This window comes from Marinobacter sp., assembly GCF_041690615.1.
Classification (GTDB): domain Bacteria; phylum Pseudomonadota; class Gammaproteobacteria; order Pseudomonadales; family Oleiphilaceae; genus Marinobacter.
In genome coordinates this window covers 1-56193 of the sequence record NZ_JAWLGY010000006.1, presented here as the reverse complement: position 1 = coordinate 56193, position 56193 = coordinate 1, and the positions used below count along the sequence as shown (strand labels likewise).

Annotated in this window: 54 protein-coding genes and 1 tRNA gene (1 of these 55 only partly in view); 32 read left to right on the top strand and 23 right to left on the bottom strand. The window is 61.2% G+C overall.

The window, feature by feature from the left end:
* The 3 genes from coxB to ACESMZ_RS06330 all read left to right on the top strand — a co-directional run.
* A protein-coding gene (gene coxB, locus ACESMZ_RS06340) for a cytochrome c oxidase subunit II (RefSeq protein WP_372957917.1) crosses the window boundary here: on the top strand, positions 1-436 show its 3' portion. The gene continues 704 nt to the left of window position 1, outside the view; 436 of the gene's 1140 nt are visible here — the last part of the coding sequence; its start codon lies beyond the left edge, outside the window; it ends in the stop codon at positions 434-436.
* 92 nt (positions 437-528) lie between these two features.
* Positions 529-2115, top strand: coding sequence for a cytochrome c oxidase subunit I (gene ctaD, locus ACESMZ_RS06335; RefSeq protein WP_372957918.1), 1587 nt, complete (start codon positions 529-531; stop codon positions 2113-2115).
* 113 nt (positions 2116-2228) lie between these two features.
* Entirely contained in the window at positions 2229-3116 is an 888-nt protein-coding gene (locus ACESMZ_RS06330; RefSeq protein ID WP_372957919.1) for a cytochrome c oxidase subunit 3, read from the top strand.
* 64 nt (positions 3117-3180) lie between these two features.
* Here the strand turns inward: ACESMZ_RS06330 and ACESMZ_RS06325 are convergent, their stop codons facing one another.
* Positions 3181-3393: a twin transmembrane helix small protein gene (locus tag ACESMZ_RS06325; RefSeq protein WP_372957920.1), complete on the bottom strand. Its 213-nt coding sequence runs from the start codon at positions 3391-3393 to the stop codon at positions 3181-3183.
* Positions 3394-3467: 74 nt separating this feature from the next.
* Between ACESMZ_RS06325 and ACESMZ_RS06320 the strand changes: the two genes are divergently transcribed.
* From ACESMZ_RS06320 to ACESMZ_RS06280, 9 genes are all read left to right on the top strand, one after another.
* A complete protein-coding gene (locus ACESMZ_RS06320) occupies positions 3468-4193 on the top strand; it encodes an SURF1 family protein (protein ID WP_372957921.1) in 726 nt (241 codons plus the stop codon).
* Positions 4194-4829: a hypothetical protein gene (locus ACESMZ_RS06315; RefSeq protein WP_372957922.1), complete on the top strand. Its 636-nt coding sequence runs from the start codon at positions 4194-4196 to the stop codon at positions 4827-4829.
* Between the two features lie 103 nt (positions 4830-4932).
* The gene (locus ACESMZ_RS06310) at positions 4933-5982 is read left to right on the top strand and encodes a COX15/CtaA family protein (RefSeq protein ID WP_372957952.1); all 1050 of its coding nucleotides are present in this window, start codon (positions 4933-4935) and stop codon (positions 5980-5982) included.
* Positions 5979-6890 (top strand): heme o synthase, encoded by a 912-nt coding sequence (gene cyoE / locus ACESMZ_RS06305; protein ID WP_372957923.1) that lies wholly within the window; start codon positions 5979-5981, stop codon positions 6888-6890. Before ACESMZ_RS06310 ends, cyoE begins: the two co-directional genes overlap by 4 nt.
* A 51-nt stretch (positions 6891-6941) precedes the next feature.
* Entirely contained in the window at positions 6942-7604 is a 663-nt protein-coding gene (locus tag ACESMZ_RS06300; RefSeq protein ID WP_372957924.1) for an SCO family protein, read from the top strand.
* Positions 7605-7654: 50 nt separating this feature from the next.
* On the top strand, positions 7655-7954 hold the full coding sequence (locus tag ACESMZ_RS06295; RefSeq protein WP_372957925.1) for a putative quinol monooxygenase: 300 nt from the start codon (positions 7655-7657) through the stop codon (positions 7952-7954).
* A 35-nt stretch (positions 7955-7989) separates the two neighbouring features.
* Entirely contained in the window at positions 7990-9192 is a 1203-nt protein-coding gene (locus ACESMZ_RS06290; protein WP_372957926.1) for a YbfB/YjiJ family MFS transporter, read from the top strand.
* Between the two features lie 38 nt (positions 9193-9230).
* Positions 9231-11714 (top strand): ATP-dependent helicase HrpB, encoded by a 2484-nt coding sequence (gene hrpB, locus ACESMZ_RS06285; protein WP_372957927.1) that lies wholly within the window; start codon positions 9231-9233, stop codon positions 11712-11714.
* A gap of 74 nt (positions 11715-11788) precedes the next feature.
* Positions 11789-12511: an aspartate/glutamate racemase family protein gene (locus tag ACESMZ_RS06280; protein ID WP_372957928.1), complete on the top strand. Its 723-nt coding sequence runs from the start codon at positions 11789-11791 to the stop codon at positions 12509-12511.
* A 38-nt stretch (positions 12512-12549) separates the two neighbouring features.
* Here ACESMZ_RS06280 and ACESMZ_RS06275 read toward each other — a convergent pair whose 3' ends face one another.
* From ACESMZ_RS06275 to ACESMZ_RS06255, 5 genes are read right to left on the bottom strand one after another with little or no spacing between them, the layout of a single operon-like run.
* Positions 12550-13281, bottom strand: coding sequence for a sulfite exporter TauE/SafE family protein (locus ACESMZ_RS06275; protein ID WP_372972370.1), 732 nt, complete (start codon positions 13279-13281; stop codon positions 12550-12552).
* A complete protein-coding gene (locus ACESMZ_RS06270; protein ID WP_372972369.1) occupies positions 13278-14111 on the bottom strand; it encodes an SDR family oxidoreductase in 834 nt (277 codons plus the stop codon). The genes ACESMZ_RS06275 and ACESMZ_RS06270 overlap by 4 nt, the downstream gene beginning before the upstream one ends.
* Positions 14108-15049 carry an SDR family oxidoreductase gene (locus ACESMZ_RS06265; RefSeq protein ID WP_372972368.1) on the bottom strand — a complete coding sequence of 314 codons (942 nt, stop codon included), beginning with the start codon at positions 15047-15049 and terminating at the stop codon, positions 14108-14110. Before ACESMZ_RS06265 ends, ACESMZ_RS06270 begins: the two co-directional genes overlap by 4 nt.
* Before the next feature lie 4 nt (positions 15050-15053).
* Positions 15054-15956 (bottom strand): bile acid:sodium symporter family protein, encoded by a 903-nt coding sequence (locus ACESMZ_RS06260; RefSeq protein WP_372972367.1) that lies wholly within the window; start codon positions 15954-15956, stop codon positions 15054-15056.
* Between the two features lie 6 nt (positions 15957-15962).
* Entirely contained in the window at positions 15963-17264 is a 1302-nt protein-coding gene (locus ACESMZ_RS06255) for a flavin-containing monooxygenase (RefSeq protein WP_372972366.1), read from the bottom strand.
* A gap of 98 nt (positions 17265-17362) precedes the next feature.
* Here ACESMZ_RS06255 and ACESMZ_RS06250 point away from each other — a divergent pair, with 98 nt between their 5' ends.
* Positions 17363-18337, top strand: a complete 975-nt coding sequence (locus tag ACESMZ_RS06250; RefSeq protein ID WP_372972365.1) for an AraC family transcriptional regulator — start codon at positions 17363-17365, stop codon at positions 18335-18337.
* Positions 18338-18478: 141 nt separating this feature from the next.
* On the opposite strand, the gene ACESMZ_RS06245 is transcribed toward ACESMZ_RS06250, so the two are convergent.
* Positions 18479-18847 (bottom strand): DUF6746 family protein, encoded by a 369-nt coding sequence (locus tag ACESMZ_RS06245; protein WP_372972364.1) that lies wholly within the window; start codon positions 18845-18847, stop codon positions 18479-18481.
* 148 nt (positions 18848-18995) lie between these two features.
* Between ACESMZ_RS06245 and ACESMZ_RS06240 the strand changes: the two genes are divergently transcribed.
* Complete coding sequence (locus ACESMZ_RS06240) at positions 18996-19805, top strand: RimK family alpha-L-glutamate ligase (RefSeq protein WP_372972363.1); 810 nt, start codon at positions 18996-18998, stop codon at positions 19803-19805.
* Positions 19806-19900: 95 nt separating this feature from the next.
* Positions 19901-20104: a DUF3185 family protein gene (locus ACESMZ_RS06235; RefSeq protein WP_372972362.1), complete on the top strand. Its 204-nt coding sequence runs from the start codon at positions 19901-19903 to the stop codon at positions 20102-20104.
* A 22-nt stretch (positions 20105-20126) separates the two neighbouring features.
* On the opposite strand, the gene ACESMZ_RS06230 is transcribed toward ACESMZ_RS06235, so the two are convergent.
* Positions 20127-20339, bottom strand: a complete 213-nt coding sequence (locus tag ACESMZ_RS06230; protein WP_372957938.1) for a YjfB family protein — start codon at positions 20337-20339, stop codon at positions 20127-20129.
* Positions 20340-20596: 257 nt separating this feature from the next.
* Between ACESMZ_RS06230 and ACESMZ_RS06225 the strand changes: the two genes are divergently transcribed.
* Both ACESMZ_RS06225 and ACESMZ_RS06220 read left to right on the top strand, forming a co-directional pair.
* Positions 20597-21772: a type III PLP-dependent enzyme gene (locus tag ACESMZ_RS06225; RefSeq protein ID WP_372972361.1), complete on the top strand. Its 1176-nt coding sequence runs from the start codon at positions 20597-20599 to the stop codon at positions 21770-21772.
* A 187-nt stretch (positions 21773-21959) separates the two neighbouring features.
* Positions 21960-23564 (top strand): Na/Pi cotransporter family protein, encoded by a 1605-nt coding sequence (locus tag ACESMZ_RS06220; protein WP_372972360.1) that lies wholly within the window; start codon positions 21960-21962, stop codon positions 23562-23564.
* A 9-nt stretch (positions 23565-23573) separates the two neighbouring features.
* Here ACESMZ_RS06220 and ACESMZ_RS06215 read toward each other — a convergent pair whose 3' ends face one another.
* The 4 genes from ACESMZ_RS06215 to ACESMZ_RS06200 form a co-directional block, all read right to left on the bottom strand.
* Complete coding sequence (locus ACESMZ_RS06215; protein ID WP_372957941.1) at positions 23574-24776, bottom strand: CynX/NimT family MFS transporter; 1203 nt, start codon at positions 24774-24776, stop codon at positions 23574-23576.
* 11 nt (positions 24777-24787) lie between these two features.
* Positions 24788-25183, bottom strand: coding sequence for an ectoine synthase (locus tag ACESMZ_RS06210; RefSeq protein ID WP_091850611.1), 396 nt, complete (start codon positions 25181-25183; stop codon positions 24788-24790).
* A 75-nt stretch (positions 25184-25258) separates the two neighbouring features.
* Positions 25259-26713, bottom strand: coding sequence for a GTPase/DUF3482 domain-containing protein (locus ACESMZ_RS06205; protein ID WP_372957942.1), 1455 nt, complete (start codon positions 26711-26713; stop codon positions 25259-25261).
* Positions 26700-28079 carry a DUF2868 domain-containing protein gene (locus ACESMZ_RS06200; RefSeq protein ID WP_372972359.1) on the bottom strand — a complete coding sequence of 460 codons (1380 nt, stop codon included), beginning with the start codon at positions 28077-28079 and terminating at the stop codon, positions 26700-26702. The genes ACESMZ_RS06205 and ACESMZ_RS06200 overlap by 14 nt, the downstream gene beginning before the upstream one ends.
* Positions 28080-28162: 83 nt before the next feature.
* Here ACESMZ_RS06200 and ACESMZ_RS06195 point away from each other — a divergent pair, with 83 nt between their 5' ends.
* Positions 28163-28525, top strand: a complete 363-nt coding sequence (locus ACESMZ_RS06195; protein WP_372972358.1) for a DUF6164 family protein — start codon at positions 28163-28165, stop codon at positions 28523-28525.
* On the opposite strand, the gene ACESMZ_RS06190 is transcribed toward ACESMZ_RS06195, so the two are convergent.
* Entirely contained in the window at positions 28482-29396 is a 915-nt protein-coding gene (locus tag ACESMZ_RS06190; protein ID WP_372957945.1) for an alpha/beta hydrolase fold domain-containing protein, read from the bottom strand. The two genes, ACESMZ_RS06195 and ACESMZ_RS06190, sit on opposite strands and share 44 nt — an antisense overlap.
* Positions 29397-29508: 112 nt before the next feature.
* Between ACESMZ_RS06190 and ACESMZ_RS06185 the strand changes: the two genes are divergently transcribed.
* From ACESMZ_RS06185 to ACESMZ_RS06170, 4 genes are all read left to right on the top strand, one after another.
* Complete coding sequence (locus tag ACESMZ_RS06185; RefSeq protein WP_372957946.1) at positions 29509-30939, top strand: sigma-54 interaction domain-containing protein; 1431 nt, start codon at positions 29509-29511, stop codon at positions 30937-30939.
* Between the two features lie 189 nt (positions 30940-31128).
* Positions 31129-31908, top strand: a complete 780-nt coding sequence (locus ACESMZ_RS06180; RefSeq protein WP_372957947.1) for a 3-hydroxybutyrate dehydrogenase — start codon at positions 31129-31131, stop codon at positions 31906-31908.
* 13 nt (positions 31909-31921) lie between these two features.
* On the top strand, positions 31922-33916 hold the full coding sequence (locus ACESMZ_RS06175) for an acetoacetate--CoA ligase (RefSeq protein ID WP_372957948.1): 1995 nt from the start codon (positions 31922-31924) through the stop codon (positions 33914-33916).
* A gap of 303 nt (positions 33917-34219) precedes the next feature.
* Positions 34220-36469 (top strand): NADP-dependent isocitrate dehydrogenase, encoded by a 2250-nt coding sequence (locus ACESMZ_RS06170; RefSeq protein ID WP_372972357.1) that lies wholly within the window; start codon positions 34220-34222, stop codon positions 36467-36469.
* A 302-nt stretch (positions 36470-36771) separates the two neighbouring features.
* Here ACESMZ_RS06170 and ybaK read toward each other — a convergent pair whose 3' ends face one another.
* Both ybaK and ACESMZ_RS06160 read right to left on the bottom strand, forming a co-directional pair.
* The gene (gene ybaK / locus ACESMZ_RS06165) at positions 36772-37239 is read right to left on the bottom strand and encodes a Cys-tRNA(Pro) deacylase (RefSeq protein ID WP_372972356.1); all 468 of its coding nucleotides are present in this window, start codon (positions 37237-37239) and stop codon (positions 36772-36774) included.
* A 57-nt stretch (positions 37240-37296) separates the two neighbouring features.
* Positions 37297-38598, bottom strand: coding sequence for an MFS transporter (locus ACESMZ_RS06160; RefSeq protein WP_372972355.1), 1302 nt, complete (start codon positions 38596-38598; stop codon positions 37297-37299).
* A gap of 226 nt (positions 38599-38824) precedes the next feature.
* Between ACESMZ_RS06160 and ACESMZ_RS06155 the strand changes: the two genes are divergently transcribed.
* Positions 38825-40411, top strand: coding sequence for a diguanylate cyclase (locus ACESMZ_RS06155; RefSeq protein ID WP_372972354.1), 1587 nt, complete (start codon positions 38825-38827; stop codon positions 40409-40411).
* On the opposite strand, the gene ACESMZ_RS06150 is transcribed toward ACESMZ_RS06155, so the two are convergent.
* The 3 genes from ACESMZ_RS06150 to ACESMZ_RS06140 form a co-directional block, all read right to left on the bottom strand.
* Positions 40397-40741: a hypothetical protein gene (locus ACESMZ_RS06150; RefSeq protein ID WP_372972353.1), complete on the bottom strand. Its 345-nt coding sequence runs from the start codon at positions 40739-40741 to the stop codon at positions 40397-40399. The genes ACESMZ_RS06155 and ACESMZ_RS06150 overlap by 15 nt on opposite strands.
* 55 nt (positions 40742-40796) lie before the next feature.
* Positions 40797-41069, bottom strand: a complete 273-nt coding sequence (locus ACESMZ_RS06145; protein ID WP_372972352.1) for a hypothetical protein — start codon at positions 41067-41069, stop codon at positions 40797-40799.
* Positions 41070-41617: 548 nt separating this feature from the next.
* A complete protein-coding gene (locus ACESMZ_RS06140; RefSeq protein WP_372972395.1) occupies positions 41618-42145 on the bottom strand; it encodes a hypothetical protein in 528 nt (175 codons plus the stop codon).
* Positions 42146-42347: 202 nt separating this feature from the next.
* Here ACESMZ_RS06140 and queC point away from each other — a divergent pair, with 202 nt between their 5' ends.
* Together queC and queE are read left to right on the top strand one after the other, a co-directional pair.
* Positions 42348-43013, top strand: a complete 666-nt coding sequence (queC, locus tag ACESMZ_RS06135; RefSeq protein WP_372972351.1) for a 7-cyano-7-deazaguanine synthase QueC — start codon at positions 42348-42350, stop codon at positions 43011-43013.
* Positions 43013-43690 carry a 7-carboxy-7-deazaguanine synthase gene (queE, locus tag ACESMZ_RS06130; protein ID WP_372972350.1) on the top strand — a complete coding sequence of 226 codons (678 nt, stop codon included), beginning with the start codon at positions 43013-43015 and terminating at the stop codon, positions 43688-43690. The genes queC and queE overlap by 1 nt, the downstream gene beginning before the upstream one ends.
* 17 nt (positions 43691-43707) lie before the next feature.
* Here queE and ACESMZ_RS06125 read toward each other — a convergent pair whose 3' ends face one another.
* Both ACESMZ_RS06125 and ACESMZ_RS06120 read right to left on the bottom strand, forming a co-directional pair.
* Positions 43708-45450: an ExeM/NucH family extracellular endonuclease gene (locus ACESMZ_RS06125; RefSeq protein WP_372972349.1), complete on the bottom strand. Its 1743-nt coding sequence runs from the start codon at positions 45448-45450 to the stop codon at positions 43708-43710.
* A 44-nt stretch (positions 45451-45494) separates the two neighbouring features.
* On the bottom strand, positions 45495-46406 hold the full coding sequence (locus ACESMZ_RS06120) for a WYL domain-containing protein (RefSeq protein WP_372972348.1): 912 nt from the start codon (positions 46404-46406) through the stop codon (positions 45495-45497).
* Between the two features lie 311 nt (positions 46407-46717).
* Here ACESMZ_RS06120 and ACESMZ_RS06115 point away from each other — a divergent pair, with 311 nt between their 5' ends.
* The 6 genes from ACESMZ_RS06115 (at position 46718) to ACESMZ_RS06090 (ending at position 53000) form a co-directional block, all read left to right on the top strand.
* On the top strand, positions 46718-47998 hold the full coding sequence (locus ACESMZ_RS06115; protein WP_372958816.1) for an MFS transporter: 1281 nt from the start codon (positions 46718-46720) through the stop codon (positions 47996-47998).
* 107 nt (positions 47999-48105) lie between these two features.
* Positions 48106-48549, top strand: coding sequence for a MarR family transcriptional regulator (locus tag ACESMZ_RS06110; RefSeq protein ID WP_372958815.1), 444 nt, complete (start codon positions 48106-48108; stop codon positions 48547-48549).
* A gap of 292 nt (positions 48550-48841) precedes the next feature.
* On the top strand, positions 48842-49411 hold the full coding sequence (locus ACESMZ_RS06105; RefSeq protein WP_372958814.1) for a TMEM165/GDT1 family protein: 570 nt from the start codon (positions 48842-48844) through the stop codon (positions 49409-49411).
* Positions 49412-49523: 112 nt separating this feature from the next.
* On the top strand, positions 49524-50660 hold the full coding sequence (locus ACESMZ_RS06100) for a L,D-transpeptidase family protein (RefSeq protein ID WP_372958813.1): 1137 nt from the start codon (positions 49524-49526) through the stop codon (positions 50658-50660).
* 70 nt (positions 50661-50730) lie between these two features.
* Positions 50731-52188, top strand: a complete 1458-nt coding sequence (locus ACESMZ_RS06095) for an NfeD family protein (RefSeq protein ID WP_372972347.1) — start codon at positions 50731-50733, stop codon at positions 52186-52188.
* Positions 52185-53000 (top strand): slipin family protein, encoded by an 816-nt coding sequence (locus tag ACESMZ_RS06090; RefSeq protein WP_372958811.1) that lies wholly within the window; start codon positions 52185-52187, stop codon positions 52998-53000. Before ACESMZ_RS06095 ends, ACESMZ_RS06090 begins: the two co-directional genes overlap by 4 nt.
* 74 nt (positions 53001-53074) lie before the next feature.
* Here the strand turns inward: ACESMZ_RS06090 and ACESMZ_RS06085 are convergent, their stop codons facing one another.
* The 3 genes from ACESMZ_RS06085 to ACESMZ_RS06075 all read right to left on the bottom strand — a co-directional run bounded on the left by ACESMZ_RS06085 (position 53075) and on the right by ACESMZ_RS06075 (position 55992).
* The gene (locus ACESMZ_RS06085) at positions 53075-53356 is read right to left on the bottom strand and encodes an Lpp/OprI family alanine-zipper lipoprotein (protein ID WP_372958869.1); all 282 of its coding nucleotides are present in this window, start codon (positions 53354-53356) and stop codon (positions 53075-53077) included.
* Positions 53357-53579: 223 nt separating this feature from the next.
* A complete protein-coding gene (locus ACESMZ_RS06080; protein ID WP_372958870.1) occupies positions 53580-54038 on the bottom strand; it encodes a murein L,D-transpeptidase family protein in 459 nt (152 codons plus the stop codon).
* Between the two features lie 238 nt (positions 54039-54276).
* Positions 54277-55992 (bottom strand): potassium/proton antiporter, encoded by a 1716-nt coding sequence (locus tag ACESMZ_RS06075; RefSeq protein WP_372958868.1) that lies wholly within the window; start codon positions 55990-55992, stop codon positions 54277-54279.
* Positions 55993-56119: 127 nt separating this feature from the next.
* On the opposite strand from ACESMZ_RS06075, the gene ACESMZ_RS06070 reads away from it, so the two are divergent.
* Positions 56120-56193, top strand: a tRNA-Gly gene (locus ACESMZ_RS06070).

Below are 56193 nucleotides of genomic sequence, written 5' to 3'. Positions count from 1 at the left end.
CTGCGGCAAGGACCACGGCTTCATGCCGGTGGTTGTGGAGGCGATTCCCCAGGATGAATACGATCAGTGGGTAGCGGACCAGCGCGAAACGGCCGAAAAAGAGCGTGAGCTGACCGAGAAGGACTGGACCCTGGAAGAACTGGTTGAGCGTGGCGAGCGCGTATACGCCTCCTCATGCGCAGCCTGTCATGGCGACGATGGTTCCGGCGGCGGTGGCTTCCCGTCACTGCGGGGTACCCAGATCGTAACCGAAGACGTGGACGCTCATATGGATGTTGTCATCAACGGCGTCAGTGGCACGGCCATGCAGGCCTTTGGTACGCAGCTCAGTGAGGCGGACCTCGCAGCGGTCATTACCTACGAGCGGAATGCCTGGGGTAATAACACGGAAGAAATGGTGACGCCGAAGGAAGTCTTCGACTACAAGAATCAATAAGAGACAGCCGGACGGTGGGCTGTGCCCACCGTCAGGTTCGCCAGATAACAAACACGCCAGCTACAAGAAACAGGCGGCAACGGGGGTTTCAAATGAGTGCGGTCGCAGATACCCACGCCCAGGACCACCATCATGGTCCCGCCAAGGGCATTACCCGGTGGCTGTTAACCACCAACCATAAAGACATCGGGTCCATGTACCTGATCTTCAGCTTCGCCATGTTCCTGCTCGGGGGCAGTATGGCGATGGTGATCCGGGCGGAACTTTTCCAGCCCGGCCTGCAGATCGTGGAACCGGAATTCTTCAACCAGATGACCACCATGCACGGGCTTATCATGGTGTTTGGTGCGGTCATGCCGGCTTTTGTGGGGCTGGCCAACTGGATGTTGCCACTGATGGTGGGCGCGCCGGATATGGCCCTGCCACGGATGAACAACTGGAGTTTCTGGCTGCTGCCCGCCGCGTTCCTGATGCTGGTGTCCACCCTGTTCATGCAGGGAGGTGCCCCCAACTTCGGCTGGACCTTCTACGCGCCCCTGTCGACGACCTACGGACCACCGAGTACCACCTTCTTTATCTTTGCGATCCATATCATGGGTGTGTCGTCCATCATGGGCGCCATCAACGTGATTGCCACCATCCTCAATATGCGGGCGCCGGGGATGACCCTGATGAAGATGCCCCTGTTTGTCTGGACCTGGCTGATCACCGCCTTCCTGCTGATTGCCGTCATGCCGGTACTGGCAGGTGTGGTGACGATGATGCTGATGGACATCAACTTCGGCACTTCCTTCTTTGATGCCGCCGGTGGTGGTGACCCGGTGCTGTTCCAGCATGTGTTCTGGTTCTTCGGTCACCCCGAGGTGTACATCATGATCCTGCCGGCCTTTGGTGTGGTGTCTCACATCATCCCGGCGTTCGCTCGCAAGAAACTGTTTGGCTATGCGTCCATGGTCTACGCCGTGGGTGCCATTGCCCTGCTGTCCTTCCTGGTCTGGGCGCATCACATGTTTACCGTGGGCATCCCCATCTTCGGGCAGCTGTTCTTCATGTACGCCACCATGCTGATAGCCGTACCTACCGGGGTGAAGGTGTTCAACTGGGTTGCCACCATGTTCCGCGGCTCCATGACCTTTGAGGCCCCCATGCTGTTCTCGGTGGCCTTTGTCATACTGTTCACCATTGGCGGTTTCTCCGGACTGATGCTGGCCATCGCGCCGGCGGACTTCCAGTACCACGACACCTACTTTGTGGTTGCTCACTTCCACTACGTGCTGGTACCGGGTGCGATTTTCGGCATCTTTGCCGCCGCATACTACTGGCTGCCCAAGTGGACTGGCACCATGTACGACGAGACCCTGGCCAAGACCCATTTCTGGCTGTCGTTCGTGGGCATGAACCTGGCGTTCTTCCCCATGCACTTCCTCGGTCTCGCCGGCATGCCCCGTCGTATCCCGGATTACGCCCTGCAGTTCGCCGATTTCAACATGATCTCCAGTATCGGGGCGTTCATGTTCGGTGTTACCCAGTTGCTGTTCCTGTTTATTGTGGTGAAGTGCGCCCGGGGCAATGGTGAGAAAGCGTCTGCCAAACCCTGGGAAGGTGCTGAAGGCCTGGAGTGGACGGTACCGTCGCCCGCCCCTTACCACACCTTTGCGACACCGCCGGAAGTCAAGTGAGTGCCCGCCCCGGTGCCGCCGCTGGCGGGTGCCGGGGCTGCCCCGGACAGCGAGTGAACTGACAACAATAAACGAGAACGGACAGGCCATCGGAGCGGCCTCTGGAGACGAGCATGGCGAACAACCAGACGTACTACGTACCTGAACAGAGCAAGTGGCCCATCGTGGCCACGATCGGGATGTTCCTCACCCTCTACGGCGTGGCCTCGGTGATGGTAAACGGGTCCCAGGGGGAATCCACCAGCGGATCCTGGTTTATTTTCCTTATCGGCGCCGTCGTCATGGCCTACATGCTGTTTGGCTGGTTCGGATCGGTGATCCGGGAGAGTCGGGCAGGGCTCTACAGTCCTCAGATGGACCGATCGTTCCGCTGGGGTATGAGCTGGTTCATCTTTTCGGAAGTGATGTTTTTCGCGGCGTTTTTCGGGGCGCTCTTCTATGCCCGCGTATTTGTGGTGCCCTGGCTGGGAGGTACGGGGGACAAGGGTTCCAGCGCCATGCTCTGGGAAGGGTTCCAGGCAACGTGGCCTCTGATCAATAACCCCGATCCGGAGGCTTACCCGGCGCCGGAGGGTGTCATCGGCGCCTGGGGCCTGCCCCTGGTGAACACCATCCTGCTGGTTACTTCATCCTTCACGGTGACGGTGGCCCACCATGCGCTCAAGGAAGACAATCGCAAGAAGGTGAAAATCTGGCTTGGTGCCACCATTGTTCTGGCCCTGGTCTTCCTGGGCCTGCAGGCGGAAGAGTACGTCCATGCCTACCAGGACCTGAACCTGACCCTGCAGTCCGGTATCTATGGCAGCACCTTCTTCATGCTTACCGGGTTTCACGGGGCCCACGTGATCCTGGGTACGATCATTCTGATCGTGATGTTCCTCCGCATTCAGAAAGGCCATTTTACCGGGGACAATCACTTCGGGTTCGAGGCGGCCAGCTGGTACTGGCACTTCGTGGACGTGGTCTGGCTGGGACTGTTTGTGTTTGTCTATGTGATCTGACGATCCTGGCTCCGGGCGGGATACCCGGAGCCTCCTCCGGACCTTCCGGGCGCCCGGAGACCGTTCAGTGATAGGGTGTCGGGTTCAGGTCCAGACCGCCCTGCCAGAGCGCCAGCAGGATGACTGCGAGCAACAGTACGCTAAGCGCTACCCTGATCGCCAGTGAGTTCACCACCCGCCGCCGGCCTCCGTCGTCCCTGATCAGAAAGAACAAACCACTGAACAGACTGACGATAACGGCCAGCATCAGTACCACGATCAGGATTTTGAGAAGCATGAGCCTCGTCCCCGCTTTGGAAGGTCTTTATTATTGTCTGCATGAAGGCAATGAACCTGTGACTATAACAGAGCATGTCTGAACATGAATCCCGCCGTCGGGTATGGGCGCCCGACTGGCGACTGTTGTTGTTTGCCGGCGCTTTTCTGCCGGTTCTGCTGGGCCTCGGCTTCTGGCAGCTGGACCGGGCGGATGAGAAGCACCGATTGCTGGCCCAGTGGGAGGATCCTGCCGGGGCCGTTGACTGGCACCAGGTGGCCGATACTGACCCGCTAACGGGTCAGCCGGTCACGGTCAGTGGGCGATACCGTTCCACCACATGGCTGCTGGATAACCGCACCCGCGATGGTATTCCCGGCTATGAGGTGCTGACCCTGTTTCAACCCGGGAAAGGGCCGCCGGTAGTCGTCAACCGGGGCTGGATAGCGGCCGAACGGAAACGGTCAGAACTACCTCAGGTGAAGACGCCGGAGGACGAGGTTTCGTTACTCGGGCGTATCGCGGCCTACCCGGAGCCACCGGTGCTGGCCGGCGAACCTGCGGCCGAGCCGGCCGCCGGCACCGGGCCGCAGCGGGTGCAGGCGCTGCCCAGAGAAGTCGCAGCAGCCACTGAACCGGCCATGGCAAGGAACATCCTGAAACTGGATGACAGTAATCAACCGGGTGCCTTCCGGGCGGACTGGGAACCGGATATGATGGGACCTCAGACTCACTATGGTTATGCCCTGCAATGGTTTTCCCTGGCAGCGGCGCTCATCATACTGACAATAATAGCGAGCTATCGTAAGCAGGAGTCCTGAATGACTGACACCACTGCCGAGTTACAGGAAGCCGAGCCGACCCCGGAACAGGTCCGTCGCGGACGTCGCACCGCCCTGCTGCTGTTTGCCATTGGCTTCGGCCCCATGATCTTCGCCACCATCATGTATTACACCGGCTGGCTCCATCCGGAAACCCGCAGCAACCACGGCGAGCTGATCCAGCCGGCCGTGCCGGTGGCCGAACTGCATCTGCTGGATGGGGACGGTACCCCGCTTGAAAGCCGGTTCGGGCCCCAGTTGCAGGAGCCGAAATGGCTGCTGATCGTGACCGCCCGGACCTGTGGTGCCGATTGTGAAGAACTGCTCTACCTGTCCCGCCAGGTGAATATCGCTCTCGGCAAGCACGCCAATCGGGTTGGTCGAGCCGCCTGGCTTGGCGAGGTTCCCCCGGCACTGCAGCAACGCTGGGGAACGGACTACCGTTCCATGGAGCGGTTGCAGGTTGCCCCGGGGACGACGCCCTCGTGGCCACCCCAGGCGGATCCCGCCGATGCGCCCGGTATTCTGGTGGTAGACCCGTTCGGTAATGTCATGATGCATTACGACAACGGGCACACCGGCAAGGAGATGCTCGAGGACCTCAAGCACCTGATGAAACTGTCCCAGATAGGCTAGCGGCCTGGCCGGGCATTGTCCCCGGGCCAATCAGACAAGGTAACGGATCGTGCAAGAACAACAACAAGTCACCCGGACCCAACAAAGCAGCGCCCACCGTGTCATGGCGCGGTGGGCGTTGGTTGCCACCCTGTTTACCGTCATTGTGGTGATGCTGGGCGCCTGGACCCGGCTGGTGGATGCGGGTCTTGGCTGTCCGGACTGGCCCGGTTGCTACGGTTTTCTGACCGTTCCCCAGAGTGAGTCCAGTATTGCCATGGCCAATGCCCGCTTCCCCGATTCGCCGGTGGATGTCTCCAAGGGCTGGCCGGAGATGATACACCGGTATGCCGCCGGCACTCTGGGGCTGATTGTCTTCGGCATTGCGGCCTACGCGGTCCGGCATCGCCGTGAGGGGATACCGGTCAGGCTGCCCCTGTTCATAGCCGGATTTATTGTACTGCAGGCCCTGTTCGGGATGTGGACGGTGACCCTTCAGTTGTGGCCAAAGGTAGTCGCGCTGCACCTGCTGGGGGGCTTCACCACGTTGAGTCTGCTTACCTTGCTGACATTGCGGCTGCGGGGCCGCCGCAAATTCCTTGCCGCGGACCGTGCCAGTGCGGTAGCCCGGTTGCGACCCTGGCTCTATGGTGGCCTGGCGCTGGTCATCCTGCAGATTGCCCTCGGGGCGTGGACTGCAGCGAACTATGCGGCCGTGGCCTGCACCGATCTGCCCACCTGTCAGGGCCAGTGGTGGCCAGAGAACATGGACTTCCGCCATGGCTTTGACCTGCTTCAAACCATTGGTCCCAACTACCTCGGCGGCCAGCTTACCGCGGACGGACGGGTCGCCATCCACGTAACCCACCGTCTGGGGGCCGTGATTGTACTCGCCTACTTCAGTCTGTTGCTGCTGGCCCTCTGGCGCCATACCCGGAATGCACCCGCACGGTCCATGGTGCTCTTGACCGCCGGGGCCCTTGTCATGCAGATTGGCCTCGGAATCGCCAATATTGTTTTCCATATTCCGCTTTCGGTAGCCGTGGCCCATAACGCCATGGGAGCCGGTCTGTTACTGACCGTGATTCACATGCTATGGCAGGTTCACGGATATGCACGCCAGCCGGTCGCAGAACCGGCGCAAACAACAACAAATCGCGAGGTACCCGCATGACTGACCAGGCCAAGGCCCTGACGGCCAGCCCGACCGCAACCCGGTCGGTTTCCTGGCGTGACTTTCTGGAGCTGACCAAGCCCCGGGTGGTGGCGCTGATGATCCTGACAGCGGTTATCGGCATGCTGCTCGCCGCGCCGGGTATACCGGGCTGGGAAGTACTGCTCTTTGGCAATGTCGGTATCGCCCTGCTGGCCGGTGCGGCGGCCGTGGTGAACCACGTGGTGGACCAGAAGATTGATACCGTCATGGCCCGTACCCGCCGCCGACCGGTGGCTACCGGTCGGGTCAGTCAGGTGGACGCCTTGCTGTTCGCTGCGGTTCTGGCGCTGGCAGGCATGATGATCCTGATGTGGCAGGTCAATGCCCTGACCGCCTGGCTGACCCTGGCATCGCTGGTAGGTTATGCCGGCGTCTATACCCTCTTCCTCAAGCGGGCCACCCCCCAGAACATCGTGATCGGCGGTCTTGCGGGCGCCATGCCCCCATTGCTTGGCTGGACGGCGGTCACCAATCAGGTGGAGGGTCATGCCCTGCTGCTGGTGCTGATTATTTTCGCCTGGACACCACCGCATTTCTGGGCCCTGGCGATCCATCGCAAGGAGGAGTACGCCAAGGCCGGTATCCCGATGCTGCCGGTGACCCATGGTAACCGCTACACCGAACTGCATATTCTCCTCTATACCCTCATGCTGCTGGCGGTGACCCTGCTACCTTTTGCCACAGGCATGTCAGGATGGATCTATCTGGCCGGCGCCATGGCACTTGGGTTACGCTTCCTCCAGTACTCGGTGCGCCTGCTCAGGGGCGATGATCGCCGGGTGGCGCTGGCAACCTTCAAATACTCCATAACCTATCTGATGGCCCTGTTCGTGGTGTTGCTGGTCGATCACTTTTTCTATTTCTGATGTTCCAGCGGCCCTTCCGGGGGCCGCCTGTGATCACTGACAGGAGATTTCATGAACCGCTCGGTCCGGCGCACGCTGGTGCTGCTACTGCTTGTTGTTGCCGCTATTTTCTCACTTGTCATCTACCAGCAGATGCGTATGCAGGCCCAGGAACCGGAACCTGCCCCTGACCTCAGCGCCATGAATACCTATGTCTACGAAGAACCCCGGGCGCTGGCGGAATTTACCCTGACCAGCGAGCAGGGTGAAGAAATGACCCGCCAGGACCTGCAGGGCCGCTGGACGTTTGTGTTTGTTGGTTACACCAATTGCCCGGATATCTGCCCGGCCACCATGGCCACCCTGCGCCAGGCTGACAGCCGCATGCCGGCAGAACTGCCACAGCCGGATTATCTGCTGGTAAGCGCAGACCCGGAACGGGATACGCCCAAGCAATTGCGGGATTACCTGGGGTTCTTTGGCGAGGATTTCCACGGGCTGACCGGTGATATCGAGGTGCTGCGGGAGCTGGCGAAAAGCGTAGGGGCCGTTTTTGTTCACCGTGATGACGGCGAGGGCAATAACCTGGTGGATCACAGTGGCCACCTGGCGCTGATCAATCCGGAGGGCGAGATGGCAGCTGTGATCCAGCCACCCCACGATCCGGAAAAACTGGTGAAAGCCTACCGCGAAATCTACGAATGGACCCGACAGAACCAGGCCCGCTCTGGCTGAGGGTCCTATAACAAGAGCGCCCGGATGGGCGCACTATAACGAGGAAAACCATGCTATACGTACGTGCGATTCTGAACGTGAAACCTGACCAGCGTGACACTCTTATAGAAGCAGCGAAGCCCTGCATCGAGGCCACTCTCAAGGAGCCCGGATGCGTTGAGTACGAGCTTCATACCAGCCTGTCGGACCCCAATCGCCTGGTGTTCCTGGAAGTGTGGGAATCGGCTGAGCACCTGGGACCCCACGGCAAGAGCGATCACATGAAGGCATTCGGCAAAGTCGCCGCCGGCTGTCTGGCAGGTCCCCCGCGAATCGAGTACATTACCCCCGCCAAGGTCGACGTGAAGTAACCGCGCCTTTACCGGAATAACCCCCTGGAGTAACAATGACAGATCATCGGCCAGCCTCGGACGCCAGGCAGCTCATGTCGGTCGTGCTGGCCGGTGCCACCATCCTCCTGGTGGTCCACGCCCTGGGCCGCTTTATCTATACACCTCTGCTGCCTTACCTGGTAGGCGACGGCCAGCTGACCGCCAGCGAAGGTGCCTCCGTTGCTACCTGGAACTACCTTGGCTACCTCATCGGCGCCCTGCTGGCGGTACGCTGGTACCGGCCTGATCAGATTCGGGTCTCCCTGCCCATTGCCATGGGCGTTCATGTACTTACCACACTTGCACAGACCCAGGTGGAGCCGGTGGCGGCCCTGTCCGGCCTGCGACTGGTCAACGGCATCGCCAATGGCGTGGTGTTTGTGCAGGCGCCGGCGCTGATCCTGGAATGGCTGGTGCGCCGCAACCGCACCGGTGCCAGCGGGCTGGTGTATGTGGGCGTGGGCGTAGGCTTGCTGGTATCCAGCTTCCTGGTGGCCGGCACGGCAGACCTGCTCTCCGGGCCGGGCCGCTGGTGGCCGGCTGCACTGTTGTCCATTCCGCTGGCCCTGTGGGCCACCTGGCGATTGGTCAGGCTGGATGTGCCGGCCCGTATCCAGCGGGACGATGGTTCCTATGCGGATAAAGGCCCCCTGCTGGACCGGGCCAGTATTCCGCTGTTCCTTTCCTACGCGGGTGCCGGCCTGGGCTATATCCTGCCGATGACCTTCCTGCCCCTGCTCACCAAGACCCAGCTGCCGGAAGGTCACTGGCTGGTGGACGGATCCTGGTTACTGGTGGCTGTGGTGACCATTCCCACCCCCATTATCTGGAGCTTTCTGGGCGCCCGCTTTGGTGACCTGCCGGCCTTGCGACTCAACTACCTGATCCAGTTCCTGGGTGCCCTGGCCGTGGTGATCTGGCCTGGCCCCATGGGCATTGTGCTCTGTGCACTGCTGGTCGGCAGTACCTTTGTGGGTACCGTGTTGCTCACCCAGCGTATCGGCCGTGCGTTGCACCCCCATCAGGGCCCCCGACTCTCGGCCGCCATGGTCGCCCTGTACAGTGTGACCCAGATGGCCGGTCCCTGGCTCACCCGACAGTGGCTGGATGCCGGCGGCACGCTGGTGGGAGCCTTTACCCTGGGTGCCGTCGCGCTGGGGTGGGGATTATTGCTGGCATTGTTTGTGCCCAGGCCCGAGAGCTGGCATGCCCGGTAACGGGTTTTGGAAGGTTTCTAACCTGCTGCGTTGAACCCATGCTGCCCATCGAACAGGTCCTGCCAGAGCTTACTGACATCCTGGACCGGCACACCACGGCGCTGTTACAGGCGCCGCCGGGCGCCGGCAAGACTACCCGTGTGCCCCTGGCCCTGAAAGCGGCCCCCTGGCGGGAGGGCCGCAAGATCCTCATGCTGGAACCCCGCCGCCTGGCTGCCCGCTCCGCCGCCGTCTACATGGCCCGTCAGCTGGGAGAGAAAGCGGGACAGACCGTGGGCTATCGAACCCGTCTGGATACGAGAATCTCCTCCGACACTATTATCGAAGTGGTCACCGAAGGCATCCTCACCCGATTGATCCAGTCAGATCCGTTACTGGAGGACTACGCCGCCGTTCTGTTCGACGAATTCCACGAGCGATCCCTGCAGGCCGACCTGGGTCTTGCCCTGGTGCGGGAAACCCAGCAGGTGTTGAGGCCCGATCTGCGGGTACTGGTAATGTCCGCGACCCTGGATACAGGGCCGCTGGCCAGCATGCTCGGGGATGCCCCGGTGGTCTCCAGCCAGGGCCGGGCCTTCCCGGTGGAGGTGTTCTATCGTCCCCCCAGGACCACGGCGGGGCGACCACCCCGCCTGCTGGACCATATCGTCGCCGTGATTCGTGAAGCCCTTGCTGAACAGCCCGGCTCCATCCTGGTCTTCCTGCCGGGCGCCGGCGAAATCCGCAAGGTGGAGCAATTGCTCCGGCCCCATCTGCCGGCCGGCACACGACTCGCTCCCCTTTTCGGCAATCTGAAAGGCGATGCCCAGGACCAGGCCATCGAACCGGCTCCGCGTGGCGAGCGCAAGGTGGTATTGGCCACCGCCATTGCCGAGACCAGCCTGACCATTGAAGGGGTTCGGGTAGTCATCGACGCCGGCCAGGCCCGGCGGGCCGTCTTCGACCCCAACAGTGGCATGACCCGCCTGGTCACCGGCCGGGTCTCCCGCGCTGCGGCAGAGCAGCGCCGGGGACGCGCAGGACGTATTGAGCCTGGCGTGTGTTTCCGGCTGTGGAGTGAGGCAGAACACCACGGCCTGGCGGACCACACCCCGCCAGAAATCCTGGAAGCCGACCTGGCGCCCCTGGCCCTGGAACTGGCCCAGTGGGGCGCTAGGGATCCCGGCGACCTGGAGTGGCTGGACCTGCCTCCGAAAGCCCATTGGGCGCAGGCAGTAGAATTGTTGCAGTGGCTGGACCTGCTGAACGGAGATGGCGGGATTACCGACCACGGTCACCAGGCCCGGGAGCTTGGCATTCATCCGCGGTTGGCCCATATGGTCTTGAAGGGGCGGGAGTTGGGCTACCCGAAAACCGCTGCCCGACTTGCTGCGTTGCTGGAAGAGCGCGATTTGCTGGGTCGCGCCGCCGGGGCAGATGTCGTGTACCGGTTGCAGGCGCTGTCCGGTGATTATCGCTCGTCGGGGCTGGACAGGAACCGGCTGGATGCCGTTCGGCGGGCGGCAGACCGCCTGTTGCCGCACAAGAAGGCGGAAGACGAGGACGATGCCGTGCCGGCCGGACGTCTGTTGGCGCTTGCCTACCCGGATCGCATTGGCAGGCGGCGATCCGGTGATGCCAACCGCTACCAGCTCAGTAATGGCCGCGGTGCACGCCTGGCTGACGATGATGCCCTGGGCAGTGAGCAATGGATTGTCGCCGCCGACCTGGACGGACAGGCCCGGGAGGCGCAGGTCTTCCTGGCCGCCGCTACCGATCGCACCACCCTGGAAGCCGACCTGGCGGCCCATATCGACACGACTGAAGAAGCCTTATGGGATGACAGGCGGGGCATGGTTGTCGCCCGACGGGTAACCCGCCTGGGTGCACTGGTGCTGGCGGAGCAGTCCCTGCCGGATCCGGATCCGGAGCAGCTTCAGCAAGGGCTGCTCAACGCGGTGCGCCAGAAGGGCATCACCAGCCTGCCCTGGAACGAGACTGCCAGGCAATGGCAGGCCCGGGTTCAGGTCATGCAGCGGCTGGAGCCGGACCATTGGCCCGATGTTTCCGATAACGGCCTGATGGCCGCACTGGATCAGTGGCTGGCGCCGTTCCTCGCGGGCGTGCGTAACTGGAAGGGCCTGCAGCAGGTTCCGATGGTGGATGCCCTGCAGTCCCTGCTCCCGTGGGATCAGCAACAGCGCCTGTCCCGGGAGTTGCCCACCACGCTGGAGATACCCACCGGCCAGCACCTGCGGCTGGACTATACCGCCGAGAACGGCCCGGGCCTGGCTGCAAAACTGCAAGCCCTGTTCGGCTGGACACAAACCCCGAGACTGGCCGGAGGTCGCATTCCGGTGGTTATTCACCTGCTCTCACCGGCCCGGCGCCCGCTGGCTGTGACAGCAGATCTTTCCAGTTTCTGGAAGGAAGTCTACCCGGAAGTCCGCAAGGAAATGCGTGGCCGCTACCCCAAGCACCCCTGGCCCGAGGACCCTCTGACGGCCGAGGCAAAAATGGGCACAAAGAAATCCGGCAAGTAGGGCCGATGGCCTACGGGAATTCCAGTTATTCTGCTACGTTAGGTATTTCAGCAAACGAACAGGGAGACGTTCCGATGAAGACCATAGGCCTGATCGGCGGTATGAGCTGGGAGTCCACCCAGACCTACTACCGGCTTATCAACCAGCAAGTGCGGGAACAGCTGGGCGGGCTGCATTCCGCACGCCTGGTGCTCTATAGTGTCGACTTTGCGGAAATCGAGGCGCTCCAGCACAAGGGTGACTGGGAAGCCACGGCCGCTATTCTCTCCGGAGCCGCCCGGTCCCTGCGCTCGGCTGGTGCTGACTTCCTCGTACTTTGTACCAACACCATGCACAAAGTGGCGCCGCAGATCGAGAAAGCCTCGGAATTGCCCCTGCTGCATATCGCCGATGCCACCGCGGATGTACTGCAGAGTGACGGCGTTTCCCGGGTCGGGCTGTTGGGAACAAGCTTTACCATGGAACAGGCCTTCTATCGGGAGCGTCTGGAAGCCCGGGGTATTGAGGTGCTGGTTCCAGACGATGTCCAGCGGGAGTTGGTCCACCAGGTCATTTATCAGGAACTGTGTCAGGGCGAGGTTGTACCGGAATCAAAGCAACAGTACCTCGATATCGTCTCCTCCCTGGCGGAACGGGGCGCACAGGGGGTGATACTGGGGTGCACCGAGATCGGCCTGCTGATCCAGGCCCCCGACACAACGGTGAAGCTGTACGACACCACCGCCATTCATGCCGACCAGGCGGTGGCCTACGCCCTGGACCAGGGGGCAGGTTCCGGAACACCAGAGGTGTCCTGACAACGATTACGACGCCCGGCAGGGCTTCAGCTCGTGGTTCAGGCCCGCAGGATCAGCAGTAACCCGGTGATCAGTAACACGCTGTATACCGCTTGTCGAAATCGCTCCTCATTGAGCCGATGATGCAGGAATTCCCCCACCAGCACACCGACCACCAGCAATGGCAGGTACCACACCAGTCGGCCGGCACTGGCCAGGAGGCTGCCGTCGAACAGATATAGCACGCTCAGGGTCAGGTTCAGGGTGAACCAGACCGTCAGCAGGGTAGCCCGGGTGCGGCTCTTGTCCAGCCGGATACCGGCCAGGGCATAGACCAGCAGGGGACCGCCGGAGGCGAACAGGCCGTGGGTGATGCCGGCGCCGAAGGTGATAATGCGGCTGGTCATCAGGCCGTGGGGTTCCGCCACATGGCCGCCGAACAGGCGCCACAGCTCCTTGCCCGCAAACCACACCACCAGGACGCCAAACAGCACTTTGAGGATACCGGCTCCCAGCCAGGGGGTGAGCAGGTAGCCGGCCAGGGTGCCGGTTACCATCAATGGCAAGATCAATGTGGCCAGCAGTCGCCAGTGGATGTGCTGGCGGTGCTTCCAGGTGAGGTAGCCGCTCATGAACACGTTCAGGGGCACCAGCACCGGCAGCATCTCCGGGATGGGCAGTAATATGGCCCCCAGTGACAGGGCGATGACAATGGAACCGAATCCGGTGATGGCTTCAATGGTGTAGGCCAGCAGGATGGCCAGGCCAAGCCAGAGCCAGGGGTCGATCATGTTGCCGGATTTCCGTTGGAGTTGGTCGTAACCGGAGCTGAGCTGTCGGCAATGTCAGCGGCGAACTTGCGGCGCACAGCCCTGAGGTACAGTGCCGGGGCCAACCGCCACAGCAGGCTGCCAAAGCGGGACACGGGCTCGGGCAGCAGCCAGCGTTTTCGCCTGGCCAGGGCGCCATCGATCATCCGGGCCATGTCATTGGCACTGCCCATGCCACCGATGGTGGAGCGGGCGTGGGTGGCCTTGCTGCCATCGGCTCCGAGGGCGTTCTGCTCAATGGGCGTGTCCAGGAAGCTGGGGTAGACCATCAGCAGGTGAATGCCCCTGGGTTCCAGTTCCAGTCGCAGTACCTCGAAAAACTGGGTCAGGGCACCCTTGGCGGCACAGTAACCAGCCCGCCCCGGCACGGGCATCCAGCCGGCCATGGACCCGATACAGACGATCTGCCCACCGCTGCGCTCCAGCAATGGCAGGGCCAGCTGGGTCAGCTCCACCGGGCCCTGCCAGTCCACCGCCATGACCTTGCGAAAGACGTTCGGGTCGGTGCTGGCTGCCGGGGAGCGGTGGGTGATGCCGGCGTTGTTGACCAGCAGGTCCAGCCGGCCGTAGGCGGCCTCGGTTTCCCGTACCAGCCGCGCCAGCTCCGGGGTATGGGTGACGTCCACGGTGACAACATGCACCCGGGTGTCGTCCCCCAGTTCATCCCTTCGGCGTAACAGGGCCTCGGCGTCGATATCCGCCAGTACCAGGCAGTGCCCCGCCTTGTACCAGTGCTGCGCCATGGCCCACCCCAGGCCGCTGGCGGCGCCGGTGATCAGGGTAACGGTCACAGATCCCCCTTTGTTCTCGCCTGTTCGATGAAATAGTCGAAGGTCTCTGCCGAGGTTTTCTGTAGCTGATAACCGAACTCCTCCTTGAGCCGGCGATTGCTCAACACCGGTCGATAGCGTAGGAAGTTGACCTGCTCTGGCCCTACCGGCTTGCCCAGCCATTTCGCCACCTGCAGGCCGCCTTTTACCACACTGGCGGGCAGGGTCAGCAGGGGCTTGTCCAGCATGTGGGCGATCTCCCGGATAGTAAGGGCGCCATCGCCGGCCATGTTGTAGCGGCCGGTTTTGTCCTCACGAATGCCCTGCTCCATGGCTCCGATCACGTCCTGGTCCCAGATAAACACGAATGGCGAGGCGCTGCCCCGGATTGCCAGCAGCCGTGGGGCCAGGAACAGGCCGGTGATCTGATTGCGGGTTTCAGCTCCCAGTACCGTGCCGGGCCGGAAGATCAGCTGTTGCAGTTCCGGGTGTTCGCTCCGGTATTTCTCCAGCAACTCCTCCACATGTCGCTTGTGGTCCGAATAGGCAAACTCCGGGTTGCCCCGCAGCGGGTCATCCTCGTCGATCCAGGCCGGATTGTCCGGGTGGTAGCCATAGGCGGCGCCGGAACTGGTGACAGTGATGTGCTTCACTTTCGCTGCGACACAGGCTTCCAGCACGTTGCGGGTGCCGTTGACGTCGATGTCGAAGTCCCGCTCACGGTCCGGGGACGCCTGCAGTACCGAGGCCAGGTGGATGACATGGGTGATGCGGTATTCCGCCAGGGTCAGCACGAGTTTGTTATCCCGCACGTCCAGCACTTCCAGGGGAAACTCCAGGCCATCCCGCTTGTTGATGTCGGTGCCAAAAACGAAGTAGTCCTTCGCCAGCCGGTTACCCAGCTGGTGGCCGATGTAGCCGGCGGCGCCGGTGATAAGTATGCGTTTTTCCTGGGTCATGGGGTCAGCTTGCTTGTTCGGTTGGATGGGAAACGGGGCGCCGGGCCCAGATCTGTGACAGGGTCAGGCCGGACACCAGGTGCCAGACACCCCAGAAGGCGGTAATGAGCATCATGCCACCGGCGTCCGGGAAGAAGGTGAACAGGATGACCAGCCCCAGGCCGGAATTCTGGATGCCCACTTCCATGGTGACCGCCCGCTGATCCGGCACCGACAGTTTCATCAGCCGGGCCATGGCAAACCCCAGCCCCAGGGCCAGCAGGTTATGCCCCACCACCAGCCAGAAGAAGGTATGGAAGCGGGCCAGGAACAGCTCCACGTTATTCAGGAAGGCGATGGCCACAAACCCCAGGAAGATCAGCAGCGAGACAAAGCGCAGGGGCTTCTCGCTGCGCACCGCCAGTGTCGGGAAACGTCCGCCGGTCACCATACCCAGAATCAACGGCACCGCCAGAACCAGTAAAACCAGCAACAGAATGTTGCCTGGCTCCAGGGCAATCTCCTGCAGATAACCCCGGGTATGGGGATTCAACCAGCCATAGAGGGCAAAGTTGAACGGGGTCATCACCGTGGCCGCCAGGCTGGAAACGGCGGTCATGCTTACCGAGACAGCCACACTGCCCTTACCCAGCCAGGTCATGATATTGGAGAAGCTGCCGCCGGGGCATGAGGCAACCAGAATCATGCCCAAGGCCAGTTCCGGGTCGATGCGGAATACCCAGGTGAACAGGCAGGTGCCCAGGGGCAGCAGCAGGAACTGGGCGATCAGACCGGCCACCGGTGCACGGGGGATGGTCAGTACCCGCCGGAAGTCGGCCGGTCTGAGGTTTAGGGACACGCCGAACATCATCAGGGCGAGGATGACATTCAGGGTAATCAGGCTGGCGGGGTCGAACTGCACCGTCATGGCTGGTTACCCCTTGCTGCCGGGTTCAAGGTCGGCAATATGGCTGCCCAGGCTGTCCAGGTAGGCGTCCTTGTTCACATAGTAGGCCATGCGGGCCAGCTTGATGTAGTTATAGCCGCCATCCAGCCGTTCACCGGCATGGGTTTTCTTTTTCTGGCGCAGGGCGCCGGCGGCGGCCGAGCCTTTCTGCTGCTCGCGGATGAACAGGGCTGCCAGCCGTGCCTGCTGGTTACGGCCTTCCCAGCCCAGGCCGGTGGCCTCGATCATGCCCATCAGGAACAGGTTGTCGTAGTCCGGGTGCATCATGTTCAGGTACAGCCGTGGGGCGTCCTCGTCCGCAGGCCAGTTCAGGTGCTTGCGGTCGATGAACGGGTAGTTCAGCAGGTAGCCCGTGGCCATCAGGATCAGGTCATACTCCCCCGACTCGCCGTCACTGAAATGAACCGTGTGTCCCTCGATGCGATCAATGGAGCGGCGCGGGCAAATATCGCCATGGCCCAGGTGGTGCAACACCAGCGAGTTGATCACCGGGTGGGACTCGTACATGCGGTAGTCCGGGTCCGGCAGGCCGTAGTCGGAGGGCTTGCCCATCACCATGCGAATCAGCAGGGCATCCATCCGCTGTTTGACGGGCCGGGGCAGTTTCAGCTTGCCGCCGATGGTGTCGATAGGCTTGCCCTTGAGGAACTTGGGCAGGAAGTAATAACCCCGGCGCAGGCTCATATCTACGGAGCGGGCATGGTGCACCGCATCCACGGCGATGTCCGCCCCGGAGTTACCACAGCCCACTACCAGCACCCGCTGGTCCCGGAAGACTTCGGGATTGCGGTAGTCGGCGGAATGCATCACGGTGCCGGCAAACTCACCGGGCAGCTCCGGCATGTTGGGGGTATGGAGGGTGCCGTTGGCGATCATCACTCCATCAAAGTCCCGGGTCTGCTGCTGACCGTCCCGCTCGGTGGTGATTTGCCACTGATCGCCGACGGGCTCGACACGGATCACCCGGGTGTTGAACTCGTAGTGCTCCCGCAGGCCGAAATGGTCCACGAAGTCCCGGAAGTAGGCTTTCAGCTCGAGGTGACTGGGGTACTGGGCCACCGAATCCTTCATGGGAAACTCGGTGAATTCGGTCATCCGTTTGGAGGAAATCAGGTGGGCGGTGTCGTACATGGTGCTGTGGGGGTTATCGATGTCCCACAGACCACCCACATCGCTGTGGAGCTCGAATCCGGTGAAGGGAATTCCCTGTTTCTGAAGGTTGCGGGCACAGGCCAGGCCCATGGGGCCGGCGCCGATCACTGCGTACATGATGGTTTTCCTGATTTTGTTTTTATGATCCCGTATCTTACGACTTGATGTGCCGGTTTTCCTGACCGGACGGGACACAAATCACGACAATTCGGGCCATGATCGGAAGTTCTCCCAGTGTAACCCACCTCTACGCCCAGGCGATCCTCCAGGCGGCCCATCGCCGTGGTATTAGCCTGCCGGAATCTATTACCTGTGAGGTGGTGCCAGGTCAACGGGTGCCACTGGCGGTGCAGGACCAGCTGTGGGAGGAATACTGCCGCCGGGCCGATGATCCGTTGGCGGGCCTCGACATCGGTCTTGGCTTGCAGGTGGGGCACCTGGACAGTGCCGGCATGCTGCTGGTCAGCTGCGATACCCTGCGGGATGGTCTGGAAGCATTGGTGGAGTACGCGCCGGTGGTGGGCGATGGCGGCGAGTTTTCGCTATCGGAGGAAGGGGATCAGCTGTTGTTATGCTATCACCCCGCGTTCCGGGTGCGGGTGGCCGAGCGGGTTGAAGCCGTCATGGCGTCGCTGGTCCGGTTGACCGTCTGGGCAACGGGGGATGCCTTTATGCCTGAAACCCTCCTGTTTGCCCATGAGCCGGAGGTCGGCGAGGCAGTCTATCGTGAGCGGCTGGGTATGGCGGTGGTGTTCGGCGCCGGGCGAAACTGTCTGCGGTTCCACCGGGATCAGGGGCAGTTGCCGCTGATCCAGGCCAACAGCGCCCTGCGGGATCATTTACGGCAGCTGGCGGATCATACGCTGGAGGCGCTTGGGCACCAGAGTCTGAGTGGCCAGGTCGGCCAGTTGGCCCGGCAGCACCCCGGCTGGGGCAAGGAGCGGGTGGCGTCGGAGCTGCATATGAGCGGGCGGCATCTGACCCGGTTGCTCGCCGACGAGGGGCTTTCCTTCAAGGTTTTGCGCGAGCGGGAATTGCATCGGCTGGCGGTTGGTTTGCTTCGGTCTGGGGCTTCGGTGGCTTCGGTTTCCGAGCAGCTTGGTTTTTCTGAGGAGGCGGCTTTTTCCCGGGCTTTTCGACGGTGGGAGGGGGTTAGTCCTTCCCGGTTTCGTTCGGGGCTTACTGGTTAACGTAGCCTTGTGGCTTGGGTGCCGGCACGGGGCTGCCGGGGAGTCTTTTTGCCGCCGCAATTCACGGCCCACCCCGGCACCAGACTCCACAACCCGAAGTCTGGGTGACCCAGCCTTGACGTCTACCTAAGCCTTCAACGTTTATTCAACCAACTGCCGGGACTTCTCCAGATAGGCAGCGCCCTGCTCAGATACCGTGTCACCGTCGGCACTCTCGGAAGCCAGGTGCACTTCCTCCAGGGTCACCGCCAGGTTATCCAGCTCCTCACTCATCTTGGCAATGGCTTTCTCCAGGGTATAGGTCAGTTGGTGAACCTCATTCATGGCCTCCGGCGTCAGATCGCCGTCCAGAACCGCCTCCAACTTGTCGTTGTATTCAGAGAAGTTGGCGACCGCTTCCGGCAGTGTATTGGAGTCCTTGCCTTCGAAGTGTTCAACGTCAGTGGCAACAGCCAGGCCAGAGAAAGCCAGGGCGGCGGTCAGGGTGGTGCATTGGATCAGGGTTTTCATGGAATTCATCTCCGTTTATTAAGTGATAAGCATTATCATCCGCATCATAGTCCTATTAAATGACGCAGATCAAGCTTCGGTAAATAATTCTTGCCAGTTCCCGGGTTGCGCATAAAATGCGCACTTTCCATTCGAGTGCCCTGGTCCCATGCACCTGGTTTCCTTTGATATTTTCCGAACCCTCGGCTTCCCCGATACCACTGTGCTCAAGCCGGCGCAGTTCCTGAACCATAAACCGCTGTTACAGGAGGCAGACTGGGTACTGTTCCCGGAGTACTGGCAACTGAACGCCCTGGTCTATGGCCTCGGCTGCCGGGTTTTCCCCAGTGAAGCGAGTTATCGCATCGGCCACGACAAGGTGGAAATGACCCGGGCTTTCCAGACGGTGGCGCCGGAACATACGCCCTGGACCATCATTGAAGCGAACGGGCCACAAGAGCGTGAGCAGATCTGGGGCACCATGCCCCTGCCGTTTGTCGCCAAGCTACCCAAGGCTTCCATGGGTGAAGGGGTGTGGCTGATTGAGTCCCGGGTGGACTGGCTTGCCTACTGTGGGAAGACGCCGGTGCTGTACGTGCAGGAGTACCTGCCCATCGACCGGGATGTGCGGGTGGTGATCGTTGGCGACCGGGTGGTGACCGCCTACTGGCGAACCCAGGCTGACCAGGGGTTCTATAATAATGTGGCCCGGGGTGGGCGCATTGATACCGGGCCGGTACCGGCAGTTGTGACAGACCTGGCGTTACGCCTGGCACAGGTACTGGGCGTTGACCATGCAGGGTTTGATATTGCACTGGTGGAGGGCTACCCCTACGTACTGGAATTCAACAGGCTATTCGGCAATCAGGGACTGGCGCAGGGTTCTGAGTTGAAAGACGCGATTCTTGGTTACCTGTGCAGCCAGAGCGCACCGGAAGATCCCGACGGACCGGCGCCCTTGTGGCCTGTTGCCGTGTAATGGGGGAGGTATTGCCTGGTTATTCGGCGACCTGTTTTGTTTTTTCCCAACGATGCAGCTAACTTGTCCCCACACATGCCAGAGAGGATCAAGGAATGGGTACTCCAAAAATCATAGGTATCGTATTGCTGGTAGTGGGTATCCTGCTGCTGTTTTTTGGCTACCAGGCCTCCCAGTCCATGGGTGAACAGCTTGCAGAGACGGTTACCGGCCGGTTCAGTGACGAAACCATGTGGTACATCATCGGGGGTGTTGCGGCGGTCGTGGCGGGCGCGTTTCTCGCGTTCTTCAAAAAGTAACCGATACAGACAGTGAAGGCTCTCAGGCCTTCACGTCCACATTGGCGCCGACGCGATCGGCAGGGTTGGCGCCGGTGGTGGCCACCGAGGTTTCGGTGATGCCCTCAAGCAGCTGCATGGCGCCCTGCTGCTGCATATCCATTGATTTTTTCATCACCTGGATCTGTGCCTGTTCCCCTACCCGTTGCTGACTCATCTGGGTGGTGGCTGCGGCCATGGAGGCAACGTCTGACATAACGGACTCCGCTTGGTTGAAACTTCACCACCACCCTAGCAGCCATGGCCGAAGGGGTAAAATCACCGAGGCTTTCCTGTTTCAATCCCTTACAAATTTCATCTTCGCCACCGGTCAATGGAAGGCCTCCGGTCATGGGTATTTCTGCTCATATCCGGGGGGGTGAAAAAGCCCGATGATCGCGCCAATTCCGGGGTGGCAGCCAGACTGTCGCCCTTTTTTATTGCCCGTATACCCTGTGGAGGGAAACACCACCCATGACCGACCTCGCCAACGCCCACATCGCTGACTACTACGACGCCGAGACCTTCAAGCGCATCAAGGATTTTGCCGACACGAAGGAAACGCCGTTCGTAGTCATCGACACCGCTACCATCGGCCGGCAGTACAACGAGCTGGTGGAGGGTTTCCCCTACGCCAAGGTGTACTACGCGGTGAAGGCAAACCCGGCCCCGCAGATTCTGACCATGTTGCGGGACAAGGGTGCCAATTTCGATATTGCGTCGGTGTACGAGTTGGAAAAGGTGATGGCACTGGGGGTGACCGGTGACCGGATCAGCTATGGCAACACCATCAAGAAAGCGAAGGACGTGCGTACCTTTTACGAGAAGGGTGTCCGCCTGTTTGCCACTGACTCTGAGGCCGACCTGCGTAATATTGCCAAGGCAGCCCCCGGATCGAAGGTGTATGTGCGCATTCTGACCGAAGGCACCCTGACCGCGGACTGGCCCCTGTCCCGCAAGTTCGGCTGCCAGGCGGATATGGCCATGGATCTGCTGATCCTGGCCCGCGACCTGGGCCTGGTACCTTACGGTGTATCTTTCCACGTGGGTTCCCAACAGCGGGAAATCGGTGCCTGGGATGCGGCTCTGGGCAAGGTAAAGGTCATCTTCGAGCGCCTGAAGGAAGAAGACGGCATCGAGCTGAAGATGATCAACATGGGCGGGGGCTTTCCGGCCAACTACATTACCCGTACCAACGAACTGCGTGTCTATGCCGAAGAGATTGCCCGCTTCCTGCAGGAGGATTTCGGCGATGAGCTGCCGGAGATCATTATTGAGCCGGGTCGCTCACTGATTTCCAATGCTGGTGTGCTGGTCAGTGAGGTGGTGCTGATTTCCCGTAAATCCCGTACCGCGCTGCACCGATGGGTGTTCACCGATGTGGGCAAGTTTAGCGGGCTGATCGAGACCCTGGATGAGTCCATCAAGTTTCCCATCTGGACCGAGAAGACCGGCGAAGGCGAGGACTGTGTCATTGCGGGGCCGACCTGTGACAGCGCTGACATCATGTATGAGCATCACAAGTATCCGCTGCCACTGAACCTCGCCATTGGTGACCGCATGTACTGGTTGTCCACCGGTGCCTATACTACGACTTACAGTGCGGTGGAATTTAACGGTTTTCCTCCGTTGAAAGACTACTACATCTGAGGTCACTTTCGGGGTGAGCCGCGGGGCGGGGGCAGGTTTCTTGCGGAAACAAAAAACTTGCTTCGCTCAGACAATTGTTCCCTACAGAAACCTGCCCCCACCCCACGGCTTACGGTCCATGGGGTGGCCTGCTCTGGAAGAAGCGCGCCGGAATTGGCCTCGACGCATCTGACACGGAGTCCTTTTCTTGAGTTTTCCCGTTGTTATCCAGGCCGCTGGCGGCCTCGCCCTTTTCCTGCTCGCCATGGGCATGATGACCGATGGCCTGAAAACCTTTGCCGGGGCCGGGCTCAAACGCCTGCTCGAACGCTGGACAGACCGGCCGCTGCGGGGGCTGGCGACCGGTATTCTGATCACCGGCCTGGTGCAGTCTTCCAGTGCGGTGACGGTGGCTACCATCGGCTTCGTAAATGCCGGCATGCTGACCCTGTCCCAGGCGATTGCTGTGGTGTTCGGTGCCAATGTCGGGACCACAGTGACCAGCTGGCTGGTGGCGCTGGTGGGCAGCGGGTTCAAGGTCAGTGCGCTGGCACTGCCCATCCTGACCGTGGGTGTCATTCTCCGTATTGCCGGCTCCGGCAGCCGCTGGGCGTCGCTCGGTGAAGCCCTGGCGGGTTTCGGGCTGTTCTTCCTGGGGTTGGATCTGCTGAAGGATTCCCTGGGGGGCTTTGCCACCGGCTTCAATTCCACCGTTGAAGGCGGTGCCGGTACGCACTGGGCCATGTACCTGGGTATCGGCTTTGTGATCACCCTGCTTACCCAGTCCTCGTCGGCTACCCTGGCCATTGTGCTGACTGCGGCCGGTACCGGTGTGATCAGCCTGGAGGCCGGCGCTGCCGGTGTTATCGGTGCCAGTCTTGGTACCACTTCAACGGCGGCGGTAGCGGTGCTCAATGCCACTGCCAATGCCCGTCGCCTGGCCGTGAGTCATATCCTGTTCAACCTCGTCGCCGGTGTTATCGCCCTGGCGGTGATGCCCATTGTGCTGGCCCTTGCCGGCCTGCTGGCTGACTGGCTGGACCTGGAAGGCAGTCCGGCGATTCTGCTGGCGGCCTTCCATACCCTGTTCAAGCTCATCGGTATTGCCCTGCTCCTGCCCCTGGTCCCCTGGCTGGCCCGGCACCTGGACCGGTTTTTCCGCAGTGCGGAGGAAGATCTGTCACGGCCCCGCTACCTGGATCGTACCGTGGCCTCGACCCCGGAGCTGGCGGTGGGTGCGTTGCACCAGGAGCTGGAGCGGATGGAAGAGCTGGTCACCGGCCTGGTCCATGCCGCCCTTACCCGGGAGGGTATGACGGTTGTTGCAGGTACCCGCCAGACATCCGCTATCCACAACCTGTATCAGGCGATTACCAGGTTTGCCGCCAGGACCCGGGCCGAGAAGATGTCACCGGAGCAGGTGGAACAGCTGACGGTGGCGGTTCGCACTGCCCGCTATCTCTCGGAGATGGCGGGGCAGGCCGGCAGTGCTGTCCGGCTGCGGGAGGTACGTCGTGTGCTGCCGGAACAGACGGTCCGGCTGCTGATGGACCGGTACCTGGAAGCGGTCAACCAACTGCTCACCTCCGAGGAGGTGATTGACGGGGCCGTCAGGGATGCGGAAGTCCTGTATCAGAAACTCAAGGCCTCTTTACTGCGGGCCATCGTCAACGGTGAGCTGGACGAGGACCGGGGCCAGGTCTCCCTGGATGATCTCAGTGCCCTGAGACGGATGCTGGACCAGGGTATCAAGGCAAAGGCCATGCTGGCGGGTTCGGCTTCTGATCTCGCATTGCCACAGGCAGAAGCCTGAGTCGGGTCCTTATTGTGCCTGGGCCCGCCGTGCCGGCGTAAGGTCCAGGGTGCGGATTACCGGTAGTACCAGGATGCTGTAGAGGATCATCACCAGAATGCTGTGTCGGATATCGCCGGTAATGTCCGCCACCGCTCCGCCGATCATCGGCACAACGAATGCAATGGTGTAGCCCACCAGGAAAGTACCTGCCGACAGCCGGCCGGTTTCTCCGGGGCGGGTAAGCAACGGCGGCAGGGCCACCAGCAGGATCAGCAGAATGCCGGCCACAAAGCTCATGACGGTGGCACTGGCAATGGCCCACCAGCCTTCCATGACAATGGCGCCGATGGTGCCCACCACGCTGATCACCGCCATCACCCCGATCAGGTAGCGGCGGCCGACCCAGCGGCGGGCGGTTTTCAGCATCACCAGTGAGGCGAACACCTGGGCAATGTTATAGAAGAACAGGGCCCGGGACAGTTTGTCGAAGTGGCCGGTCTGCTCCAGCAGGTTGCCCATGTAGGCGTTGAGCCCGAAGAACATGGAGGCGGACAGCCCCAGCAGCAGGCCGATCTTCAGGGTCAGCGGGTTGGACCAGTCCGGCAACCAGGCCGCACGCTGTACCGGGCGGGCCAGGTCCCGTTTTGGCAGGAACAGGGCGGCGGCGACCAGCAGGGCGGGCAGCGACCACGCCAGCAGGGTCAGTCGCCAGCTGTTGTCCAGCAGGGGCACCAGCACCGGCAGGGTAACGCCGCCCCCCACGAACTCCCCCATCAGCATGCCGTTCATGTAAATGGCCGTACCCAGAGCCACATGGTGGGCTTGCAGCCAGCGGGGCAGCAATGCCGGCAGGGCCGGTTGCATCATGGCAATGCCCAGTCCCATGACGGTGCTGGCCGTTAACAGGGTGATGATTTCCGGTGCCAGCCCCCGGGCGGCGGAACCGAGTGCCGTGACGACCATGGCCAGTGCCAGGGTATTGCGGGGTCCGAGGCGGGATATGGCCAGTGAGCCGGGCATGGCGCCGATGGCCAGCATCAGAATGGGCAGGGTAGTGAGCGCCCCGGTGAGGGTCTGGTTCAGGTCCAGATCGGCGCTGATGAACGGTGCCAGTGGTGGCGCCACCAGGATGGGAACCCGCAGGTACAGGCCTGCCAGCCAAAGCAACGCCGCCACCGGCAGCAGGCGCGCTGGCGGTGGCGGTGTGTTAGCGGTCGGGTCAGCCGCCATATCAGCCCGGATCAGTTATCGCTGGTGTCCGGCAGGTAGGCGCCGTCCTCATCATGGACTTCCTGGCCTGTCACCGGCGGGTTGAAGGCGCAGATCAGTCGCATGTCCTCGGTACCACCGTACAGGGTGTGCTTGTCGTGGTTGTCCAGGGCGTAGAGGGTGCCGTCGGTAATCTCATGAACTTCACCCGTGGCCAGGTCCTTGATGCGGCCATTACCGGCAACACAGTACACCGCTTCCAGGTGATGCTTGTACCAGAACGTGTGCTCGGAGCCTGCCTTGATGATGGTTTCGTGGAAGGAGAATCCCATTCCGTCCTTCTTGAGCAGCAGGCGGCGGCTGGTCCACTGCTTGTCGCTGACTTCACGCTCGGTACCGATGATGTCCTGAACTCTAACGATTTTCATGGGCGTACCTCATGGTTGGTTGGCCAGAATCGGGTGAAACAGCTTTATAGTATAAACATTAGACCTCTATGTATTTCAAGCGGCGCTTTCTTCCCGCCACTGGCTATACCCCTCCAGGGCGCCTTGAATGGCCGCTTCCAGTTCCTGCTGTTCCCCGTGGCTGAGCTTGCGGTTCTTGCGTAACCGGGTCAGGGCCTGCTGGATGGCTTTCCGGGTGTCGCCGTCCAGGGTTTCCAGCCAGTGGCTTTCCGACGGTGGCAACTCCAGCGGATCGCGACCAGCATGGTTACGCTGGCTGATGTGCCACCAGTGGTCCACGGCCCTTCCCAAAACAATATAGCCGAACTGGAGGTCCTGTACCGGGCCAAAGGTGGCGGTCTGAAGGTCCCCGGCCCCCTTGAGGGCGCCCAGCCGGAGAGCCCGGATCGCCAGCCGGTCGCCGTAGAAGTAGCTGCCGGCGGCTCCAAGCAGCCCACCTATGAGCGCACCGGCGCCCAGTGAGTGGCCCAGGGTCAGGGCATCGATTCCCACGCCGCCGACGGCCCCGGCCCCGAAACCGGCAGTGGCCAGGTAGCCCCGGCTGACGGCCCAGGTCTGTCGGGTTCTTTCGCTGAACAAGTCGTGGTCATGGTGCCAGCTCAGAGCGGCTTCCTGGCGGGCAATGCGGTGATGCTGGTAGAGGGCCTCGATCTCATTGCGCAGCTTCTCTTCCCGCTCCCGCTGATGCTGGTACCAGCGCTCCCGCAGGCGGGTTTCCAGGGCTTCCCGGCTGTCACTGCCCGGCGTGGCCAGGTTTTTCGGCAGGGTGCGGGATTCCTGGTGCGTCATCATGTCCGCCAGTGCCGCCGCAATGAGCTGGGCCGAGCGCCATTGCCGGTCCTCCCGCTGTCGGGTCAGAAAGCCTGTGGCGTCTTCCAGCGGCTGCTCCCAGTCCGGGCGCAACTGGCCAAACGCTTTGAGCAATCCCAGATGTTGCTCGAAAGGGGCACGTACAGCGTCGAAACTCCGGACAATCTGGAAGAATTGCCCCAGGGCAGATTGCCAGCTTTCGCTATGGTCACCGGGACCAATGCGGTTGATCAGCGCCAGGCTCGGTTGCCCTGTCCAGCGCAGGATGGTCATTTCCGCTTCCTGTTCCGAGGTATAGGGCACCGAGCCGTCCACCACGTAGATAATGCCCGCCCCCTCGATAATGGGGGCAAGCAGTTCGCACTCGTCCCGGAAGCGCGGGTTGTCCCGGTGCTGGCGGACAAAGGCTGCTACCGTATCCGGCCGGTCTGATGCGGACAGGCTGTGGCCCTCCAGCCACTCCAGCACCCGCCGGGGGCGCTGGAAGCCGGGGGTATCCACAAGGGTGTAGAGCGTGCGGCCATCCACCTGCAAGGGGTAGGTCTGACTCTCCCGGGTGGTGCCGGGTTCCAGGGCAATGGCGATACGGTCGTTCTGGGACAGGGTGGCCACGACGCTGGACTTGCCCCGGTTGGGGTGGCCCACCACCGCGAATACCGGCGCCTCATTACTGGATATCATGGGCGGCCTCCTGGCTTTCTGCCGCTGCTACCCGTACACCCTGCCCGACTCGCTCGGCAAACCTGAGCCATTGACCCAGCTTTTGCTCATCCGGGCGAACGCCCGGCTCTGCGGCAACAGGCAGCAGGGTGATGGTGAGACCAGGCAGCTGTTCGCTGGCGTCTTCCAGAAAATCCGCCAGTTCGGCGGTGGGTGGCTCCCAGCTGCGGGTCACCACCACCAGTTGGCGGTGGGCCGAGGTTCTTTGCTCCGACAGTCGTGCCAGTGTCTCCCGGTCCGCCTGCAGGCTCTGGTTGCCTCCGGCTCGGGGCACTGCCGTGTCGGCGCCGGGCAGCAGTCCGTCGGCGGTTGCTCCCGCCCAGCTTACCGCCAGGGCGGACTGTGGGACTGGCACCGCAGCCGAACAGTGATCGTCGGGAAGCCGACCGCTATCACTGGTGTTGGCGCCCGTGTCGACTGCGGGGGTTTCCATGCGCCAGAGCAGTGCCTGGTAGCCGGGGTGTCGTGTCAGGGCGTGGCGGCTCTTGCGGCGCAGGTCCGCAGAGCCAACGGCCAACAGGATGGCGCGGGGCAGGATGACCCAGACCAGCCAGGCCATGGCTACAAAGGGCCACCAGGCGCCCCAGCGGGCAGATGCTGTCTCCGCCCCGGTCCCTTCCAGCCGAAAGAACCGGGTCTCTTCCACCAGTTCCAGCGAAGGGCTCGCCACCGGCAGCCAGCCCGACCAGGGGACGGCTACCCAGCTGACCACCCGGTGCCAGGCACCGGCGGAGGTGTCCAGGGTGGTGCTCCAGCCAAAGGCCAGGTCCTGGAACACCACGGAAATCAGCAGGGTGATCAGGGCAGTCAAACCGAAGGCAAGCCCGGCCGCCTGGGCGGTCCGGGCCATCATGGGGCCCATCAGGGGGCTCAGGGCCGGTGAGGGCTGCTGCTTCTGCAGACGCTGCTGCAGACTGTGAATTAAAGGTGACCAGGGCTGCCACCCGGCCAGGCCCTGAACGGCGGTGTACAGGGCAAGCATCAGCTGCAACAGGACAAAGCCCAGAATGACCGTTACATTGATTTGCTGACCGCCGTCATAGAACAACAGGCCGGACATGGTCATCACGCCCAGCAACGCGCCGGCGACAATAAATCCGGTGGAGAAGCGATGCCAGAAGTGGATTTCCGGAAAATCGGGCCGGTCTGCGGTGTGACTGCCAATGGCGTGAAGCTGGGCCAGCCACCGGGAAATGTCCGGCGCCTGTCCCTCACCGCTATCCAGTGCGTAACGACGATCCCGGCGGTGAAGAAAGACCGGCGACTGCTGCTGGTCGCGCTGGTACTGACGATCAAAGGCCAGCAGGGTCTCAAGGTGGCCGGGCATGAAGTATCCTTGTATGAATGACACCGAACAGGCTTGGAGTCTGTGCGATTTTTGCCTTTCAGGCTCCTGGGAGAGTGTAACCGATGCCCCACCATTTGATGAATCTGCGCCATGTACCCGATGACGAGGCCGATGAGATCCGTGCCCTGTTCGAGGAGCACGACGTTAACTACTACGAAACGCCCCCTTCGTTCTGGGGAATCAGTATGGGGGGCTTCTGGGTGCATGACGCGGCAGAGGCAGAGCGGGCAAGGGAGTTGCTCAAAACCTATCAGTCGAAGCGGCTGAGTACCCAGCGTCAGGCGTGGGAAGAGGCCGTGAAGGAAGGTAGGGGTACCGGCGTATGGCACCAGTTCCTGCGCAAGCCGGTGACCGTCATTGCCGCGCTGCTGGCGCTGCTGTTCATTCTGGGGGTTTCACTGGCTCCGTTTCTCCGGCTGGGGTGACGGTATGCCTGTGGAGGAACACCAGGGCCTCGTCCATCACTGTGCTCCGAAACAGGAAGCTGGTGACATGGCCCTGACCGCGCATCAGCAATAGCTGGTTGCTCACCCCGGCTTTGGCCAGTCGCTGCTGGTAGTCCCGTGCCTGGGAGGCAGGCACCAGGCGGTCCCAGTTGCCATGGAACAACAGATGCGGCGGCGTATCCGGTGTCACCCACGCGGCCGGTGAGGCGCGCCGGTAGCGCTCCGGCATTGCTTCCCGGGTGTCGCCAAGGAACTGCCTGAGCAGGCGACCGGAGCCAAAGGTACGCAGGTCTGCGGGCAGGCCCCCGGCAACCACCGCTACCAGGCCACGCTGGTCGGGATTCCAGGGAGCCCGGTCCGGGTGATCGCTGCTGGTTACCGTGGCCAGCAGGCTCACCAGGTGGGCGCCGGAGGAGTAACCGAAGCCGGCTATCCTGTGAGGGTCGATGTTCAGCTCCCGGTGGTTCTGCCTGAGCCAGTCCAGTGCCTTTTGCAGGTCACGGAGCTGGGCCGGATACTGGTGTTCCGGGGCAAAGCGGTAATCGATGTTCATGGTCGTGAAACCATGTCGGGCAAGTTCGCGGGCCGTGTCGGTCATGTCTGCACGGGAGCGGCCTTCCCATCCACCGCCATGGACCACCAGTACGGCAGGCCCCGGCGATGGCCGTTGTGCCAGGTAAAGGTCCGCATGAAGTGGCTCGGGCCAGTCCACTGGCGAGTAGCGGATGTTGAGTCGCTCCTCCAACGCGGTATGCTTTGGCATCACCGGATGATCCGGCGCATTGACGTGGATTGTGCAGGCGCTGAGCAGCAGAACGCCAGGCGCGAACAACCAGCGAGCGAGTTTCATCGGCAGTCCCTCCGTCAGGCTCCTGATCAGGGCATACGGCGGCCGGCCTCAGTCGGGTCAGTCTTCACTGTCAAGGACGTGATGCCTTGCGTAGAAACAACAAGAGAAAGGTATGTCAGAAGCCTATGAGCCCGGCCGTATACAAGGGCTAACCCGGGAAATGATCGATGCACTAATGGCGATGTTCGAGAAGGCCAGTGCCGGCGCCATTGCTGTTGACCGGGAGTCCCGGATTACCTGGATTAACGACAGCTACTGCCAGCTGCTCGGCAAACGTCAGGGCGACGTTATCGGGCAACCGGTCCGGCGCATAATCCCCCATAGCCGTATGCCCGAAGTGGTGGAAAGCGGCGACCCCCTGTTGCTGGACATCATGGAGCATGAGGGGCAGCAACTGGTCGTCACACGCCTGCCCTGGTACGACGGGCAGGGTGAGGTCAACGGCGCTATCGCATGCATTCTCTATGATGACCTGCAACCGCTGACCCCACTGGTTGCCCGCTATCGCCGGTTGCACCAGGACCTGCAGGCCGCCCGCAAGGCCCTGGCCAGGCGCTCGCGAAGTGCCCGGTACAGCCTGTCTGACTTTGTCGGCGCGACGCCGCAGGCACTGGAGGTCAAGCGCAAGGCAAGACTGGCGGCCGGGCGGGACATGCCGGTGCTTATCCGGGGAGAAACCGGCACCGGCAAGGAGGTGTTGGCCCAGGCTATCCACGCCGCTTCGGGGCGCGCGGACAACCCCTTTGTGGCCGTCAACGTGGCCGCCGTGCCGGAAACCCTGCTGGAAGCGGAGTTCTTTGGTGTGGCGCCCGGGGCGTTCACCGGCGCCAGCAAGTATCGTGATGGCCGTTTCCAGATGGCCCACAGCGGTACCCTGTTTCTTGATGAAGTCGGTGACATGCCGTTGCCGATGCAGGCAAAGCTTCTGCGCGCCCTGCAGGAAGGCGAGGTGGAGCCACTGGGCTCGGGCCAGGTTCAGTCCGTGGATGTCCGGGTGATTGCCGCAACAAGTCGTGACCTGCCGGCCATGATTGCCGGGGGACGTTTCAGACCGGATCTGTACTATCGTCTGAATGTGTTGGAGATACTTGTGCCGCCACTGCGCGAACGGCCTGCCGACCTCGGCATACTGTGTGAGGGGCTGTTGGCGGAACTGGCCGGCGGAGCTGGCCCCGAAGCGGGCATCACCCGTGACGCGCTGGATCTGCTGGGGCGCCACAGTTGGCCGGGTAATGTACGTGAGCTTCGTAATGTCCTTGAGCGTGCACTGACGCTGGCGGAGGATGCTTCTGTGGTGGATGTGCGGGCACTGTCCCAGGCATTGCCGCCGCAGGGAACGGCCGAAGCCGGCAGGAGCTCTGGCGGGGGGGCTGGGAACGCGGCCACATTGCCTGTCAGGCCCCTCGCCGACGTGGTGGCCCGGGCTGAAGCTGATGCCATTAATGCTGCACTGAACGCAACGGGCGGCAACCGGACTCGCGCAGCAAGGTTGTTGGGAGTGTCCCGCTCAGCCCTGTATGAGAAGCTTGGCAAGGTGTCCTGAAAACCGGACGCCTGTCCCGTAATCTGGACACCTGATCCATGGTTTGTCCGGGAATCAGGACAAATCATTCGCTAATGACCCAAAGCAATAGTGTTAACTTACTGATATAAAATAAAAATAATAACCGGCACAGATGCTGCTAAATCCGGGTCCCGACTACCAACAATGTAACAAGAAGGGGTATCCGCTATGCGACTCAAGAACAGAACAGCCCTCATCACCGGCGCTGGCCGGGGTATTGGCCGCGCCATTGCCGAACACTATGCCCGGGAAGGTGCCCGGGTTGCCATTGCAGACCTGGACCTGCAAACCGCCACTGAAGCGGCTGACGCCATCCGGACGGCCGGTGGTGAAGCTATGGCCCTGGCCATGGATGTGACCGACGAGCAGGCCGTGGATGACGGCTTCAAGGCGGTGGCTGACAAGTGGGGCGGCGTCGACATCGCCCTGGCCAATGCCGGCATTCAGCATATCGACCCCATCCACAAGCTGGCCTACGCTGACTGGCAGAAGGTCATCGATGTCCACCTTCACGGCGCGTTCCTTGTAACCCGGGCTGCGCTGCAACAGATGTACGCCGGCAAGGGCGGCGCCATGTTGTACATGGGGTCAGTGCATTCAGTGGAGGCCTCACCTCTCAAGTCCCCCTACGTGGCCGCCAAGCATGGCCTGTTGGGCCTGTGCCGGGCGGTGGCAAAGGAGGGGGCCGAACACAAGGTGCGCAGCAATATCATTTGCCCGGGTTTTGTGCGCACGCCGCTGGTGGAAAAACAGATCCCGGAACAGGCGAAGGAGCTGGGTATCTCCGAGGAGGAGGTTATCCGCAACGTGATGCTGAAGAACACGGTGGACGGTGAATTCACCACGGTAGAGGATGTGGCGGAGCTGGCTGTGCACCTGGCTGCCTTCCCGTCCTCTGCCCTGACGGGCCAGTCCATCGTGGTCAGCCACGGCTGGCATATGCAGTAAACAGGAGATTCGGATGAGTACAACAGAGCAATCCCCCATTGTCTGGACTCCGTCACAGGAGATCCTGGAGCAGTCCCGCATGGCCCGATTCAAGGCCTCCCTGGAGCAGCAGGGTTACGGCCCGTTTGCGGATTACCATGCCCTGCACCAGTGGTCCATTGAGCACCTGGACACCTTCTGGCAACAGGTTTGGGACTGGTGCGGCCTGGTCTGCGATACCCCTGCCGACAAGGTGCTGGGCAGTCGTGGCATGCCAGGCGCCCAGTGGTTTCCGGGCATGAAGCTGAACTTCGCCGCCAACCTGCTGCGGATGGCGGAAGGGGACCATGCGGACAACGAAGCGGTGGTGGCCCATTGCGAGACCCGGCCGGTACTGCGCCGCAGTTACCGCCAGCTGAAAGCGGATGTGGGTGCCCTGGAGGCCTTCCTGCGCAGCAAGGGTGTGCAGCAGGGGGATCGGGTGGCAGGTATCGTCACTAACGGTTACGAGGCCATTGTCGGCATGCTGGCTGCCACCAGCATGGGGGCTATCTGGAGTTCGGCGTCCCCTGACTTCGGGGTTGGCGCCATCAATGACCGGTTTGGCCAGATCGAGCCGGCGGCACTGATCACGGTCAACGGTTATGGCTACGGCGGCAAGGTGTTCCCCCGCCAGGCAGAATTCGCAGAACTGGTAGTGCAGCTGCCGTCCCTGAAATGCGTGGTCAGTATTCCCCAGCTGCCCGATGACGAGCCCCTGACTGGTGACAAGGTCACCACCTGGGACGAGGCCCTGGCGAGCGGTGAGGATCAGGCGCCCTCCTTCACGCCGCTGCCGCCGGACCATCCGGTCTATATCCTCTATTCCTCCGGTACCACTGGCAAGCCCAAGTGCATTGTCCATGGCAGTGCCGGCATCCTGGTGAACCATGCCAAGGAACTGATGCTCCACGGCGATGTAGGGCCAGACGACCGCTTCCTGTACTTCACCACCTGTGGCTGGATGATGTGGAACTGGCAGGTGTCGGCACTGATGACCGGCGCGGCCGTGGTGACCGTAGACGGGTCGCCGGGTTACCCGGACATCAATATGCTGTGGGAGGTGGTCGCCAGCGAACGAATCACCCATTTTGGCACCAGTGCGAAGTTCCTGGCCGGCTGCCGCAAGGCGGAAATCCGCCCGGCAAGGGACCTGGATCAGAGCCATCTGCGGGTGATCTTCTCGACAGGCTCGCCGCTGCTACCCGAGGACTATGACTGGGTCTACCGTGACGGGGCACCGGAGGTCCTGTTGGGCTCCATTGCCGGGGGTACCGATATCTGTGGCTGTTTTGTCGGCGCCTGCCCGTTGCTGCCGGTACGCCGTGGCGAGATCCAGTGCCGCTTCCTGGGCGTGGATGCGGTGGCCTATGGCGATGACGGCAGGCCAGTTACCGAAGGCCGTGGCGAACTGGTGTGTCGCCAGCCGCTGCCCTCCATGCCGGTGCGGTTCTGGAACGACCCGGACGGTGAGCGTTATCGAAGCGCCTACTTCGAGACCTTCCCGGGTGTATGGGCACACGGTGACTTCATTGAGTTCACCGAGCATGGGGGCGCGATTATCTATGGTCGCTCTGACGCCACCCTGAACCCGGGCGGGGTCCGTATCGGCACTGCGGAAATCTATCGCCAGGTGGAAACCATCGGCGAGGTGGCGGACAGCCTGGTCGTTGGCCGGCAAGTGGACGGCGATGTGGAAATCGTGCTGCTGGTTGTGCCGGCAGCCGGCCGGAATCTCACCGGGGAACTCAGCCAGACCCTGCGACAGCGCATCCGGGAGGGGGCCAGTCCCCGCCACGTGCCGAAGCATATCCTCGCCGTTTCGGATATCCCTTACACCCGCAGTGGCAAGAAGGTTGAGCTGGCGGTCGCGCGATTGCTCAACGGCTCGGCCCGCTCGGATAACCGGGACGCCCTGGCCAATCCGGAAGCCCTGGACAGCATCCGGAAAACACTGGCCGACGCGGGTTTGCTGGCCTCCGGGGCCTGATGGTCCGGCGCTGCCCGGAAGGTTCCGGTACCGTAAAACGACCCGCAAATCCGCCGTGTGGGTCGTTACCCGTGCCCTCTGTCAACCGGCGTGGGCTGCGACTTTAGACTAAAATCGTAACCTGAGTGACCTAAAAACTGGTATATTGTCTAGCTCCAATAAAAAGTTCGTAATCAGTGTCTGCGTAAGGAGGCTCTGACCTATCTGATGCCCCGTGCAACAGAGCTTCCTGAATCCGGAGTCCACAAGACGCCGGTATCAGCCCTGACCGTCCTGAACTGACAACCAACCTTGAGGACGCACATGACAGAATCAAACCCGAAGATTGTCTACACACTGACCGACGAAGCTCCGGCACTGGCGACCCGCTCACTTCTGCCTATTCTTCAGACGTTCACCACGCCAGCGGGTATTACCTTCGAGACCAGCGACATTTCCCTGGCCGCCCGTATCCTGGCGACGTTCCCCGACTACCTTGAAGAAGACCAGCGTGTTCCCGATGCCCTGGCTGAACTGGGCGAGTACACCAAGAACCCGGAAGCCAACATCATCAAGCTGCCGAATATCAGCGCTTCCATCCCCCAGCTCCGCGCCGCCATCAAGGAACTGAACGAACAGGGCTACAAGGTTCCCGAATACAAGGAACACCCGGAAACCGACGAAGAGAAGGAAATCCAGGCCCGTTACTCCAAGGTACTGGGCAGCGCGGTAAACCCGGTACTGCGTGAAGGCAACTCGGATCGTCGCGCCCCGGCTGCCGTAAAGGCCTTTGCCCGCAAATACCCCCATACCATGGGTGAGTGGAGCCCGGCGTCCCGCACCCACGTGGCCCACATGCGCGGTGGTGACTTCTACTCCAGCGAGCAGTCTGTGACCCTGGACAAGGCCACCAATGCCCGCATCGTGTTCGAGAACAGCAAGGGCGAGCAGACCGTACTGAAGTCCGACCTGCTCCTGCTGGAAGGTGAAGTGCTCGACGGCATGTTCATGAGCAAGCAGAAGCTGGTGAAATTCTTCGAGGATGCCATCGAGGATTGCGAAAAGACCGGCGTGATGTTCTCCCTGCACGTCAAGGCCACCATGATGAAGATCTCCCACCCGATCGTGTTCGGGCATGCGGTGAAGGTCTTCTACAAGGAGCTGTTCGACAAGTACGGTGACCTGTTCCAGGAAATCGGTGTTAATCCGAACAACGGCCTGTCTTCGGTCATCGAGAAGATCAAGCAGCTGCCGGAGTCCAAGCAGGAGCAGATCCAGGAAGACCTGCACAAGACCTACGAGCATCGCCCGGAAATTGCCATGGTGGATTCCGTCAAGGGTATCACCAACCTGCACGTGCCCAGTGACGTGATCGTCGACGCCTCCATGCCGGCCATGATCCGTAATTCCGGCAAGATGTGGGCCCGTGACGGCAAGCTCAAGGACACCAAGGCAGTCATGCCCGAGTCCACCTACGCCACCATCTACCAGGAAGTGATCAACTTCTGCAAGACCCACGGCGCCTTCGACCCCACCACCATGGGTACCGTACCCAACGTGGGTCTGATGGCCCAGAAGGCCGAGGAATATGGTTCACACGACAAGACCTTCGAGATTCCCGAAGAGGGAATTGTCCGTGTCGTAACTGAGGACGGCTCCGTTCTGACCGAGCACAAGGTCGAGCAGGGCGACATCTGGCGGGCCTGCCAGACCAAGGACCTGCCGATCCGCGACTGGGTCAAGCTGGCCGTTAACCGGTCCCGTTCCAGTGGCATGCCTGCTGTATTCTGGCTGGACGACGAACGTCCCCACGATGCCCAGCTGATCAAGAAGGTGGAGAGCTACCTGAAGGAGCACAACACCGAAGGGCTGGATATCCGCATCATGCCGCCGGTCATGGCAATCCGCCATACCATGGAACGCCTGATCCGTGGCAAGGACACCATCTCTGTCACCGGTAACGTGCTGCGTGACTACCTCACCGACCTGTTCCCGATTCTGGAACTGGGCACCAGTGCCAAGATGCTGTCCATCGTGCCGCTGCTCAACGGCGGTGGCCTGTACGAAACCGGGGCCGGCGGTTCGGCACCCAAGCACGTACAGCAACTGCTGGAAGAGAACCACCTGCGTTGGGATTCCCTGGGTGAATTCCTCGCCATCGCGGTCTCCCTGGAAGAGTTGGGTGAAAAGCAGAACAATGAGCGTGCCCGCCTGATGGGGGAAGCGCTGGACAAGGCCACCGGCCGTCTGCTGGAAAACAACCAGTCCCCCTCACGGGTAACGGGTGAGCTGGACAACCGTGGCAGCCACTTCCACCTGGCCCGTTACTGGGCGGAAGAGCTGGCCAACCAGGACAAGGACAGGGATCTGAAGGCCTTCTTCGAGAAACTGTCGAAGAAGCTGGAAGAAAACAAGGACCAGATTCTGGAAGAAATGAGCGTGATCCAGGGCCATCCAGCGGATATCGGTGGTTACTACCACCCGCCCGCGGATAAGGTCTGCAAGATCATGCAGCCCAGCGAGACCCTCAATGCCATCCTTGAGGAAGCTCGTCAGCAGGCCGCCGGCAAGTAACACGCTGGCAGGCTGCAAGGAACCCGGAGGGCGGTGACGTTCTTCGGGTTTTTTATTGCCAAGGCCCTTCGACAGGCTCCCTTCGACAGGCTCAGGGCGATCGGCTCTTCGAGAGGCCCCTTTGACAAGGTCGGGGTGATCGGCCCTTCGAGAGGTACCCTTCGACAAGCTCAGGGTGAGCGGGGTCCCCCAGAGTTCCTTCTCCCCGCTCACCCTGAGCTTGTCGAAGGGTGCTCACCGAAGGGTCCTTGTCGACGGGTATTTACGGGGGTGTAGTTTTCAAACGGCCCAGGCAACCCCTGTCATGCCTTGATAGAAGCAAATGAGGCCCGGGTCAGGTTCGCCAGATCCGCTGGTGCCAGCTCAATTTCCAGCCCCCGCCGACCGGCGCTGACGTGAACAGTGTCGAAGGCCTGCGCTGAGTCGTCAATAATGGTTTTCAGTGCCTTTTTCTGACCCAGCGGGCTGACGCCCCCGAGTACATACCCGGTGGTGCGCTGTACCTTCTGCTTGTCCGCCATGGCCGCTTTCCTGGCCTTTGCCGCCTTTGCCAGTTGTTTCAGGTTAAGGCTGCCGGACACCGGGACGATGGCGACCACAAGCTCGCCGGTGTCGGTCTCCGCCACCAGGGTCTTGAACACCTGGTCCGGGTCCAGGCCCAGCTTTTCGGCTGCCTCGGTGCCGTAGGATTCGCTCCTGGGATCGTGGGGGTATTCGTGAAGGGTGTGGGCAATACCCTCCTTGCGCACAAGGTCAACGGCTGGGGTCATGGTCTCTCCGATACTTCTGTTTTTCCCGGTGCAGGATAACCCTGAAACCGGGACAAGTCAGGACGGCTGGTGACGTACCTTCGAGGCCTGGGGCACCGTCAGCATGATCAGGAAGCCCGCCGCCAGGAATGCCAGGATGGTGGCCATGCCCCAGCGCTGGCTGCCGGTCGCTACCGTTACCCAGCCCACCAGCAGGGGCCCGGCGAAGGCAGTGGCCTTGCCGGAGAAGGCGAACAGGCCGAACATCTGGGTCTGCAGTTCCGGCGGTACCACCCGGGCCATATAGGACCGGCTGGCGGACTGCAGCGGGCCGACGAAGATGCCCAGAATCATGCCCCAGACCCAGAACCAGAGCACCGAATCCACCAGCAGAATCGCCAGGGCGCTGGTGCCCAGGCCGATCAGCGATAACAGGACGGTATTGCGGCCGCCGAGGGCGTCATCCACCCAGGCAAAACCCAGTGCCCCCAGGCCAGACGTCACATTCAGGGCGATGGCAAACTGTAGCACCTGGGTCTGGTTCATACCGAAGGTGCCGGCGGCGTACACGCCCCCGAAGGTAAATATGGTAGCCAGTCCGTCGGTATAGAGCATCCGGGCCACCAGAAAGCGGAGGATATGCCCCAGCTCCCTTACCTTGCTTAGTGAGTCCTTCAGCTGGCCCAGACCGGAGCGGATCGCCTGGCCCATGGACAGCCCCCGGGACGGCTGGTCCGGAATGAAGAAGAAAGCCGGCAGGGAAAACAGCAGATACCACAGGGCTACCAGCACAAAGGTGGCCCGCACATGTTCCAGGTTCTCCCGGTCCAGCCCCAGCCAGTCGGTATTGCCCTCGATAAACCCGAACAGGGCCACCACCAGGCAGGTAACACCTCCCACATAACCCAGCCCCCAGGCCCAGCCGGACCATCGTCCGAGCCGGCCGGGAGAGGCCAGGTCAGGCAGCATGGCGTTGTAGAAAATAAACGCGCACTCGGCCCCCAGAATGCCCACGCTGACCCAGAAAGCAGAGAACCAAAGATCACCACTACCCGGTTCCACAAACCACAGCATACCGCTGCCCAGTACGCACAACAGGGTGAAGGCTATCAGCCAGGGTTTGCGCCGGCCGGTCTGGTCGGCAATGGCTCCCAGCACCGGGGCCAGCAGGGCAACCACAATGCCGGACACCCCAACGATATTGCCCCAGGCACTGGTACCGGCAACGTCGTCCTGTACCACGGACTGGCTGAAATACCGGGCAAAGATAAAGGTCAGGATAATGGTAAAGAAGGCGCTGTTGGCCCAGTCATAGAGGGCCCAGGACCAGAGCGCCCTGGTATTTTCCTCTTTTGCCGTTGCGGGGGGCCCTGCTGCCATACCTGGAGTTCCTGTTCAGTGAAAGTCACCGGCGGTGCACCGGCTCGTTGACCTGCCAGACTATCTCATCAAGTATGACAGTCGTAAAAGATTGTTGAAGTGGTCGACGTGGCCGGTGTGACACACTAACGTCATTGCAGACTACTGTCAGGCAGTTTGCAGGTCAGTCCGGCCCCGGCCGGGTATTAGTGACCGGCACATAATACATCAGGACAATTGACTACCCATGGACAATAACCACACACAGGGAACGGCCCTGGGACGTTCACTCAAGATAGCCATGGCCTACCTTGTGACCGGTGCGCTGTGGATCCTGTTCTCTGACGCGGCCCTCGAACGGCTGGTCAGCGATCCGGTCACCCTCAGCCGCCTGCAAACCTGGAAAGGGTGGGCCTTTGTCCTGGTGACCGCCGCTGTGCTTTGCCTGGTGCTGCTGCGCCAGTTGCGCAGGGACCGGGAACAGCTTCATATGCGCAAGGCCCAGCAGGAGGAAATTCTGCGTCTGAGCCAGTTCCAGCAAGGCGTCATTGATAATGCGAATGTCTGGCTCAATGTGCTCGACCCGAATGGAAAAGTGCTCGTCTGGAACCGGGCGGCCGAGCGCATCAGCGGGTATACCAGCGATGAGATTACCGGAAGCGTTGAAATATGGCAGAAACTGTACCCTGACCCGGGCTATCGGGCCTGGGTAATCGACCGGGTGCGGGGAATCGTTGCAGGCGAGGAAGAGGTGGAAGGTCTTGAGACCCGCATCCTGGCGAAACATAACGGTGAACGCCTGATCTCATGGAACTCCCGAGCCCTGAAGGACTCCCGGGGGGAGGTGGCGGGTTCGATCGCCATCGGTGTGGATATTACCGAACAACGGGCGGCCGAGAATGCCCTGAAGGCCAGCGAGAGGAAGCTCGCCAACCTCATGGACAGCTTGCCGGGCATGGCCTACCGCTGTCTCTATGATGAGTTCTGGACCATGAAGTTTGTTTCCAGTGGTTGTGAGGAACTTACCGGCTATAAGCCGGAGGACCTGGTCGATAATCGAAAAGTTGCCTGGGCGGAACTGATTGAGCCTGGTGATACCAGTGACGTACTCCGCCAAGTAGAGGGGGCTATCGGTAACGCCTCGACGTTCTCGGTGGAGTATCGTATCCGGCGCGCCACCGGGGAGAGCATCTGGGTCTGGGAGCGTGGTCGTGGAGTGGAGGATGACCACGGAATGGTGCTGGAGGGCATAGTCCTCGACGTTACCGAGCGCAAGCGGCTTGAAGAACGACTGTCCGAGCTGGCAACCCTGGACCCCCTCACCGGCCAGTTCAACCGACGGGAAACCGAGCGAATCCTTCAGGAAGAGCTGGTCAGAGCCGAACGCTATGGTCGCCAGCTGGCGGTGCTGTGGGTCGACCTGGATCATTTCAAACGGGTGAATGACTCCTGGGGGCATGCCATCGGAGACAAGGTGCTGCGGACAGTGAGCCTGCGGTTGGCGGACAGCGTGCGAACCGTGGATACCCTGGGTCGCTTCGGGGGCGAGGAATTCCTGGTGGTGTTACCGGAAATGTCGGTGGCGGAGGCATGTGATACGGCCGAACGCCTGCGGCGTCGTGTTGCCTCGGAGCCTGTTCCGGTGGCGGCGGAGCAGTCGCTGGAAATGACGGTCAGCATCGGCGTGGCGGTCTATCCGGACCATGGGGAAAGCGCCGACGAGCTCTGTAACCGCGCGGACAAGGCCATGTACCTGGCCAAGAGCCTGGGGCGGAACCGGACCGAGGTGTACACCCCGGCCCCGGCCGAAGACCTTACCTCAGATGGTACGTAGCTGCGCTTCCAGAATGCCCAGTACCGACGACACAATATCCCGGAAGTCCGTCAATGTCTGGGTTCGCTGGATAATCTCATGGCGTTGCTCGTCAAGGCGCTCCAGCTGTGGCACCACCCGACGCACACCTTCGGTAATCACCTCGTAGGGGTAGTGGTGGTCCTGGATGCTCAGCTTGTTCAGCTCCGCTACTTCCTGGTGGAAGATGGTGATAATGTCGTACAGCAGATCCTTGTGGGCGATGCTGCCCGCTTCCCAGTAGGCATCATCAAGCAGTTCAAGCAATGAAAGGTATTCCCGGAGGGTATCGGCAACGGATGTCTGGCTCATGGCACACTCCCTGGTTACATGAGCCAGACTATAGCAGTTCATCGGTCCGCCGACCTTACGCGACCTGGCGGGCAATCCAGGAATTGTAGCGACTCGCCAACGCCTTCACATAGCGCGCTTCCGCCCCATCCAGGGACGCAAGTACCCCATTGAAGATCCAGCCCCGCTCATACAGGCCCAGTACGCTTTGCTCGTCGTCCAGGTTGACCCGTTGGTTCAGCTTCTTGCAGATGGCATCCAGCAGCGGCAATTTTTCCGGACGGCGGATGGGCCCGGGCCGGCGGCTGGCCGGAACGTTGGCGGCACGTCTGGTTGTTGGTCTGTTCATGGCACTCTCCTTACCGTTTTGCGGCTGCAAAAACCAGAAAACCCGGCCTCACGGGACCGGGTTTTCATGCGTAAGACTGCATGCCCGGTCGCCTGAAGCTTCCGGGCAGGGCCGAAAGCGTTACCTGAAAATCACCATGCTACGAAGAGGCATCAGGGCCCTGCTCCGTGCAGTCGTATCGACAAGGTGGTCTTGTTTCTTCAAGCCCATCGGGACTCTCCGTTATGGCTCTGTTCAGAAATTGTTCAGGTAATACCGTTCGGTGTACGCCGACCGTATGATGGCCAGCAACGATCAGTGTATCGCGGACGCCGGACTTTGCAAATGGGCATACCTGGGGGAGTCATACGCAGTAACCCTGCCTTCGGCAAACCCGTACAGACTGCGGTCCGCACGGTAACGATAATTATAAACGTCACGTGTTTTACGTTGTGCAATCCGCAGTAGCACGTCAGTTCATGTCAGTTACTGTGTGATCTCTCCTTTATTGTCTTGGCGCTCCGGGTTTCCCGCAGCGCCTTTTTTATGTTCAGGCAGGCGGTGAGAGCTCAGTGATTGTGGAGCGGGTCGGAATGGTCCTGGTCCGCAGCGGTAACCAGCTGCCAGGTAGTCTGCAGAATGCGGGCGTCGTTGGCGGCCCGGTGCACCGGCAGGCCCAGTTCAGCAATGACCTTCTGGCGGGCCGGCGTCCAACGGCGGACCTGGGCGGGGTTGAGCAGAAGCGAGATGGATTCCAGCTGGAACCCGGGTTGCATCTCGGCAGCGCGGAACAGCCGGTGCAGCCAGAAGCTGTCGAACGTCCAGGCGTCACAGAAGACCTGGCCGGTGAGCAGGTTATTGAGATAGCCTGCCACCTGGTGCACGGTATGGCCCTTTTCCATCAGTACCGGCCGGGGTATGCCGTGGATTGCCTCGGCGCTTTCTGACCAGTCGTGCCATAGCACGTGGGGACGGATCAGCCAGCTGTACACTGCACCATCCGGCAGGCACACCCCGACCTCGATCGGGTAGCTGGCGATCAGATCGAGGCTGGAAGCCTCAAAATCGATAAAGGCCGGTGTGGAGGCATGGATCATCGGCAATTCGGTCAGTTGCTGTGCTGTCTGCAAAGTGTAACCGTCCCTCTGGTCTGACGCGAACCCATAGTCGCGGGTGGCTGTTACAATACTAAGTCCGCGGGCCTGGCTGGCACCGCGAACGCCGTCATGCTGAACGACGTTCGGGTTAACCGCCAGTGTCCGTTTGGCAAGAATGTCCGTTTTACAAGCAGGAGGACAGGTGTCTGAACGTATCGTTGTGATCTACTCGGGGGGTATGGATTCCTTTACCCTGCTGCACCGTGCCCTGGCAGACGGGCATGAGGTTCATGCCCTGTCGTTCGACTATGGCCAGCGGCACGTCCGCGAACTGAAGGCCGCGTCAGAGGTCTGCGAACAGCTTGGTATTCCCCACAAGGTGATCGATATCCGCGCCATGAAGGCAGTTATGGCCGGCTCGTCTCTCACCGGCGGTGGTGAGGTACCGGAGGGGCATTACGAGGAAGCCTCCATGAAATCCACTGTGGTGCCCAACCGCAACATGATCCTGCTGTCCCTGGCCACCGGGTATGCGGTTACGGTGGAGGCTGATGCGGTCTGGTTTGGCGCCCATGGAGGCGACCATGCCATCTACCCGGACTGTCGCCCCGAGTTTGTGGAAAAAATGGATGCGGTCTGCCGAATTGCCAACTATGAACCGGTTCGCATTGAAGCCCCCTACATCCGCGCCAGCAAGACCGACATCCTGGCGGAGGGGCTTGCCATGGACCTCGACTACAGCCGGACCTGGACCTGTTACAACGGGCGTGACAAGGCCTGTGGCGTCTGTGGATCGTGCGTGGAACGCCTGGAAGCCTTTGCCGCCCACGGAATGACCGATCCGCTGCCCTATGAGGCGCGTAACTGATGTACCGTGTAAAAGAGGCCTTTTACACCCTGCAGGGTGAAGGTGCCCAGGCTGGCCGGGCCGCCGTGTTCTGCCGCTTCAGCAAGTGCAACCTGTGGAATGGCCGGGAGGCGGACCGGGCCAGCGCTGTGTGCAGCTTCTGCGATACGGATTTTGTGGGAACGGATGGTCAGAATGGTGGCCGGTTCGATACGGCAGAAGCGCTGGCCGATCACATCGTGGCACTCTGGCCATTTGATGGCCCGGGAAGTGATCAGCAGGGAGCGAAGCCCTATGTCGTCTGTACCGGTGGTGAGCCGCTGTTGCAGCTGGATGAGCCCCTCATTGCTGCGCTCCATAAACGGGGGTTCGAGGTGGGTGTGGAGACCAACGGTACCTTGCCGGCGCCATCGGGCATTGACTGGCTGTGTGTGAGTCCCAAGGCGGATGCAAGGGTGGTGATCCGCGAATGCGACGAGCTGAAGCTGGTTTACCCCCAGCCCCTGGCGATGCCGGAGCGATTCCTGTCCATCAACGCCCGGTACTATTTCCTCTCTCCCATGGCGTCTCCCGCAATGCCGGAAGGGGGTGTCGACCCGGTGAAGGCCAGCAATACCCGCAAGGCCGTGGGTTACTGCCTGCAGCATCCCCGCTGGCGCCTGACCATCCAGATGCACAAGATCGTTGGTATTGACTGATTCTCCCTTGCTGGCTGTTACCTGGTGTCGAGCCGCAGGTCGGTAATCACCGGATTATGGTCGGATGCCCGCCAGACATGCTCCGGCGGCAGATCAAGGCCCCCCGGTGCGTTGTAGGCCCAGATTCTGGGCTCTTCAGCGTTAACAGCCCAGACGTGACTGGCCACCACCTGCTGTCTGGCTGAATCGTTGGCCAGGTGGTAGTCCAGGGTACCCAGCCGGCCGTGGAAGCGGAACGTAGGGGTACGCACGCCGTGAAACTCGCGAATCAGGTCCTGGTATCCGGCTGCGGTCAGTATCCTTAGCGGGTCCTCCATGGCATAGGCATTGAGATCTCCCACCACTAATACCCCGGCCCGGTCAGCGCCAAGGCCGGATGTCCACCGGGCCAGTTCCCGGGCCGCATCGGCCCTGGCCCCGGCGTAGCAGGCCTGACCGTCTCCCGTGTCCAGCTGGGATTGGGGAGCGTTGCGGCAACTCTTGGACTTGAGGTGTACCGCGACGATGGTGAGGGACTCGCTGCCCTCTGCCCTCCGGAAACGCTGGACCAGGGCCGGGCGGTGCCATTGCCGGAAAGCCCCCCTGTTGAGCAGCTGAGGGGCGTCCACCGGGCGCACCCGGTCTGACCGATAGAGTATGCCGTTGCGGATCTCGTCGCTGTAGGAATCGGTTGAGCCTTTCACAAAGTGCCAGTGTGTTCCCAGCTGCCGGGAGAGGTGTGCTATGGCACTTTGGGCCCCGTAACCGTCATTCTCCAGCTCGGATACTGCGAGGATGTCCGGGTCCATGGCGGTGATCTGGGCCGTGAGGCGCGCCAGCTGTTGCTGGTAAGCCCCATGGGTTCGTGCGCCCCGGGGGGAAGGGAAACCGCCACCCTGGCCGTTGCCATTGAACAGGTTTCCCAGATTGAGTGAGGCGACCCTCAGATTGGCGTTGTCATGCCGTCCGGGAGCGGGCGAACGTGGTTCTGTTGAGTGGAAGTCAGGTGGCTCCAGGGGCTGCAGCCGCCAGTGTCCGAACCGGTAGTCGAGAATGCCGGTCAGGGGGCCAGCCTGGTCCCCTACTCGCACCGTATTATCCGGTGCCAGATTGCCCGCCGGCCAGGGTATGGGGCGGGGGTTCTGTCGTCGGTGGCCGTCATCGAGCAGCAACCTGACCTGCTCCTGTGCGTCGAGACGGCGTGCCAGGCCGGGGGCAGGTTTTTCCAGTTGGGTGGGCACCCACTGCACTTCAGGCGCCAGCGCCAGTTCGCCGTAACGGGCCAGGTTCCAGGTGTCAGTGACGGTCAGTGGCTGTTCAACATGGACCAGCATGCCCTCTAGAGGCTCGCGAATGTCCGCAGGTGTTTGCCCGGGGTGGAATGCCACGGGGAGCGGTAAGCCTGGCGAGTCACAGACTGTAATGGCTTTTACCTGGCTCAGTGAGGTCAGGCCATAGTATTCGCCTGCCTTGCCTCGCAACTGTACCCGGTCGCCTGGTCGGCCATCCTCCGCCCGAGTGTGGACGAAGACCGCTTCCGAAGTGGACGGATCGTCATCCTGTTCAGGGCCGGCCTGTTGAAGATAGAAACCCTTGAAGCCACCGGGTTGTCGGAGGTCGAGGGTGATGATGCCTTCGACGGTGACGGTCTGTCCGGACAGTGGCGTCGTGTCACCCGGGCCCTGGACCGCGGATATCGCCGTGCGGGGGCCGCCACAGGTCTGAGCGCCGGCCTGGACGGCCTGAATCAGCAGGACGAGTACAGCCACTGTTTTCAGCATTGCTACTGCGCTGCCTCCTGGCCCCTCGGGCCGCAACACACCGGTTATACGGTATCTGGCTGAGTCTCTTCAGCCTTGCTGCGGCTGGGGGCTTTCAGCCAGGCCGGCAGGGTATCTCCATTGGACAGCTCCAGCTGGCGGCCCGGTACATCTTCCTCACGACCACCAGCAGGCAGCCCGAGCATGGGAAGCAACCAGGGTACCATGGCCTCCCGGCAGCGTACCTCCAGGGGGGTGTCATCGATGCCATAGTCGGCACAGACCAGGCGACGACTGGCAGCGTCCAGCCCCGAAGCCGGTTGCACCTTGAGGCTGATCATCCGGTTCCAGCGCTCGTCGTGCTCTTCCCGGTGACGGGACTTGTCCCGGGCGACCCGGACCTGACCGGTTAGCCGACTGAGGCGGTAGTCACCAAAGCCCTGACGGCGATCATTCCAGGCGCGCACGTGCCAGCCCTGACCGGTCATGACCAGGGTGTGGGGCTCCAGCACCAGGGTCTCCCCGTCAGGGTTTTCAAGTGTAAGGTAGCGTGCTTCCAGTTTGCGTTTCTGACGACAGGCGGTGATCACCGCGCGGGTAACCTCGGGACTTGCCTGACCGCAGGGGGCCCGCACCACACAGCTGTCCGGCAGCCCGATATCGAGGTTTTCGAAGCAGTTGCTCAGTGACTGGTGCCGGCAAGCCAGCTCCAGATATTCTTCAGGCTCACCCCGGGTCACTACGGGCTGGAAATCCGGAGCCGGGATGTAGCCTTTCAGATGCCTGTCGTAAACCAGGTTGCCGGGTGCCAGTTCCCGCAAATAGGTATTGATGTCCTTTGACGCCTGCTGACGGCCAATGCCGAAGCCGTGGCAGATGTGGTTGGTGGTGAGACGACCTTCCCAAAGGGCAACGGTTTCTATCAGGCGATAACGCAGCAGCAGATCCCAGCGAATGGGCCATTCCGTTTTTTTCATAATGTCGGGCTCTTGGTGATGGCTAACAGAGGTCTGGTCGACAGCGACCGATCCATGATCACCCGACCGATGTTAGCAGCATTACCATAGTTCAGTGTGTTACGGGCGATTAATGTAAAATTTTGTGAAACGCAGTCGTGGCGCGACTTGCAGAGGTGTTTTTATGTTCAGTCCGGCAGCGTTTCGGCAACTGCGTAATGGCTGTTTTTGTTATCGGATGCTTAAATCAAGTTTGCTGTCTGTTAGCCAGCTGCACATTCACTGCTGCCGGGCCCTGACCCCGCTCTGAACTTGTTTCCGGAGACTTCCCGATGACCCGAATGGTGGCGTCCCTGTCGGCGCTGATCATAAGTATTATTCTTCTGGTCAGCGGCAATGCGTTTCTGACAACGCTGTTGGGTATCCGCCTGAGTATCGAATCGGTGGAGCCTTCGGTTATCGGCTGGGTGCTGGTGTGTTACTCCGTGGGTTTTGTGCTGGGTACGCTCTACGTGCACCACGTTATTGCCCGTGTCGGTCATATCCGGGCGTTTGCGGTATTTGCGGCGCTGGCTGCGGTCACCGCCCTGGTCTATCCCCTTTCGGTGACCATGGTCCTGTGGGCGCTCTTGCGGGGCCTGTCCGGGTTCAGCATTGCGGGGGTGCTGGTGGTGATCGAGAGCTGGTTCAGCAGCCGGGCAACCAACAGTAACCGGGGAGCACTGTTCGCGGTCTATCAGATCGTGTTCTACATCGCTGCTGCCGGGGGCCAGCTGGTGGTGAATCTGGGCGATCCCGCCAATTTCATGCCCTTTACGCTGGCGGCGATCCTGCTGACGCTGGCGCTGATTCCCCTGTCCCTGACCCGTATGGAAGCGCCCCATATCGAGACAGCGGAGCGCATGTCCTTCTTCACCCTGGCCCGGGAGTCGTTCACCGGAATGGCCGGGGCACTCACCTGCGGTGTGTTGATTGGAGGCTTCTACGCGCTGGGGCCGGTTTACGCCACCATGGCCGGCCTCGACGTATCCCGTACCTCGTTTTTCATGGCAGCAGCGATTGTGGCAGCGATGATCCTGGCCTGGCCCCTGGGGCGTATCTGCGACACCTTTGACCGTCGCCGCGTGATGTTCATTGTCGCCGTGGCGGCGGCCGCTACGGCCGCTACCGTGGCAGTGGTTGGCAGCGCCAACCTGACAGTCCTCATGTTGCTGGTGGGCCTGTTTACCGGACTCTCCGCCACCCTTTACCCCATTGCCGTAGCCATTACCAATGACCGTATGGAATCCCATCGCATTGTAGCGGCCAGCGCCACCCTGTTACTCAGTTACGGTATCGGCAGTGTGATTGGTCCGGTGGTGATGGCCGAACTGATGAGTGTTCTGGGGCCGGCCGGACTGTTCTGGGGCAGCGCCGGCTTTCTGTTGGTGCTGGCGGTTGCGACCAGTTACCGCATCAGTCATACCCCGGATGTGCCTGTGGAGGAGCAGGAGCACTTTGTGGCGGCCATGCCGGAAGCCTCGCCGGTACTGGCGGAAATCGACCCACGTAACGAGGAGTTCCATGTCTCTCCGGAGGCGGAAGCCAACGAGCTGGCGCGGGAATCCGCGTAAGGGTGCGGGTAGCATATTGACCTGAGGCAAACCTGATCAATGTGTAACTTGTGTTCGTCTCAATGATTAGCTTACTATTGCTGAATCATCAGTAACAGGACAGTGACATGGACCCGCAAACCCTCCGAGATCAGTTTCCATTTGCCGTCGCCCGGGTAACCCGGCGTTGGCGCAAGCTGTTGGACGAACGCCTCAAGGACCTGGGTGTTACCCAGGCGCGCTGGTCCACCATGGTGTACCTCCAGCGTGGTGGCGAAGGGCTCACCCAGCGGGAACTGGCGCACCTGATGGCCATAGAGAACCCGACCCTGGTGCGACTGCTGGACAGCCTCGAGGAACAGGGCCTGATCGAGCGGCGGCCCTGCAAGCGCGACCGCCGGGCCCGGCGACTGTACCTGACGAGCGCCGGCGAGCGCTTCATGAGCGATCTTAATGAACGGGGCAACGTGCTGCGGGACGAGATGCTCAAGGGTATCGAAGACAAGGACCTGGAAGTTGCCCTGCATGTCTTCGAGCGGGTCATGGAAAATGCTGCAGACCTGAAAAAGTAGGCATCCCGGGCCCGGTTGAGTTTTGGCGGCGGGCCCGCTATGCTTGCGCCTCCTTCAGGGGAGTAGTCTCCGTAACCGCGACCGGTTGCGGGTGGTGGTCAACATGATCGGAGCACATCTCCGTGGCCATCACGTTCCTGCACTGCTGTGAAGTGCTGCGATTGTGCTGCAGAAATGCCGGTGAGACTGGCAGCAGTCAGCGGAACTGACAAGACCTGGGGAACAGTCACTTCCGTGGGTGGAGGGTGGCCGTTCCTCATGTCGTCACGCTCCGCCCCGGATTTTCAGTGCTATGGATGCTTTTCTCGCCTCGACCCTGTCTGTGTTTATTGCCGAGATCGGTGACAAGACACAGCTGCTGTCCCTCTTTCTGATTACCCGCTTTCATCGCCGTACGCCGATCATTCTTGGCATTCTTGTTGCGACCCTGGTTAACCATGGCCTGTCGGCATTGTTGGGCGCCTGGGTGGCCAGCTGGCTGCCACAGGCCTGGGTGCCCTGGCTGGTGGCGGCCAGTTTCGTGGCCATTGCCCTGTGGCTGTTGTTTCCGGACAAGGACGATGGCGGGGATTCCAGGCTGTTGGGGCTTGGGGCATTTGCCGCTACCACGGTGATGTTCTTCCTGGCAGAGATTGGCGACAAGACCCAGATTGCCACTGTAGTGCTGGCGGCACGTTATGATGAGACCTTCTGGGTGATCGTGGGGACCACCATTGGTATGCTGGTGGCCAATGTGCCTGTAATCCTTGCCGGCAAATGGCTGATGGAGCGCATGCCCATGGCGACAGCCAGGATTGGTGCCAGTATCCTGTTTGTGGTGCTGGCGATCATCACGGTGGTGGCCGCGTTCAACGGCCTTTGATAAGGCCTGGCGTTGCCGGTGCACGGAACTGTGCGGGCACGGGAACGTCAAACAGGATAATACGAACAGACCGGCCTCGAGGGGCCGGGTATATCGACCGGGAACACCCATAATGGCTAGAACCCTGAATACTGGTATTGCATTGATGGTCACCGGCCTGGTGGCGTGGGGTGCTGCAGGTGTGGTTTTTGCACAGCAATCTCCCGCATCCGGACAGGCCCGGGGCGGCACTCCTCTGGAAAGCACTGCCGGTGCAAGCGTTGAAAAGATCACCCCGACGGACAGTCGCAGCCGATCGCCGGTATGGGTGCTGGAAGATGATCTGGCGGGCAAGCTGCAGATGATGACCACCCGGTACGAAGACACCTTTGCCGAAATCGGTACTCAACGCAGTCTGGGTTACCTGGAGCTGGTAAAGGCCAACCCGGAAGTGGACCCCTGGCTACCGGGTGACGGCACCAGGATCACCCTGCCCCGCAAGTATGTGCTGCCGGACTCCCGCCGGGAGGGGATTGTGATCAACCTTGCCGAGTACCGCCTCTATTACTTCCGCGATGGTGGCGTGCAGGTGTTCCCCGTGGGTGTGGGAACGGAGGAGAACCCTTCGCCGCTGACCGATGCTGAAGTCACCATGGGGCTTGAATCACCGGCCTGGTACCCGCCGGCAAGCATCCGGGCCGAATATGAAGCCAGTGGCGAATACCTTCCGAGGATGATTCCTCCCGGACCGGACAATCCCCTGGGAACCCATGCCCTGATGCTGAGTGAGGATGGTTACCTCATCCACGGGACCAACAAGGGGTTTGGTGTCGGCATGCAGGTCAGCCATGGCTGCTTCCGTATGTACAACGACGACATTTCCCGCTTTGTGAAGGAGGTGCCCAAGGGTACCCCGGTTCAGGTCATCCATCAGCCGGTCAAGGTAGGCTTGCGTAACGGGCAGCTCTGGCTGGAAGTGCATCGTGCCCGGGAGGCCTACCCGGAAGAAGAGAAAGAACGTCTGTGGCAGCAGGTGGCTGAGGCACTTGAGGTTTACACTGAAGAAAACAAGGAACTTGAGATCCAGCGCCGGGTTGTGGAACAGGTGGTTGATCAGGCTGACGGTATTCCGCGTATGATTGGTGAGAGGGTAACGCAACTGGCCAGTCGCGATACCGAGGCGGCCAGTGCCGCCAGCAATCAGACGTCAGAACAATCTGGCCGGTCGTCCGGTAACCCGGACCCGGGCTCGCCCCAACGCTGGTTCTGAGCACAGGGATGGGTGGCGGGGGTAGAATGTCGGCCCCGGTTTCGGGGCGGCTCACGTAAGGGAGCAGCTAATGGAATCATTGACAGCCTCGGCCCGCCCATCCCGCTATCGCTATGGCCTCTGGCTGGGGCTGGTGTTGCTTGGTCTCACCCTGAGCGTTGGTCAGTGGGTGTTTGCCCAGTCCTCCGGTGACCGTAGCGCGGTTGTGCTGACAATTGACGGGGCCATAGGCCCCGCCACCATGGATTACGTGATCCGGGGTATCGACGACGCCGAAGCCAGGGGTGCTGCCCTTGTGGTGTTGCAGCTGGATACCCCCGGCGGATTGATGGAATCGACCCGTTCGCTGATCAAGGCGGTACTGGGCTCTGATGTGCCGGTGGTTACCTGGGTGACACCCGCTGGTGCCCGGGCAGCCAGCGCGGGCACCTATATTCTCTATGCCAGCCACATTGCCGCCATGTCCCCCTCGACCAACCTGGGTTCCGCCACACCGGTCCAGATGGGTGGTGTGCCTGGTTCCGATCAGGCACCGGACGACTCCGGCAATGAGCCAGCCTCCGGTGAGGAGGAATCGGCCGACGAAGCATCCAATTCCGCTGACAGCGGTACCGCCATGGAGCGCAAGGTCATGGAGGATGCGGTCAGCTATATCCGGGGTCTGGCGGAGCGCCATGGGCGCAATGCTGACTGGGCCGAGAAGGCTGTTCGGGAAGCGGTCAACCTGGGGGCAACAGAAGCCCTCGAACTGGGTGTGGTTGACGTTGTCGCCTCTGACCTCAACGAGCTGCTCAGCGAGATCCATGGCCGCGATGTAGTCATGGCCTCGGGTACCCGCACCCTGGATACGGAAAATCTCGCCATCGTGCGCCAGCAGCCGGACTGGCGAACCAGTCTGTTATCGGTGATCACGGACCCCAACGTCGCCTACTTTCTCATGATCATCGGCTTCTACGGCATTATTTTCGAGCTGGCCAATCCCGGTAGCCTCTATCCCGGTGTGATTGGCGCTATCTGTTTGCTGCTGGCCCTGTTTGCCTTCCAGGTACTGTCTGTAAATTACGCCGGGCTGGCGCTGATTCTGCTGGGGCTTGCCTTTATCGTGGGGGAGGCCTTCATGCCGAGTTTCGGCATGCTGGGGGTGGGCGGCATCGTGGCCTTTGTTCTGGGTTCAGTGATTCTCATGGATGGCTCACACCAGGAAATCTCGCTGCCCGCCGTGGGCGGAACTGCGGCGGTGGCCGGCGGCTTTATCCTGTGGACCGTGACCCGGTTTATCGGGCTCAGACGAAGGTCTCCCGCCGTAGGCGCCGAGCATATGACGGAGGAGCGCTGCCGGGCGCTGGAGGATTTTTCCCGGGAGGACGACTACTATCAGGGGCACGTCCGACTTTCCGGCGAGCGCTGGAATGCCATCAGTAACGACCCCGTCGTTGAGGGGCAGTGGTTACGCGTACAGTCACTGGAGGGCCTCACTGTAAAGGTCCGTCCGGAAAATGCGGATACTGGCCGTAAGGAGGCTTTATGATAGGTGAACTGATTCCCTGGATTGCACCGCTGGTGGTGCTGTTACTCATTCTGGGCTCTGCGATCCGGATCCTGCCGGAATACGAGAGAGGCGTGGTGTTCTTTCTGGGCCGTTTTCAGGGGGTAAAGGGGCCTGGGCTGATCATTATCATACCCGGTATCCAGCAGATGGTGCGGGTTGACCTGCGGGTGATCACCCTGGATGTGCCCAGCCAGGATGTGATTTCCAAGGATAACGTCACAGTCCGGGTCAACGCCGTACTTTACTTCCGGGTGGTTGATCCGGAAAAGGCGATACTGCGGGTTGAAGACTTCGGGTCAGCCACCAGTCAGCTTTCACAGACCACGCTGCGCTCCGTTCTGGGCAAGCACGACCTGGACGAAATGCTGTCGGAGCGGGACAAGCTCAATTCCGATATTCAGGAGATCATTGATGCCCAGACCGAGGACTGGGGTATCAAGGTGGCCAATGTGGAAATCAAGCACGTGGATCTGAACGAGTCCATGATTCGCGCCATTGCCCGTCAGGCGGAAGCGGAGCGGGAACGTCGCGCCAAGGTCATCCATGCGGAGGGCGAACTGCAGGCCTCGAAGAAACTGGTGGAAGCTGCCCAGGTGATGTCAGTGGATTCAGGTGCCATGCAACTGCGTTATCTGCAGACCCTGGCCGATATGAGTACCAGCAATTCGTCTACGATCGTGTTCCCGTTACCGATGGACATCATGGAAACATTCAGGAGCAAAGCTGGAGGAAAACCGGGGCCAGTGACGGATAATCCGAAGCCGGAGGGGCCGGACGGGGCGCCTGCCTAAGAGGTCTCAGGACGAGTCACAGAATGAAAAAAAGGCCGGCAAATGCCGGCCTTTTTCGCAGATGCTATCCAACCTTATTTCTGGCTGGAACGCTGAAGCATGCGAGCAGCGCGCTCGTTGGCTTCGTCTGCAGATTTCTGAGCTTCCTTGGCTTCTGCCAGGGCCTGCTCTGCGCGACGCAGGGCGGTGTTGGCCTTGCGGTCAGCGTTGTTGGCAGTGCTCAGGGCGTTGCTTGCTGTCTGCTCGGCAGAGCTGGCAGTTGCATTAGCCTCATCAATGGCGGCTTGGTCAGTAGTGGCACAGCCGGCAGTCAGTGCGGTGGCCAGTGCAAACCCTGCGATCGTCAACTTACGCATGTCTTGAATCCCCTTATTGGTCGTTATACTTCCTGTGGTGCAGAAGTTCTGAATAAATAACATCCTGTTAAATCGGGTCCGACGGCTTACCGCCGGATTCAGTGACAGTGTAAAACACTCCCGATAAAAATGTTAACTCGGGATACGTAAAACTTCTTAGGTAATTACATAAACGTAAGTCTGTTTTCAGGAACTTTTTGAATCCGTGGGCTTTTCGGACTGATCAGGGCAAAATCCGGATGGGAGTGCCCACACCCACCAACTGCCAGATCTCGTCCATCTCCTCATTGGTTACTGCAATACAGCCGTCGGTCCAGTCCAGCCCCTGATAGGCAAACGCCATGTCGCCCACATCATTGGGCAGGCCATGGATCATGATATTGCCCCCGGGGTTGAGGCCCCAGGCCTCCGCGAGCTCCCGGTCCTTCGGGCTGGGGTAGGAAATGCGGATGGATTTGTAGAAATCGCTGTTGGGATTGCGGAAATCGAGGGTGTAGGTACCTTCAGGCGTGCGGCTGTCGCCCTCGTAGAGCTTGTGGCCTTCTGGCGTCTTGCCCAGGGAAATCCGGTAGTCGCGGACCACCCGTTCGCCGGAGAGCAGGTACAGGCGCCGCTCTTCCTTGCGTACCACCACTTCACTGATCGTGCCGATCTTGCCGATGGCAGGCGGCGGCTCGGCCATGGCCAGCGTCCGCAGTTCCGTACCGTGGGTCGCTGTGGCAAACAATGCCAGCGCAGTGAACAGCGCTGTCATCAGGTGCTTGCGGAATAAAACCGGTGTTTCCATCATCGTTTGTCAGGCTTCAGTCGAAATGATCACAATTTCGCCATGTTATAGCATATTGCTGAGATTACGCGTAGGTAACATTTGTGGGTATATGTCACAAAGAATCTCAGTGTCTCACGTTTTATTTCATGGCTCAGGAGTCGGTCATCTTCAGGCCCACCTTGGTGACCCGGTCTGACTCCGTAGCCCTGGCCACCAGCACCACCGGGCCCAGGGTAACCTTGTCCCCGACAACCGGGTGGCCCTTGGTGCGCTTTGCAAAACATTCGGCCAGGGACAGCTCCGGGGGCAGCTCATCGAACTCAATACCATAGACCTGTTCCACATCCCCCAGCAGGGCATCGCCATTGAGGACAAAGTCGCCAAAGAAGGCGCGCTCAGCCAGGTGCCGGGGCGCCTGCTTGCCCGAAAGGGATTTGCCCAGTTCCGACAGGGAGCCAGACACCGCGAAGACGGCCACCACGTCGCCCTTCGAGATAACAAGGTCAGGGCTCGGGGCGAGGCATTGCCGGTTGCGGAAGACGCCCGCAATGGAGGTGTTGTCCGGCAACTTAAGCTGCCCCAGAGGACGTGGATCGTCCCAGCGATCCCCCCGTAACGGGAACAGCATCAGCTCATGGTCGCCGGCGGCGGGTACATCCAGGGGCAGGCGGCGATACGGCTCGCCGGTGGCCGGCACTTCCAGTTTGAGCTTGCGGGCCAGTGGGGCCAGGGAGCTACCCTGAACCACCAGGGACACCAGAACAATAAAGAACGCGAAATGAAAGATATCCCTGGCTTCCGGCAGGCCGGCCATGATCGGGAACAGGGCGAGAACGATGGGTACGGCCCCCCGCAGACCCACCCAGCTGATAAACAGCAACTCCCTGCGATTGAAACCGAAGGGCCACAGGGTGCTGAACACCGCCAGCGGCCGGATCACGAAGATCAGTACCAGGGCGAGGATCAGACCGCCGCCGATGAGTGGTAACAGGTCAGACGGGCTGACCAGCAGGCCCAGCATCAGAAACAGGCAGAGCTGGGCCAGCCAGGCCAGACCGTCGTGGACCTGAAGAATCATGGGCATCATCCGCACAGGCCGGTTGCCCACAATGACGCCCGCCAGGTAGATCGCCAGAAACCCACTTCCTCCCAGGATGTTGGTGCCGGCGAAAACACATAGGCCCGCGGCCCCCACCATCAGCGGGTAGAGTGCCGCGGTCAGCCGCACCCGGTTGGCCAGCTCGACAATCAGGAACCCACCCAGAATGCCGATTACAGCGCCAATTCCGAACTGGCTGACCAGCATGGCCAGGCCGTCTGTCAATGACGAGGCGCCCCCGGCACTGAGCATACTAACCAGCATCAGGGTCAGAAAGATTGCCATGGGGTCGTTGCTGCCGGACTCGATCTCAAGGGTGGCGCTGACCCGCTCGTTGAGATGAAGCCCGTGGCCTTGCAGCAGGGAGAAAACGGCCGCCGCATCCGTGGATGAGATGATGGCGCCGATGAGCAGGGCAACCATCCAGTGCAGGTCGAAAACCAGCCAGGCACAAAGCCCTGCCAGTATAGCGGTAATGAACACACCGACTGTGGCCAGCAACAGGGCTGGCTTGAGGCCCACCCGGAAGGTTTCGGCCCGGGTGCGCATACCGCCATCCAGCAGAATCACGGCGAGGGCCAGGTTTCCGATCACGAAAGCCAGTTCGAAGTCATCAAAACGGATGCCGCCGGCCCCGTCTTCACCCATCAACATCCCTACCCCGAGGAATATCAGCAGCACCGGCATGCCCACCCGGCTCGACAGCGGACTGAGCAGGATGCTCATCACGAGCATAGCGGCGCCGATCAGTATGAGGTAGGGATCCATGCACTCTCCAGTCAGGTTATCCGATCAATACCAACGGCTCCGAAAACCCCAGGTACCGTTAGTGCAACAAGGATGTACGTCGGTGGGTATTGCCTGTTTTCACATGCAGGCCTATATTGAGGCCAACGCGGGTGTAGCTCAATGGTAGAGCAGAAGCTTCCCAAGCTTAAGACGAGGGTTCGATTCCCTTCACCCGCTCCA

Coding starts and splice junctions, on each gene's coding strand:
- ctaD (WP_372957918.1), top strand. CDS start 529: ATGAGTGCGGTCGCAGATACCCACGCCCAGGACCACCATCATGGTCCC.
- ACESMZ_RS06330 (WP_372957919.1), top strand. CDS start 2,229: ATGGCGAACAACCAGACGTACTACGTACCTGAACAGAGCAAGTGGCCC.
- ACESMZ_RS06325 (WP_372957920.1), bottom strand. CDS start 3,393: ATGCTTCTCAAAATCCTGATCGTGGTACTGATGCTGGCCGTTATCGTC.
- ACESMZ_RS06320 (WP_372957921.1), top strand. CDS start 3,468: ATGTCTGAACATGAATCCCGCCGTCGGGTATGGGCGCCCGACTGGCGA.
- ACESMZ_RS06315 (WP_372957922.1), top strand. CDS start 4,194: ATGACTGACACCACTGCCGAGTTACAGGAAGCCGAGCCGACCCCGGAA.
- ACESMZ_RS06310 (WP_372957952.1), top strand. CDS start 4,933: ATGGCGCGGTGGGCGTTGGTTGCCACCCTGTTTACCGTCATTGTGGTG.
- cyoE (WP_372957923.1), top strand. CDS start 5,979: ATGACTGACCAGGCCAAGGCCCTGACGGCCAGCCCGACCGCAACCCGG.
- ACESMZ_RS06300 (WP_372957924.1), top strand. CDS start 6,942: ATGAACCGCTCGGTCCGGCGCACGCTGGTGCTGCTACTGCTTGTTGTT.
- ACESMZ_RS06295 (WP_372957925.1), top strand. CDS start 7,655: ATGCTATACGTACGTGCGATTCTGAACGTGAAACCTGACCAGCGTGAC.
- ACESMZ_RS06290 (WP_372957926.1), top strand. CDS start 7,990: ATGACAGATCATCGGCCAGCCTCGGACGCCAGGCAGCTCATGTCGGTC.
- hrpB (WP_372957927.1), top strand. CDS start 9,231: ATGCTGCCCATCGAACAGGTCCTGCCAGAGCTTACTGACATCCTGGAC.
- ACESMZ_RS06280 (WP_372957928.1), top strand. CDS start 11,789: ATGAAGACCATAGGCCTGATCGGCGGTATGAGCTGGGAGTCCACCCAG.
- ACESMZ_RS06275 (WP_372972370.1), bottom strand. CDS start 13,281: ATGATCGACCCCTGGCTCTGGCTTGGCCTGGCCATCCTGCTGGCCTAC.
- ACESMZ_RS06265 (WP_372972368.1), bottom strand. CDS start 15,049: ATGACCCAGGAAAAACGCATACTTATCACCGGCGCCGCCGGCTACATC.
- ACESMZ_RS06260 (WP_372972367.1), bottom strand. CDS start 15,956: ATGACGGTGCAGTTCGACCCCGCCAGCCTGATTACCCTGAATGTCATC.
- ACESMZ_RS06255 (WP_372972366.1), bottom strand. CDS start 17,264: ATGTACGCAGTGATCGGCGCCGGCCCCATGGGCCTGGCCTGTGCCCGC.
- ACESMZ_RS06250 (WP_372972365.1), top strand. CDS start 17,363: ATGATCGGAAGTTCTCCCAGTGTAACCCACCTCTACGCCCAGGCGATC.
- ACESMZ_RS06245 (WP_372972364.1), bottom strand. CDS start 18,847: ATGAAAACCCTGATCCAATGCACCACCCTGACCGCCGCCCTGGCTTTC.
- ACESMZ_RS06240 (WP_372972363.1), top strand. CDS start 18,996: ATGCACCTGGTTTCCTTTGATATTTTCCGAACCCTCGGCTTCCCCGAT.
- ACESMZ_RS06235 (WP_372972362.1), top strand. CDS start 19,901: ATGGGTACTCCAAAAATCATAGGTATCGTATTGCTGGTAGTGGGTATC.
- ACESMZ_RS06230 (WP_372957938.1), bottom strand. CDS start 20,339: ATGTCAGACGTTGCCTCCATGGCCGCAGCCACCACCCAGATGAGTCAG.
- ACESMZ_RS06225 (WP_372972361.1), top strand. CDS start 20,597: ATGACCGACCTCGCCAACGCCCACATCGCTGACTACTACGACGCCGAG.
- ACESMZ_RS06215 (WP_372957941.1), bottom strand. CDS start 24,776: ATGGCGGCTGACCCGACCGCTAACACACCGCCACCGCCAGCGCGCCTG.
- ACESMZ_RS06210 (WP_091850611.1), bottom strand. CDS start 25,183: ATGAAAATCGTTAGAGTTCAGGACATCATCGGTACCGAGCGTGAAGTC.
- ACESMZ_RS06205 (WP_372957942.1), bottom strand. CDS start 26,713: ATGATATCCAGTAATGAGGCGCCGGTATTCGCGGTGGTGGGCCACCCC.
- ACESMZ_RS06200 (WP_372972359.1), bottom strand. CDS start 28,079: ATGCCCGGCCACCTTGAGACCCTGCTGGCCTTTGATCGTCAGTACCAG.
- ACESMZ_RS06195 (WP_372972358.1), top strand. CDS start 28,163: ATGCCCCACCATTTGATGAATCTGCGCCATGTACCCGATGACGAGGCC.
- ACESMZ_RS06190 (WP_372957945.1), bottom strand. CDS start 29,396: ATGAAACTCGCTCGCTGGTTGTTCGCGCCTGGCGTTCTGCTGCTCAGC.
- ACESMZ_RS06185 (WP_372957946.1), top strand. CDS start 29,509: ATGTCAGAAGCCTATGAGCCCGGCCGTATACAAGGGCTAACCCGGGAA.
- ACESMZ_RS06180 (WP_372957947.1), top strand. CDS start 31,129: ATGCGACTCAAGAACAGAACAGCCCTCATCACCGGCGCTGGCCGGGGT.
- ACESMZ_RS06175 (WP_372957948.1), top strand. CDS start 31,922: ATGAGTACAACAGAGCAATCCCCCATTGTCTGGACTCCGTCACAGGAG.
- ACESMZ_RS06170 (WP_372972357.1), top strand. CDS start 34,220: ATGACAGAATCAAACCCGAAGATTGTCTACACACTGACCGACGAAGCT.
- ybaK (WP_372972356.1), bottom strand. CDS start 37,239: ATGACCCCAGCCGTTGACCTTGTGCGCAAGGAGGGTATTGCCCACACC.
- ACESMZ_RS06160 (WP_372972355.1), bottom strand. CDS start 38,598: ATGGCAGCAGGGCCCCCCGCAACGGCAAAAGAGGAAAATACCAGGGCG.
- ACESMZ_RS06155 (WP_372972354.1), top strand. CDS start 38,825: ATGGACAATAACCACACACAGGGAACGGCCCTGGGACGTTCACTCAAG.
- ACESMZ_RS06150 (WP_372972353.1), bottom strand. CDS start 40,741: ATGAGCCAGACATCCGTTGCCGATACCCTCCGGGAATACCTTTCATTG.
- ACESMZ_RS06145 (WP_372972352.1), bottom strand. CDS start 41,069: ATGAACAGACCAACAACCAGACGTGCCGCCAACGTTCCGGCCAGCCGC.
- ACESMZ_RS06140 (WP_372972395.1), bottom strand. CDS start 42,145: ATGATCCATGCCTCCACACCGGCCTTTATCGATTTTGAGGCTTCCAGC.
- queE (WP_372972350.1), top strand. CDS start 43,013: ATGTACCGTGTAAAAGAGGCCTTTTACACCCTGCAGGGTGAAGGTGCC.
- ACESMZ_RS06125 (WP_372972349.1), bottom strand. CDS start 45,450: ATGCTGAAAACAGTGGCTGTACTCGTCCTGCTGATTCAGGCCGTCCAG.
- ACESMZ_RS06120 (WP_372972348.1), bottom strand. CDS start 46,406: ATGAAAAAAACGGAATGGCCCATTCGCTGGGATCTGCTGCTGCGTTAT.
- ACESMZ_RS06115 (WP_372958816.1), top strand. CDS start 46,718: ATGACCCGAATGGTGGCGTCCCTGTCGGCGCTGATCATAAGTATTATT.
- ACESMZ_RS06110 (WP_372958815.1), top strand. CDS start 48,106: ATGGACCCGCAAACCCTCCGAGATCAGTTTCCATTTGCCGTCGCCCGG.
- ACESMZ_RS06105 (WP_372958814.1), top strand. CDS start 48,842: ATGGATGCTTTTCTCGCCTCGACCCTGTCTGTGTTTATTGCCGAGATC.
- ACESMZ_RS06100 (WP_372958813.1), top strand. CDS start 49,524: ATGGCTAGAACCCTGAATACTGGTATTGCATTGATGGTCACCGGCCTG.
- ACESMZ_RS06095 (WP_372972347.1), top strand. CDS start 50,731: ATGGAATCATTGACAGCCTCGGCCCGCCCATCCCGCTATCGCTATGGC.
- ACESMZ_RS06090 (WP_372958811.1), top strand. CDS start 52,185: ATGATAGGTGAACTGATTCCCTGGATTGCACCGCTGGTGGTGCTGTTA.
- ACESMZ_RS06085 (WP_372958869.1), bottom strand. CDS start 53,356: ATGCGTAAGTTGACGATCGCAGGGTTTGCACTGGCCACCGCACTGACT.
- ACESMZ_RS06080 (WP_372958870.1), bottom strand. CDS start 54,038: ATGGCCGAGCCGCCGCCTGCCATCGGCAAGATCGGCACGATCAGTGAA.
- ACESMZ_RS06075 (WP_372958868.1), bottom strand. CDS start 55,992: ATGGATCCCTACCTCATACTGATCGGCGCCGCTATGCTCGTGATGAGC.